Here is a 47,283-nt window from a genome sequence, read left to right as displayed (position 1 = left end):
TGGCGCGCCTTCGCGCCAGCCTTGAGGCCGGCCGATCACCGGTCTACAAAAAAGACAGTTGCTCCCCGGTGTCCGGCTCGATAGCCACCGTCGTCTGCGGGATCATCACCCGCGGACTTGGCGCCAGCATCGGGGCGCCAGGACCACACGCCTTCACGTCCGCCAGATGCCGTTCGTCGGCGCGGGCTTCCCCACGCTGCGGCATGCCGACAGCCGTCGCATCCCCACCTCGCGTGTCGTGACGATCGCGATGCGCCCCTCCGTGTGAGGCGGGATTTCGGGAATAAAGCACATCTTCGGATATTCGTAAAGAATTTTCTCGCGGCTTCTCCGCCCGCCGCCGTCCTTCGAGACGCCCGCTGCGGCGGGCTCCTCAGGACGAGGACCGAGCTTGTGGCGAAATCCTAACCTCATGGCTGGCGAGATCTCCCACCCTCATGGTGAGGAGCGCCGCTTCCCCCGGATGGTCGTGACCGAGCTAGCAGGTCGCCGCGGATGAGGTGCGGCGCGTCTCGAACCATGAGGCCGAGCTGTTCAATTCACCGCGTTGCTCACCATCACCTCGATCAGCTTCGTGCCCGGCCGCCGGAAGGCCTCCGACAGCACCGACTTCAACTCACTGGGATCGCTGACGCGCAGTGACTCGCAGCCCAGCGATCTTGCCATCCCGGCGAAGTCCACCGGCGGATCGGCGAAATCCATGCCGATATAGTTGTCGTCGCCGTGGAACGACAGCAGCCGCTGCTTGATGATGCGATAGCCGCCATTGTTGACGATGACGACGGAGAGCGGCAGCTTGTGGTGCGCCGCGGTCCACAGCGCCTGGATCGAGTACATCGCACTGCCGTCGCCGGAGTAGCACACCACGGGACGGTCGGGATTGGCGAGGCTGACGCCGACCGAGGCCGGCAGGCCCCAGCCGATGCCACCCGACGCGAGGCCGTGATAGTTGTAGCGGTCGCGGTACGGCCAAAGCGCCGTCATGTAGCGCGCGGACGTCAGCCCCTCGTCGACCAGGATGCCATGCTCCGGCACGGCCTGGGCCACCTGCAGCGCGAGATAGTCGGGATCGATCGGCGTTTTGTCGCGTGCCGTCTCGATCTGAGCGGTCAGCGTCCGGCGCCGCGCACTCCAGTTCTTCGACGACAGCTCCGCGATGCGCGCTTGCGCGGTAGCTTGCAGGGACGAACCGCCCACCTCGCGCAGCAGCGGCGTGAGCTGCAGGAGCGTCTCGCGGACGTCGGCTTTCAGCGCGATCTCGGCGCCGAAGTTCTTGCCCAGCTCCCAATCGACCAGGCCGATCTGCACGATCGGCAGTCCCTCCGGCAGCGGCTCGATCTCGCTGTGCACGGACATCCGCAACGGATCGGCGCCGAGCACGATCAGCAGATCATGCGGCGCCAGGAGATCGCGGACCTGCTTCTGCGCGCGCGACAGCGAGCCGATGTAGCAGGGATGCTCGGAGAGGAAATGCGCGCCATAGGGCGCGGACTGCTGATGCACGGGCGCGCCGATCGCGCTGGCGAACTCCGCGGCGGCCTGCAGCGCATCGCTCTTGACGATCTCGTCGCCGGCGATGATCACCGGCCGCTGCGCCTTGAGAATGCGCTGCGCCAGCCCCTGCAACGCGTCCGCGGTCGGCCGCACGCGCGCATCGACCCGCGTCGACCGGCCGAGTTCGATGCCGGCTTCGGCATTGAGGATATCACCGGGCAGCGAGATGAAGACGGGGCCCGTCGGAGGCGTGGTCGCGACCTTGGCGGCGCGCCTGATGATGCGCGGCAGGTCCTCCAGCCTCGTCACCTCGACCGCCCATTTCACCAGCGGCTCGGCCATCCGCACCAGCGGACCGTAGAGCAATGGCTCCATCAGGCCGTGGCCCTGCTCCTGCTGGCCGGCGGTGAGGATCATCGGCGTGCCGGTGAATTGCGCATTGTAGAGCGCGCCCATGGCGTTGCCGAGACCCGGAGCGACGTGGACGTTGCAGGCGACGAGACGTCCCGAGGCGCGGCTGAAGCCGTCGGCGATCGCCACCACCAGGCTCTCCTGCATCGCCATGACGTAGGTGAGATCGGGATGATCCTTCAGCGCATGCATGACCGGCAATTCGGTGGTGCCGGGATTGCCGAACAGATGCGTGATGCCCTCGTCCTTGAGCAGCGCGAGGAAGGCCGAACGTCCGGTGGTGCGGTTCTTCATGTTGCGGTTCCTCCGGCGACGCGGTGTTGTTTGTTGGTGCAAGCCCTCACCACGTCATGGCCGGGCTTGTCCCGGCCATCCACGTCGGTCGGCACGCTTGGATGGACGGGGATGCCCGGGACAAGCCCGGGCATGACGATGTGGAAAGAGACGAGCGAAGAGCGTCGATCATCGTACGCTTCGCTCCTCGCAATGACGTGGAGAGAGCGGAGGCTACGCCTCGGCTGTCTCCTGATACACCGGATAGTCCGTGTAGCCCTTCTCCTCGCCGCCGTAGAAGGTCGGTCGGTGATAGGGCGTCAAGGGCCAGCCGTGCTGCAGGCGTGCCGGCAGGTCCGGATTGCTGATGAAGTAGCGACCGAAGGCGATGGCGTCGGCATGGCCCGCCTTGATCGCCGCCTCCGCCGGCTCACCGGTGAAGCCGCCGGCGCCGATCAGCACGCCCTTCCAGATCGGACGGAACAGCGCCAGCGCCGACGGCACGTTCTGCCAGTTGACGTCGGCGCGGCCGGCGCCGGAGGAGCGCGGCTCGATCAGATGCAGATAGGCGATGCCGAGCCTGTTCAGCGCCTCGATCGCATGCGTGTAGAGCGGCATCGGGTCGGCTTCGCCGGAGCCGTTGGCGATGCCATAGGGCGACAGCCGCACGCCGACCTTGTCGGCGCCGCAAGCGGCGATCACGGCTTCCGTCACCTCGAGCAGGAAGCGGCAGCGGTTCTCAATGGAGCCGCCGTAGCGATCGGTGCGCTGATTGCTGCGCGTCTGCAGGAACTGCTCGATCAGATAGCCGTTCGCACCATGCACCTCGACGCCGTCGAAGCCCGCCGCGATCGCGTTGCGCGCCGCCTGGCCATAAGTCGCGACGAGCGCGGGGATCTCGTCGGACTCCAGCGCCCGCGGCGTCTCGTAGGCCGCCGGCCTGCCGTCCGCCGTCATCGCCTTGAGATCGTCGCCGATCGCGATCGCCGACGGCGCCACCGGCAACGCACCGCCCGGCTGGAACGAGGAATGCGAGACGCGGCCGACATGCCAGAGCTGCAGGAAGATGAATCCGCCCTTGGCATGCACGGCGTCGACGACCTGCCTCCAGCCGGCGATCTGTGCCGTGCTATAGATGCCCGGCACGTTCGGGCTACCGGTGCCGGTCGGCGCGACCGGCGAGGCCTCGGCGATGATCAGCCCGCCCGGCGTGGCGCGCTGCGCATAATAGTCGACGTTGAGCGGCCGCGGCGCGAGCGTCTCCTTTGCGGCGCGCATGCGGGTCAACGGCGCCATCACGACGCGATGCTTGAGGTGATAAGGACCGATCGTGAGTGGTGAAAACAGCGCAGGCAGCATTTCGTCCCCAGATGTCGTTGCGATTGTCGATTGGCATCATCTTGTTCGCAAAACATGATGGTGGCAATGTCCGCCCCACGTCAGTATGAGCAGACCCTCCATGCCGAAAGCGAACGCCCTGCCCTCGCTCAGCCTGCGCATCGACCTCGATGACGGCAGCCGGATCGGGCCGGGCAAGATCGCGCTTCTGGAGAACATCGCGCGGCACGGCTCGATCTCGGCGGCCGGGCGCGCGATGGACATGTCCTACAAGCGGGCCTGGGACCTCGTCGACGAGATCAACCGGGTATGCCGGCAGCCCGCGGTCGCGCGGCAGACCGGCGGCCGCAATGGCGGTGGCGCGGCGCTGACGGCGTTCGGCGCGCAGCTGGTCGAACGTTACCGGCGCATCGAGCGCGACGCGGCCAATGCCGTGAAGAAGGATCTCGCCGCGCTGCGCAGCGACATCGAGAAGCCACGGAAGGCCCGCGCGGCCAGAACCGCGTCGTAAGCCGGTTCCAGCCGACACGATGCATCTGTGACCGGACTGATGCGCCTCGCGTTGTAGCCGCAAAAAACCCGTCTTGCCGTCAGCGGGATGATCTTGCAGCCGCGCCAGGACATCATACACCAGCATCTCATCGTCATGCCGGAGAACCTGCCGTGTCTCACCCTGCTCTGTCCGCCGACCACACCGCCGTCATCACCGGAGGCGCCTCCGGCATCGGGCTCGCCGCCGCCATGCGCTTTGCAGAACGCGGCATGAACGTCTGCATCGCCGATATCGACGAGGCCCGGCTGCGCGACGCCGCCGCCAGGCTCGCGGCTGCGACCAAGCGTGGCGAGGCTGCGGTCATGACCGCCACGGTCGATGTGAGCAGCCGGGACAGCGTGGTCGCGCTCGAAACGGCGGTGCGGCAGCGGTTCGGCGCGATCGACGTGCTGATGAACAATGCCGGCATCCAGCCGGGCAGCAAGATGCTTGCCGACGACAATTGGCAGCGCATCCTCGGCGTCAACCTGTGGGGCATCATCCATGGCGCGCAGGTGTTCGCCCCCGGCATGATCGCACAAGGCCGGGCGGCGCTGATCATCAACACCGGCTCCAAGCAGGGCATCACCACGCCGCCTGGCGATCCCGCCTACAACGTTTCCAAGGCCGGCGTGAAGGCGTTCACCGAGGCGCTGCAGCATGAGCTGCGCAACACGCCCGGCTGCCAGGTGACAGCGCATCTGTTCATTCCGGGCTTCGTGTTCACGCCGCTGACCGCCAATGGCCGCGTCGAGAAGCCGGCCGCAGCCTGGACGCCGGAGCAGACGGTCGACTTCATGCTGGAGCGCGTCGCGGCCGGCGACTTCTACGTGCTGTGCCCTGACAACGACGTGCCGCGCGCGCTGGACGAGCGGCGCATCCTGTGGGCCGCGGGCGACATCGTCGAGAACCGGCCGCCGCTGTCGCGCTGGCATGCCGACTACGCCGACGCATTCGCGGCCTTCGCAAAGAAATCGCCATGATCCGGCCACATCGGAGCGGCGGCCCGTCGTTGCTCTGGATCTCAGCATCATTTCGCCGGACGCGTCGGATCGTCGCAAGGCGCTCCGCGTGCGTTCGGAACGTCCAGCATCGACCGAATCGCGACGGTCGAGCGCTCTTGCAACTCACTGATTTGCCGTGGCGCGACATCGCCGCGGGTCGCGTGCTCTTGAAGCGGCCCCTCACCCGTCAAGCGGTGAGATGTCGCAGCTCTGCGGCAGCGCCCCCCGTATGCCGCACGACAATCTGACGCAGACGCATTCCACATTCCTTGCGCGAAGCAGCCACGAAGCGGGCAGCAGATAGCCCGCATCATCCGCACCCGCGTCAGCCGCGCCCCGTTGCCTCGGCTCATCCGCAGTGGTGCGCAGCCTTGGGGAGTACGTCGGACATGTCGCACCATCATCGTCACCATCACGACAGTCACCACGATCACCATCATCACAACCACCACCATCATCATCACAATCATCACTGCCAGCCGGCGCCTGCGCCGATGCCGCCCACGCCGACACCTCCCACACCCACGCCACCGACGCCCGCGCTCGGCTTTGCCGACCTCGGCGTGGTGTTCAACGACGCGACGCGCTTTCTGGAAGGCGGGCTGTGGCGGAACGTGGTCGACGAAGGCGGCCAGGGGCTTGGCAGCGTCTACAACTACACCGGCGATCTCACCGTGATTCAGGATGGCCTGAAGGCGATGGTTGTCGCCAACCAGTTCACCGGGCAGACGCTGACCAACGTCAACAAGATTCTCGCCGACATCACGGTCGCGCAGGATGCCGCGATGGCGTCGGTGACCGGCGGCGGCGCGTTCGGCAGCATCGCGGCTGCGGAGACCGCGCTGCGCAACGCGCATCTCGACATCCTCAACGTCGTCAACAACGATCCGAACCTCACGGGCAAGGCCACCAACGCCGATGGCGTCACCGGCTTCCTGCAGGCGCCGGCGCTGCTGCCCGAGGGCGTGACGGCCGCAACCGCCGCCAAGGGCACGCTGGCCGAGCTCGGCCTGATCTTCAACGACGCCGCCAACCGGCTGATCGGCGGCGTCAACGACAGCAATGTCGACATCATCCAGGACGATGTCGACGCGCTGATCGCCGGCCTCAATGCGCTGGTCGCCGCCAACCCGCTGCAGTTCGGCGGCCTGACCGGCGTGCACGCGCTCGCCATCATCGACCAGCTCGCGCTCGTCAACACCCACATCAACGGCGCGGCCGGCAATGTCGACATCGGCCGCGCGCTCAACGACGACTTCCTCGACATCATCGACATCGTCGCCGGCGACACCAATCTCGCCAACATGGCGCAGCAGAACGGCCTCAACGGCTGGACCGGATTCGGCGACTTCCTCAACCCGACGCCGGCCTATCAGGACAACCAGGCGCAGACCGATTTCTGGGCCATGTTCATCGCCCAGTCGAACGCGCTCGGCAAAGCCGCCATCGCCGCGGTCAATGCCGGCGACGCCGCCGCGATGGCGAAGGTCACCGCCGACCTGATGACGTTCAAGAAGGACGTCACCGATTTCGACGCGGCGCAGGGCGGCATCTTCCAGGCCCGCTTCGACAACGAGCTGCTCGGCGACCAGAGCACGCTCGGCGCCGAGATCGCCAAGATTCTCGAAGGCTTCCAGGCCGGCAACAAGGCGCTGGTCGCCGCGGCCGCCGACCAGATGCACCAGAACGCAGCCGATGTCGGCGGCAACAACATCCCGGTCAATGGCGGCGCCTACAATGTCGACGGCACCACGATCGGCCAGGTGCTGGCGACCACCGGCGGCGGCAACAGTGCCGACGCCGCCGCCGTCCTGGCGGCCATCACGGCGGCGCCCGCCTCGAACGTGATCATGCTGGCGAGCGCGGCGCCCGCCGCCAGCGCCGCTCCGGCGACCCTCGTCATGGACGGTCCGATGATGGAAGGGCCGATGATGGACATGTCACAGCATCAGCATGCCCACCATCACATGTGGGCGTGACGTCCTGAGGATCAGGCGCCTGCACCAGCAGGCGCCTGACCAGCGCGAGCGCGGTTTCCGTGGCCGGATCGGCCGAGATCACGGAGACCGCGAGCACGATGAGATCGACCGGCCGGTGCGACAGCACGATCACATGCGTCGCATGCCGCGCATCCATCAGCGCCACCATGCGCTCGACGGCCGGGTCGTTGGCCGCCCGCCGCCACGGCGCATCGGCCCGGCGCAGCACCCGGCTCGACGCGAGAAAGTCGCGCAGCAGCGGCGGATCATAGGCAATCAGCTCATCCTCGCGGCAACGGCGCGCGCTCTCGAAGACCGGCTGGCGCGTGAGCTCGGCGATCAGGGCGTCGCGTGTCGCCGCGTTCGACGCCCCGATCGAGTCGAGCACGCCAGGCTCGCGGGCTTGCAGCACCGCGCGCAAGGCGTCGCCGATCAGTCCGATCGTGAGCACGCCGGCCACGGCGACCGCGCAGAAACGCATCAGTTGCGCCGCGTCGACCTCCGGTGAGAGCGCGGCCGCGGCAGCGCCGAGCAAGGCGGCGCCGAGGATCCGCAACATTGTCAGCAGCCCGCTTTGGCGCTGCGTCTCCGCGCTGGCGCCGGCGATCAGGATCGCGGTCACCGCCAGCAGCGCGCCCAATGCGCCGAGCCGCACCGGCATGCCCGGCGCCAGCACGCGAAAATCTGTGATGATGAAGGGGATGACCATGATGGCGCCGAAGGCGACGCGATCGATGGCGCGGTTCTCCCACGCCAGCAGGCTGGCGCGGTCGCGGCGAAGCAGCAGCCAGGCGCAGGTCGCAAAGCCTGCGAGCTGAAAGGCTGACAGCACGATTGTGTGGTGGCTTTCGAACGTGACCGGACCGAGCGCGCCGGCGATCGCGAGAGCCGCGCCGCCGGCAAGGGCAATTGCCTTGAGCATGCGATGCGCGTGCCGGCGCAGCAGTCCTTCGGTCACCACCAGCGCGCCAAGCGGGATCAGCGCTGCCGGAATCAGCGAGATGCGGTCGAGGAAAGCATTGTCCGTCCACCAGGCGATACCGCGCAACAGGAACAGCGCGGCGACGGTCCCGAGCAGCACGACCAGCCGCGCCGTCAGCGGTCCCCGGGGATCGCGCCGGTGCAGCATGGCTGCGGCCACCGCAAGGCCGATCGCGCCGCAGAGGTTGACGATGGAGTCGGCGACGATGCCGGCCGTCATGGCGCGGGCTCGCCGGCCGGCAGGCGCGGACGCAAGGTGCCGAACGTCCTGGTGTCGTCGAGCCAGTGCAGCAGCGGCAGGATCATCCGCTGCAGCGCCAGCACGGCCGAGGTCGCCAGCAGCGCCGGCAGCGAGCCCGAGGGGATCTCGCGCAGCAGATAGCGGCGGGCGGCGGCGAGATCGATCCGGCCGAGCTGCAGCAGATCGTCGCCCCTGGCGTAGTCGAGCTCGCGCGCACAGAAGTCGTTGTAGACGGCGTCGCGATGTTTCGGCGCGTCGTCATACGTCTTCTTGAGCGCGTCGGAGCCGCCGGTATAGGCGTTGGTGATGACGAAGCGCTGTTCGTCGAACCCGGCCTCGTCGCCGACGCCGAACACCGCGCGATGCGCCCGCATGATGCCGCGCGCGAGTTGAAGCTGCGCAAAGCTGGGCCGGGCCTGCGGCAGCGGCGACGGATGGACGTCGGAGAAGGTCTCGCAGACCATGCCGGCCACCGCCGGCACCTGGGTGACGTTGGAGATCCATTTCGGCCGCAGGCCGCCACGGACGAACAGCAGCAGCGTGGTGAGGCCGTAGAGCACGCCGGAAAGGCCTTTGCCGCGCGCGTCCGGGTCGACCATCACCAGTCCGAGATGGAGCACCTGCTGGGCGTCGCCGTCGCGCTCGACCTGCATCACCGCGAGCGCGTTGAAGGCGATCGGCCGCCCGCCCGCCTCCTCCGACACCACCGTGATGATCGCGCGCGCGAGCGCCTCGCGTGTCCCCGAGAAGATGCCGTAAGTGAGCTCGCCGGCCGGCAGCGTCTTGCCGGCGACGGTGCGAAGATCGGCCACGAGCGCCGCCAGCGCCGCATCATCCAGGGTCGTGCCCGGGCTCTCGACGATGCGCGTGCGCAGATCCGCATGGGTGCGCAGCGACAGATCCATCGCCTCCTGGCCGAGCGCGGTCAGCCAGAAGCTGATGCTGCGTCGGATACGCCCCACTGCTGCGACGATGTTCATGCCTCAACCTAGCACGGCGTGATCAGAAGCGGCGCAGCCGGGATCACAGCCGCCCTGGCCGCCTTATGCCCTGGTGCTGTTAATTCACGATAACGACGAGGGACGGAGCGTGAGCGAGGGTAAACGCAGGTTGAACGACGTGAGCGGCGGACGCCATCGCGCCCACCGCCTGCCGGCGCTGTCTCGCCGAAGTCGAAGCTTGCCCCGCAAACTGCTCCCTGACCCGGATTGCATCTTCGAGGCAGTCCGGCCTCTCCCGTATCGGCCTTCGCTCTCTTCGAGCAACGGCGGACAAGAGCGGGGAGAGGCGAAGAGAGCGAGACTGCCGCGGCCGCCTACGCCGCCTTCGACACCTCCATCAGCAGGCGCTCGGCGCGGGCGTCCTCGATGCGGTTGACGAGCTTGCCGCTTTCGTGGCGGTCGCGCAGCGTCTTGGTCAGGGTGACGCATGTCTGCACCAGCATGACGATGCCCATCGTCAGGTAGCCCTTCATCCAGAGATCGATCGGCATGAAGAACACGCCGAGGGCGACGAGGAAGGCGGAGGCCCCGAACGAGGCGTAGGAGAAGGTGATGAAGGCGCTGCTGTGCGGCTGGGTGTTCTGGTTCATGGTCGGCTCCTATGATGACTGTGGTTGTTGATGCGTTCGATCGGTCGTGACGAAAATCAGTTCGCCGGGGCGGTGCGGCCGGCCTTCAGCCGCGCCAGCACGTCGTCGGCAGTGGTCTTGATGCGCGGGCCAAAGCCCTGCTCGGCAAGCTTCTCGGCCGTGGTGATCGGGCCCGTCGCGGCATCGAGCTCCATGAGCGCCTCGTCGGCGGCTTGCGCCTCGATCTGCCGCTCGCGCAGCCGCTTCAAGGTCGCCTCGGCCTCGGGCAGCGTGCACTCGTAAGGACGCGCCGCCTCGATGCCGCCGCGGCGCAGATTGCGCACGGCCTCGGAGGCGCGCGCAATCCGCCGGCCGCGATCGAGTTCGGCAATGCGCGCCTCGGCGTTGGCGACATGCTTCTTCAGCCTGGTGATCTCGGTCGCGAACAGCGCCCGCGCCGTCCGCGCCGCGTCACGCTCGGCCTCGAGGCCGGCGATCGCCTGCGCCGCCTCGCGGGCCAGATCCTCGCGGCCGCCGTCGAGGGCGGCGGTGGCGCGCACCTCGAGATCGGTGATCCGCGCCAAGGTCGCCTCGAGCCGCTTGCCCTCCTGCTGGTCCTGCGCGATGGCCAGCGCCAGCGCGCGCTTGCTGCGTTCGACAGCGGCGGCGGCGTCACGCAGCTGCTGATCCAGGATCACCAGCGCGGTACGGTCCTGCAGCTCCTCCTCCGCGACGGCCACGGTGCCCCGAAACAGCGTCAGAACGGTCTTGAACATTGTGAACTCCCTGTTATGAGCATCGCTCATGGAGTTTCTTCTAGCGCAATCGTGAGCGACGCTCAAGGATTATTTTGAGCGACGCTCAATATTTTGGTCGACAATGTCCAAGACACTGGAAAGACGCGCAAAACAGCGCGAAGCCCTGATCGAGGCTGCCGAGCGGATGATCCGCACGCGGGGTCTCGCCGGCCTGAAGACGCGCGATCTCGCCCAGGAGATCGGCGTCGCCAATGGCGCGGTCTACAATCTCGTCGCCGATGTCGACGAGCTCGTGCTGATGGTCGGATCACGCACCCTGGCGCGGCTCGATGCCAACCTGTCCGCAGCCGAGGGCGCGGGCCCTCCCGGCCCCGAGGCTGCGCTGGTGCGCATCGCGATCGCCTATTGCGACTTCGCCGCCCACAATCTCGAGCTCTGGCGCGCGCTGTTCGAACATCGCATGGCGCCCGAGAAGCCGCTGCCCGACTGGGCCATCGCCGACCAGATGCACCTGTTCCGTCACATCCACCAGCCGCTGGCGGCGTTGTTTCCGCAGCGCTCGTTCGACGATATCAGCGTCACCGCGCGCAGCCTGTTCTCGGCCGTCCACGGCATGGTCGCGCTCGGCTTGGAGCAGAAGCTGATCGCGGTGCCGCTCGCCGCCTTGCGCGCGCAGATCGCGACCATGGTGAAGGCGATGGTGACGGGACTGGTGGCGGAGGAGAAAGCCGGCCACTGACGAGAGGCTTTGCGCCGGGCGAACAGCATCGTCGGCACCTGATGCCAACCATCAGGCTCGACTGCTTCACGTCTACTTGTTGTCTTAGCTAATTGCCCTCATGCCGGCGCAGCTCTCGCGTTGTTCAGCCGGAATTGACGGCGCGAACAAACAACCGCCGCATTGCTTCGCAGTATCATGTCGACGTTCGGACTTGTTCCAGACAACATGTCTGGGACAGTCGAGCCACCAGCACGCGATGATGAGTGCTGGTCCTGTGACGTGCGCAGATCTCGACGCATGGCCACACTCATCCGGCCGGCAGAACCTGCAGCGTATGACGGCCGCGCGATCAAGAAGAAAACTCCAACGAGTCCATGACGCGCGAGCCAAGGGGGAAATCGTGAGACATTTGCGTGCGCCCAATGACGACCGCGATCCGCCATTCCCGTCCGGCTACGACGACGGCCGGCGTCCGATGTATGAACAATCGTGGCGCGACGAGCACGACCGGCCCACGCCCGCTGAATTCGCGTCGCGCTACGGCGTGCAGGAGGTTCCTCCGCCGCCACGGGAGCGGCGGTTGCTCGGCGTGCTGAGCGTGCTGGGGCTCGTGGCTGTCGCCGCTGGCGTGGCCGGCTTTGCCGCGATGCGGCTTCCGACGCGGTGGACCGCTGCGCTCTCCGCCAACGGCAGTGCGGAGGTGACGACGCCGGCAACAGTCGCCCCGCTGCCGGTCCGCGCCGCGCAGACAGTCGCGCCGGTCCAGGATGCTTTCCCGACCGGAGCGTTCGCGAGCGCCCTCCCCGTGGTCACGCCAGACCAGAGCATGCCGCTCAGGGAGGAGGACCGCGCGCCGAAGTTCGACACGCGGATGGCCAATGCCGCGGCGGCGCCGCCGACCAGCGCGCGCCCCCCGGTCCAGGGCGTGACCGACACCGAAATCAGCTTCGGAATGGCGGCGCCGTTCTCGGGTCCGGCCCGGGAGATGGGCCATCAGCTCAAGCTCGGCATCGACCTCGCCTTCGCGCAGGCCAACGAGGAAGGCGGCGTGCATGGCCGGCAGCTCAAGCTCTACACGGCCGATGATGCCTATGAGCCGACGCGGACGCTGAACGCGATGAAGGAGCTCTACGAGCAGCACAAGGTGTTCGGCTTCGTCGAGAACTACGGCAGCCCGACGGCCCTGATCTCGGTGCCCTACGCGCTCGAGCACCATGCGCTGTATTTCGGCGCCTTCACCGGGGCTCCTTCGCTTCGCCGCGACCCGCCGGACCGCTACGTCTTCAACTACCGCGCCGGCTACGCCGAGGAAGCCCATGCGCTGGTGAACTATCTCGTCAAGAGCCGCAAGCTGCGACCGCAGGAGATCGGAGTGCTCACCCAGCAGGACGCCTACGGCGACGCGGGATGGGAGGGCGTCAGCAAGGCGATGCACGCGCTGCGCGGCGGCGCGGGCGACGCCTTCCGCATGAGCTACAGCCGCAACACCGTCAATGTCGACGAGGCCATCGCGCAACTCCGCCGGCAGAAGCATGCGATCAAGGCCGTCGTGCTGGTCGCCACCTTCCGCGCCGCGGCCAAGTTCATCGAGAAGACCCGCGACCTCTATCCGGACATGACCTACGCGACGATCTCGGGCGTCGGCAGCACCGGCCTCGCCAGCGAGCTGATGGTGCTCGGCCCGCGCTATGCCGACGGCGTCATCTGCACCCAGGTCACGCCGGCCGTCGACGGCTACGCCTCCGTCACCCTGAACTACAAGAAGGCGCTCGCCAAATATTTCCCCGGCGAGCCGGCGGACTACTCGTCCCTGGAAGCCTATCTCACCGCCAACGTCCTGATCGAAGGGCTGCGGCGCGCTGGTCCCGCCGTCGACACCGAGTCGCTGGTCGACGTCCTCGAATCGATGCAGAACTACGAGCTCGGCGTTGGATCGAAGGTGAGCTTCGGCCCCTCCGACCACCAGGCGCTGCACAAGGTCTGGGGCACGCAGCTCGACAAGACCGGCCAGTATCATGCGATCGATCTCGAATAGACGGAATGGCCGGATCGCGCCGCGCTCGGCGCATGTCAGCGGGTTGCGTCGATCCGCGATTTCGGCCATATCGGTCCGATGATCAAGACCGAGACCCTGCGCGCGAACATGTGGTGGCGCTCCATCTAGGAGCGGCACGGCCTCGTCTTTCATCGCCCGTTGCCGCCGTTCATCGGCCTGCGACGCGGTTCTTGTCATCAACAGCATCGAAGAGCTCGATCGAGCGGCGGTTCTCACTCCTGGAGAACCACAATGCGTCCCTCAGTGCCAGACCGTCCCGTCATCCTGACCGGCGACAGAACCACCGGCCCCCTGCACCTCGGCCACTATGTCGGCTCGCTGCGGAACCGCGTCGCGCTGCAATCCACGCATCGGCAATTCCTGCTGCTGGCCGATGCCCAGGCGCTCACGGACCACGCCCATGATCCGGCCAGGGTGAGCCGGAATATCCTGGAGATCGCGACCGACTATCTCGCCGTCGGCATCGATCCGGAGATGACGACCATCTGCCTGCAATCGCATTTGCCGGCGCTGGCTGATCTCACGCTGCTCTACATGAACTTCGTCACGGTGGCGCGGCTCGAGCGCAACCCCACCATCAAGGACGAGATCCAGGCGCGCGGCTTCGGCCGCGATATTCCGGCCGGCTTCCTTTGCTATCCCGTCGCGCAGGCGGCCGACATCACCGCCTTCAAGGCGACCATCGTGCCGGTCGGAGACGACCAGGCGCCGCTGATCGAGCAGACCAACGAGATCGTCCGCCGCATCAACCGCCAGGCGGGCAGCGAGGTGCTGCCCGAGGCACGCGCGCTGATCCCGAGCGTCGGGCGCCTGCCCGGCGTGGACGGCAAGGCCAAGATGAGCAAATCACAGGGCAACACGATTCCGCTCTCCGCCACGGCGGACGAGATCCGCGATGCCGTCCGCCGCATGTTCACCGATCCCGGCCACATCAGGGCCGCGGATCCCGGCCGCGTCGAGGGCAATGTCGTCTTCACCTATCTCGACGCGTTCGACGACGATCCTGCGGCTGTTGCGGACCTCAAGGCGCGTTATATCCGAGGCGGCCTCGGCGACAGCGTCGTGAAGCGGCGGCTCGATGACGTGCTGCAGGCCGTGGTCGCGCCCATCCGCGACCGGCGGGCGGCGCTGGCGCGCGATCCCAGCCATGTTCTCGACATCGTCAGGCGCGGCACCGAACTGGCGCGCACCCTCACTACTGCGACCTTGCGCGATGTCCGCGACGCGCTGGGTCTGTTCACGCTGCAATAGCTCTCGAATGATGAGGCCGCATGTGCCGCCGGATCGAGACCAAAGCGCGGCGGCATTTACCGGGCGGAAACCGTTGCTGTCGTTGAATGCGAGCATGGCTCAGTTGCGCATGGAAGTTCGCGATTCGGCCGGCACCATCCTGCCGGGCTATGGCGACGCATTCTTCGACCTCAGGCTCCCCGGCGATCACTGCCGCGTAGCTCAGACCCTGCTGCGGATGATCCGCGGCGACGATGCCCGCTCACCGGTCCACAGCGTCCACTTCTTCCGTGACGCGTCCGAGATCGGGAGCTGGTCGGTCGAAGACGAGCGGGTCGAAAGCTTCATCGACGCCTGCGTGCACACGCCGCCGGCAGCGGCTTAGCGCCACCGGCTCCAGAAGACGTCCTCGCGGACGGCCCGGCTTTCACGCGATGCGCGGGTGCGCCGCCTGGTGCCAGGTCCAGGCCGAGCGGATGATCGTGCCGAGATCGGACCGATGCGCCGCGAAGCCGAGCTCCTGCCGGGCAAGACGCGGATCGGCGACCAGGACCGGTGGATCGCCGGCGCGGCGCGCGCGCACCACCAGCGGGATCCGCTCGCCGGTCTCCCTGCCGATTGCATCGACGATCTCGCGAACCGAATGGCCGCGGCCGGTGCCGAGATTGTAGGTGCCACCCGAACCGTTCTGCAGCAGACGCTCCATCGCCGCGATGTGGGCTGCCGTGAGATCATCGACGTGAACATAGTCGCGCACGGCGGTTCCGTCGGGTGTGTCATAGTCGGTGCCGAAGATCGCGAAGTCCGGCACATGGCCGAGGATCGCCATCAGCGCCCGCGGGATCAGGTGCGTCTCGGGATCGCGCAGCTCACCGATCAGGCCTGACGCGTCGGCGCCGCCAGCGTTGAAGTAGCGCAGCACGATGGCCGACAGGCCGTAGGCCGCCTGATAGTCCGCCAGGATCTGCTCGATCATGTATTTCGAGCGGCCGTAGGGATTCAGGGCCGAGCCCGCGGCGCTCTCGGGAATCGGCTTCCGCCCGGCGTCGCCATAGACCGCGCCGGTCGAGGAGAACACCAGCCGCGCGCAGCCGGCCTCGCGCATGCCCTGCAGCAGGCGCAGGCTGCCGGCGACGTTGTTGAGATAGTATGCCTCCGGATCGGTGACGGATTCGCCGATCGTGCTCGGCCCGGCCAGGTGCATGACCGCGCCGACCCCGTGGGCGCGGATGGTGTCAGCCACTCTGGCGCTGTCGGCGATGTCGCCGACCACCAGCGGTCCCCACCGCACGAAGCGGCGATGGCCGGTGGACAGATTGTCGTAGCAGATCGGCACGTAGCCGGCCCCGGCAACAGCCTTGCAGCAATGAGCCCCGATGTAGCCGGCGCCTCCGGCAACCAGGATCGCTCCGTTGTGACCCATGCATGAAGGCCTTCTGATCAGCGAACGGCTGGACCCAGTCGCGGATGCGAAATGTGACCCAGCGCGGCGACCGCTGCAACCGGGCAGCGCGCCGGCCGGCGTCACCGACAACCGCTTGGCGGCACGCCGCTCTGCGCGCTCTTAACGGTCTTGCACCCCGGCCGGTCGTCCGGTGGCGGTCAGGTGATGCCGAATAGCTGATGTCACGCGATGGCAGCACGACATCTAGCCGTGAACAGACCTCGTACCCGGCTGCGCCGCTGATTCGGACGCGGTTCGTTCAAGTCGCGTTCTGAACGTTAACGTGAGCGCGCGCGACGTCGCATTCTGGGACATCATGCGCGGGCTGGTCGCGGCAGCGAGTGCAGCGCCGATGTCGTTGGCGCGGTCGCGGCGCGGCGATCGCGGGCTGTGCCCGTGTGCTCAACCTGCTGGCCTGTTAGCTGGTTCATCACGGTCCGATCGCCTGCCGGTTCCGTTCGGCGCGCAGATGTCCATGCCCCGCGGCGCATGGCTCACAACCCAGAGTCCAGGTGGCACGCGGCGCAGAATGGGGTACGAGTCGTCGGACTGATCAGCGTCGGCCGATGCAGGAGGCTCCCTTGAGTGAAACACCTGGTAACGTCGACGCGGCGGCGCGCGCTGCATCGACGCCGCCCCCCTCCTCCGCCGCGGCGCCCGGGCTCTGGGCGCGTCTCGGCATTCCGCTGCTTGCGGTGATCGCAGCGCTCGCCTTCGTGGCGCTCGCGACCACGCGCTGGAACGCCTGGACCGGCAACGCAACGACCCAGTCGACCAACGATGCCTATGTGCGCGCCGACCTGACGCAGCTCTCGAGCCGCGTGGCCGGCGAGGTGACGAAGGTTGCGGTCAGCGATTTCCAGCAGGTCAAGGCCGGCGACCTGCTGGTCCAGATCGATCCGGCCGACTACGAGGCACAGGTGTCGCAGGCCGAAGCCAATGTCGAAGCGGCGCAGGCGGCGCTCGACAACCTCAGCAACCAGGTCGAGCTACAATACGCGACCATCGCCCAGGCCGAAGCGCAGCAGGTCTCGGCCGGCGCGGCCGAGGTGCAGGCCAGGCAGGAGGAAGAGCGCCAGCAGTCGCTGTCGCAGAGCGAGGCAGGGACCAAGCAGCGGCTGGAACAGGCAACGGCCGCCTATGCCAAGGCACAGGCGGACGTGCGCGCGAGCCGCGCGGTGATCGCCGCCCAGCGCCACCAGTTGGAGGTGCTCACCGGCACCAAGAAGCAGCGCGGCGCCGATCTCGCCGGCGCCAAGGCCGCGCTCGCCGCGGCGCGGCTCAAGCTCGGCTACACCAGGATCACTGCGCCATTCGACGGCGTCGTCGGACAGCGCCAGGTGCAGGTCGGCGACTACGTCAACATCGGCAGCAGCCTGATCGCGGTGGTGCCGCTGCCGCATGTTTTCGTCATCGCCAACTACAAGGAAACGCAGCTCACCCATGTCGCGCCCGGCCAGCCGGTCGAGGTCACCGTGGACTCGTTCCCGGGCCAAAGGCTGCATGGCCGCGTCGAGCGGATCGCGCCGGCCTCCGGCTCGCAATTCGCGCTGCTGCCGCCCGACAATGCCACCGGCAACTTCACCAAGGTCGTGCAGCGCATTCCGGTCCGCATCGCCCTCGACGGCGACCAGCCGCTGCTCGCGCGGCTGCTGCCGGGCATGTCGGTCGAGACCCACATCCGCACCGCCGGCCAGGCCGATGGCACCAAGTGAGACCGATCGCGGACCGCTGTCGCGCGGCGGCCAGGCGGCGCATCCGCTGTTTGCCGTCGGGGCGGTGCTGCTCGGCTCGTTCCTGGCGAATTTCGACAGCCGGCTGACCTCGGTCGGCCTGCCCGATCTGCGCGGCGCGTTCTCGCTCGGCTTCGACGAGGGCGCATGGCTGTCGACCGCCGCGATCGGCTCGCAGATCTTGATCGCGCCGGCGGTGGCGTGGCTCGCGACCGTGTTCGGCCTGCGCCGTGTGCTCGGCATTCCCAGCCTGATCTACGCGGTGCTGTCGCTGATCATTCCGTTCGTGCGCGACTATCCGACCTTGATCGCGCTCGCGATCCTGCACGGCATGCTGCTCGGCACCTTCGTGCCGGCCACGCTCATGATCATCTTCCGCAACCTGCCGATCCGCTGGTGGCTGCCGGCGATCTCGATCTATGCGATCCGGGTCGGCTTCGCGCTGGATACCTCGACCTCGCTGGTCGGTTTCTATGTCGAGCATCTCGGCTGGCAGTGGCTGTACTGGCAGGGCGTCGTGCTGGCTCCGCTGATGGCGCTGATGGTCTATCTCGGCACCCCGGCCGAGCCGGTCAACCGCACGCTGCTCGAGAACGCCGACTGGGGCGGGATGCTGCTGCTCGGCAGCGCCGTGGCGATGATCTATGCCGGGCTCGACCAGGGCAACCGGCTCGACTGGCTGCAATCGGGCACGGTGATGGCGCTGCTATCAGGCGGCGCCGCGCTGTTCGTCCTGTTCCTCGTCAACGAGGCGCTCGCCCCGCAGCCATGGGCGCATTTCAACGTGCTGTTCTCGCGCAACATCGGGCTGTCGCTGGTCGTGATCCTGCTCTACACGCTGACCAGCCTCTCGAATGCGTCGCTGGTGCCGAACTTCCTCGCCACGATCACGCAGTTGCGGCCGGAGCAGAGCGGCTCGCTGCTGTTGTTCTACGGCGCGCTGCCGATGATCGTGCTGGTGCCGCTGTCGATCGTGCTGCTTCGCCATCTCGATCCCCGCATCGTCGTCGTGCTCGGTCTCAGCGCCTTCGCCGCGGCCAATCTGCTCGGCACCCAGATCACCCATGCCTGGGCGCGCGAGGATTTCATCGTCATCGTCGTGCTGCAGTCGATCGGACAGGCCCTGACCTTGCTGTCGATCATCATCCTCGCGCTGTCGAATTCCGATCCGGCCCGCGCGACCTCCTTTGCGGCCTACATCCAGGTGATGCGGCTCGGCGGCGCCGAAATCGGCGTCGCCCTGATGGGAACGTGGCTGCGGGTGCGCGAGCAGGTGCACTCGGCCTATCTCGGCCTCAACATCCAGAGCGGCGATCTCGACGTCGCGCGCGCGCTGCAACGGCTGACCGGCTATTTCGCCGCGCATGGCGGCGGCCAGGCCAAGGCGCGCGCCGTCGGGACCTTGGCCGCGCAGGTCCAGCGCGAGGCCAACGTGCTCGCTTATCTCGACGCGTTCTGGCTGTGCTTCTGGCTCGCGATCGCCGCGCTCCTGCTGGTCGCCCTGATCACGCGCGCGCCTCCGGGCCCGTTCTCGCCGACACCGATCAGTCTGAGGGCGGCGTGGATGCGACGGTTCGGATCGTCGACGACGTGAGCGGGCCCGCCCCCGCATGCGGGGTCGTAGCTTTCTCTCCAACGACGCCGGCGCGCCTCTGCGCCTTTAACCTTCTCGCGAAAGCCGAGCCGCGGCGATCAGGATCGCCGGCGCTGCATGTTGCGCGCCATGTCCGAGAGCTACGACATCTAGCCGTGAACAGATTTCAAACCTTGATTCGCAAGCGATTCGGACGCGGTTCGTTCCAGCCGCGTTCCGAACGTTAACGTCGCTGCGATGAGCGTCGCATTCTGGGACATCATGCGCGCGATGGTTGCGGCAACTCGTCGAGCGGCCATTTCGGACGCTTGATCTTCTTGTAGGGCAACGTCGTCACGTCGCGCGCGACCACGCCGGGCGCATCGACCATGATGATGTCGGCCGCGATCGGCGCAAATGCCGCGCGGAAATGCTGGGCGGATTTCACCACGACGAGCTTGCGCGTGGCAGGATCGCAGCCGAGCTGGGTGAAGAAGTCGGTGCCGAACGCCTGGCAGCGGAACGTCGTGATCACGACCTCGACGCCATTGCTCGCGATCAGCGCGCAATCGCCGAGCTTGGCGGGCGTGCCGGCGAGGCCCGTCATCACCATGTTCTCCTTCAGCGCCTTGATCTCCCAGGTCGCATCGACGGGATCACCCGACAGCGGCCCGATCTTGCCGCCGATCCGCAGCGGCAGCTTGGCGCCGACGCCTGCATCGAAGGCGATGCGCACCGCGATCGGATCCCAGAGTGGGCCGAGGCAGGCATTGCCGATGTTGCGGTCGAGCAGCCGGCGCAGGATGAAGGTGGAATCGCCGGGCGCTCCGCCGCCGGGATTGTCGCTGGCATCGCCGAGCACGATGGTGCCGTCTGTCGCCAATGCCTGGTCAAGCGCGGCATCGACGCCGGGCATGCGCTCGGTCACCGCCTCGCGCAAGCCGATCAGTTCGTCCGCAAGGCGGCGTGCCAGCGCCTTCGCCCTGACACCGTCCGGATCGACGGCGGCATCGCTATAGACCAGCACCTTGGTGCCCATGGACGGCGTGTCGCCCCAGCCGAAGCCGTGAACGATCGAGACCGAGACGATGCCGTCCTTGCCTTCCAGCGCGGTGATGCGGTCGACGAAGCTGCGCACCGGCTCGCGCGTGGTGTGCAGGGTGACGATCATGTCGGTGTCGACCAGCGCCTTCTGCAGCTTCAGCCGCTTCTCGGCGATCTCGGTGCAGTGTTTCACCAGATCCTGCGCGCGCTCGAGAATGTCGGTGTGCGGATATTCCTTCCAGCAGATCAGAAGATCGGCGCTTCTGACCATCAGCTCGCTCATATGGACGTGGGGGTCGAGCGTGGCGCCGACGACCACATCGGGTCCGACGATCTCGCGTATCCGCGCGAGCAGCTCGCCCTCGCAATCATCATAGCCGTCGGCGATCATCGCGCCGTGCAGGCCGATCAGCGCCATGTCGACCGGCAGCGCGGCTTTGAGGTCGGCAAGGATCTGGTCACGCAGGGTTTCGAACGCGGCGCGGGTGACGAGCCCGTTGGGCACGGCCGCGGCCACCAGCCCTTCGATCAGCGTCCAGCCCTTGGACGGCCCAACCTGGCGCGCAGCCCATAGTGGCCCGCCATGCATCTGCATCTTGTCCGGGTGCTGGCCGGCGGGGAAGTAGGCGCGCTCATGGAAGGTCGCGAGCCCCGTGGGCATCGGCGCGAAGGTATTGGTCTCGGTGGCAAGGGCGGCGGAGAAGACACGCATGAAGGCTGAACCCGGTGGTTGCGAGGAAAGGCAGGCGCGCACCGGCCCGGCCGGCGATGCAGGCCCACAAAGAAACGGACCTCATCAGGAAGCGCAAGAGACCCATGCGAAGGGCGACCGCCGCACAGCGCATGGGACGGAAAACAGCGCGGCCTGATCCCGCTGCGCCGGATGATGCCTGATGCATTTGGCAATCGATGAGGCTACGATCGGCTACATGGCGGACGATAAATTGAAACGGCGGTTGACGACAGTGCTGTGCGCGGATGTGCACGGCTATTCCCGCCTCATGGGAGCCGACGAAGCCGGTACGCTGGAGACGCTGCGCCGCTACCGCACGGCCATTGCAGGATTGGTGGAGCGCCATGACGGGCGCATCGTCAATACTTGGGGCGATGCCGTGATCGCCGAGTTCGCCAGTGTCGTCGAGGCCGTGCGGTGTGCCGTCGAAATTCAGCAGGAAATCAGTCAGAAGCCCACGCCATCCAACGGACACCAGATGCAGTTTCGCATCGGGATCAATCTGGGAGATGTGATGGTGGATGGTTCCGATATCTTCGGCGATGGGGTCAATATCGCGGCGCGCCTGCAAGAACTGGCCGAGCCCGGCGGCATCGTGGTCTCGGCCCCCGTCTACGACCAGGTGCACAACAAACTGACTGTCGGCTTCGACTGTCTTGGCCAGCCACCGCTGAAGAATGTTGCCCCCGTGACCAGCTATCGTGTCACGATCGGCGGCCGTTCCGGCCAGCGACCCGACCTCCCGGTTGACGACGGCGCCCTCCATGCGCGCGCGTTTGCGGCCTCGAGCGCTCCACCTCCTTTTCGCGACGGCGATGCGCGATCCACGTCGATCACCTCGATCGCGGATCACTTCGCGAGCCTGCCTCGTCCCCTCGCAATGGCCCTCACGGTCTCCGGCTTTCTGCTTCTGATCAATGTTTTCACCGGTCTGCACAGAGTCTGGTTTCATTGGCCGGCCGCAGCATTGCTGTTCGCCGGCATCATGCGGACGGTGCTCCAGAGCAGGCCTCCTTCGGACAAGATTGAGCGACGTCGGACGCGCCGGGACTAAGCGGCTGGTGGTTGCGAGCGCTCTATTCGGCCCGGAATCAGATCGAAGCCCGGCATCGCGAAGGTGCGCTTTAACGGCTGCGGGCTGACGGTCCGGAAAACGCCGATATCCTGCTACGATCTCACAGGCCGTCACTCCTACGCCTGCTCGGGGCTTCGCGAACACACAGATGGAGACAGCTTGAGAATGTCGCATGGCGGCTTGGCTCCGCGCGACCGGGCATTACGCCCGCACAGACTGCTCCTCGACCGACCTGATCGCCACGGCCGCAACCTGGGCCAGAGCCTCACGGTCGCCGCCGGAGGAGGCCATCACGCTCATGCCCGTGATCACGGCCGAGACGTAACGCGCGAGCGCGGCCGGATCCGCGGCCGGGGCCAAATCGCCTTCGCGCTTGGCGCGCTCGAAACGGTGCCGGAGCTGCTCCTCGGTCTGCGCACGGCGGGCCGCGAGCTCGAACGGCACGTTGGCGGAGCCGGAGCCGCAGGCGAGACCGCCCTGCACCAGCAGGCAGCCGGGCGGATTGGAGGGATCGGTCTGTTTCTCGGCGACGCCCATCAGCATCCGCGCGGTGACCTCGCGGGCGGTCGGCGCGCTCAGCACCTCGTCCATCCAGGCCTCCCGTCGCGCCGTGTAGCGGTCGAGCGCGGCCTTGAGCAGGGCTTCCTTGCTGCCGAACGCGGCATAGAGGCTGGGCGGGTTGATGCCCATGGCGTCGGTGAGCTGGGCGATGGTCGCGCCCTCATAGCCATGGCGCCAGAACACCTCCATCGCCTGGTCCAGCGCGGTGTCGCGATCGAAAGTCCGGGGCCGTCCGATGCCCATGTGCAAAACTCCTGTTCCCGTCTCCGCCCCGTCTGATTCTTATCTAGTTGTTATTGAACGCGATTTCTTTGATCTGGCGCAGTCGCCGAAAGTCGGGCTACTATTTTCGTAGTATCCGTTACATAAGTCTCTTGCGAACGGGTTGCCAGCGCCACATTTGTAGCGAGCACTACAAATCTGGAGCGCGCCAATGCCTTCGCCCGAAATTCGTTCTTCCGGCCGCCTGAAGCGGTGGCTGGGCACCGTCGCCGCCGCCGGCCTGGTGATTGCCGCCGGATCCTACGCCGGCTCCCAATATTTCCATCTCAGTCCCGCGCCGAATGCGGCCCGCGCGGCGGCCCCCGAACAGGCCGTCCCCGTGACGGTTGCCGTCGTCGAGCCGCGCCAGGCGAGCCTGTGGGACGAGTTCTCCGGCCGGCTCGAGGCGGTCGAGCGGGTCGAGATCCGGCCGCGGGTGGCCGGCGCCATTCTCGGCACCAATTTCACCGAGGGCTCGCTGGTCAAGGCCGGCGACGTCCTGTTCAAGATCGACCCCGCGCCCTACGCCGCCGAGGTCGACCGGGCGCAGGCGCAGCTCGAGGCTGCGCGGGCCCGCGCATCCTTCGCCGCCAATGAGCTGGAGCGCGGCGCGCAGCTGGTCGGCAACTCCATCGTCACCAAGCGCGACTACGACCAGCGCGACAACGGCAATCGCGAGGCGATCGCCAACGTCAAGGCCGCGGAAGCGGCGTTGCAGGCCGCAAAACTCAATCTCGACTACACGCAGGTGCGCGCGCCGGTCGACGGCCGGGTCGGCCGGATCGAGGTCACCGTCGGCAACCTCGTCGCCGCCGGGTCGGCCTCGCCGGTGCTGACCTCGCTGGTGTCCGTCAACCCGATCTATGCGAGCTTCGACGCCACCGAAGAGCTGGTGTTGCGCGCATTGTCGGCGATTGCCGACGGCTCCGGCAAACGCGGCAATCTCGACCGCATCCCGGTCGAGATGACGACCTCAGGCGGCATCACGGCATCCGGCCATATCCAGTTGATCGACAATCAGGTCAACGGGCAGAGCGGCACGATCCGCGTCCGCGCCGTGTTCAAGAACGAGGACGGCCGGCTGATCCCCGGCCAGTTCGCGCGCGTGCGCATGGGCCAGCCGCAGCAGCAATCGCTGGTGCTGCTCGACGAGCGCGCCATCGGCACCGACCAGGACAAGAAATTCGTGATGGTGGTCGGCGACGACGAGCGCGCTGTCTATCGCACGGTCAGCCTCGGCGGCAGCGTCGATGGCCTGCGCATCATCTCCGCCGGCCTCAAGCCCGGCGAGCGCGTGGTCGTCAACGGCCTTCAGCGGGTGCGGCCGGGCGCGTTGCTGAAGACGCAGGTGGCAGCGATGGGCGCAAGAGATGGGGCCGACAACAAGCAGCTGGCGCAGCGCTGAGCGTCATCGAGGCCCGTCTGCCAACGCCAACCACAACTGTCGTCCCCGCGAAAGCGGGGACCCATAACCACCGGCCGTGCTTGTCGACCAAGAAAGATGACCCGCAGTCTTATTCAACAACTGGCCTTCCGCGGTATGGGTCCCGGCGTTCGCCGGGACGACGCCGAGGGTGAGGCGACAGCGAGATCCTATTTGGCGCCGCTCAGCGTCTTTGAACAAGCCTACCGACAACTAACAACGTCAGCCACGCGCTGAAGTCTCCCGACCACGGGGCCTCCCATGAACCTCTCCAAATTCTTCATCGATCGGCCGATCTTCGCAGGCGTGCTGTCGACGCTGATCTTCCTCGGCGGCTTGATCGCGCTGTTCTCCATGCCGATCTCCGAATATCCCGACGTCGTGCCGCCCTCGGTGGTGGTGCGCGCGACCTATCCCGGCGCCAATCCGAAGGTGATCGCCGAGACGGTGGCGACGCCGATCGAGGAGCAGATCAACGGCGTCGAGAACATGCTCTATATGAGCAGCCAGGCGACCACCGACGGCGCGATGACGCTCACGGTCACCTTCAAGCTCGGCACCGATCCGGACAAGGCGACGCAGCTGGTGCAGAACCGCGTGCAGCAGGCCGAGCCGCGGCTGCCCGCCGTGGTGCGCCAGCTCGGTGTCATCACCAAGAAGAGCTCGCCCGACCTCACCATGGTCGTGCATCTGATTTCGCCGAACGGCCGCTACGATACGACGTACCTGCGCAACTACGCGGTGCTCAACGTCAAGGACCGGCTGGCGCGCATCGACGGCGTCGGCGACGTGCAGCTGTTCGGCGCCGGCGACTATTCGATGCGGGTGTGGGTCGATCCGCAGAAGGCGGCCGAGCACGGCCTCTCCGCCTCCGACATCGTCAAGGCGATCCAGGCGCAGAACGTGGAGGCCGCCGCCGGCGTGGTCGGCGCATCGCCGAGCGTCAAGGGGCTCGATTTGCAGCTCTCGGTCAATGCCGAGGGCCGGCTCTCCAACGAGGACCAGTTCGCCGACATCGTGGTCAAGACCGGCACGCATGGCGAGATCACGCGGCTGCGCGACGTCGCCCGCATCGAGCTCGGCGCCTCCGAGTACGGCCTGCGCTCGCTGCTCGACAACAAGCAGGCCGTGGCGATCCCGATCTTCCAGGCGCCCGGCTCCAACGCGCTGCAGATCTCGGACAACGTCCGCGCCACCATGGCCGAGATCAAGAAGACGATGCCGGAAGGCGTCGAGTACCACATCGTCTATGACCCGACGCAGTTCGTGCGCTCCTCGATCGAGGCCGTCGTGCACACACTTTTCGAGGCCATCGTGCTGGTCGTGATCGTCGTGATCCTGTTCCTGCAGACTTGGCGTGCCTCGATCATCCCGCTGCTGGCTGTCCCCGTCTCGATCGTCGGCACGTTCGCGGTGATGCATCTGTTCGGCTTCTCGATCAACGCGCTCAGCCTGTTCGGCCTGGTGCTCGCGATCGGCATCGTCGTCGACGACGCCATCGTCGTGGTCGAGAACGTCGAGCGCAACATCGAGAGCGGCCTGTTGCCGCGTGACGCGACGTATCAGGCGATGCGCGAGGTGTCGGGCCCGATCATCGCGATCGCTCTGGTGCTGGTCGCGGTGTTCGTGCCGCTCGCCTTCATCTCCGGCCTGACCGGGCAGTTCTACAAGCAGTTCGCGCTGACGATCGCGATCTCCACCGTAATCTCCGCGGTCAACTCGCTGACCCTGTCGCCGGCGCTGTCGGCGCTGCTGCTCAAGGGCCACCACGAGCCCAAGGATCGCCTCACCCGGATTCTCGATCGCACGCTCGGCTGGTTCTTCCGCGGCTTCAACCGCGCCTTCGTCCGCGCCTCCAACAATTACAGCGGCAGCGTGTCGAAGGTGATCACCGGCAAGGCCGCGGTGATGATCCTCTACGTCCTGCTGGTCGGCGCCACCGCCGTGCTGTTCAAGCAGGTGCCAGGCGGCTTCGTGCCGGGCCAGGACAAGCAGTACCTGGTCGGCTTCGCGCGGCTGCCGGACGGCGCCACGCTGGACCGCTCCGAGGAGGTGATCCGCAAGATGAGCGACATCGCGCTGACGCAGCCCGGCGTCGAGAGCTCGGTCGCCTTCCCCGGACTGTCGATCTCCGGCTTCACCAACTCCTCCAATGCCGGCATCGTGTTCTCGACCCTGAAGCCGTTCGACGAGCGCAAGGATCCGTCCTTGTCGGGCGGCGCGCTGGCGATGGAGCTGAACAAGAAATACGCCGGCATCCAGGACGCCTTCATCGCGATGTTCCCGCCACCGCCGGTCAACGGCCTCGGCACCATCGGCGGCTTCAAGCTGCAGATCGAGGACCGCGCCGGCCTCGGCTACGAGGCGCTCAACGACGTCACCAAGGCGTTCATGGCGGGCCTGCAGAAGTCGCCCGAGATCGCCGGCGTGTTCTCCAGCTTCCAGGTCAACGTGCCGCAACTGTTCGCCGACATCGACCGCACCAAAGCGTTGCAGCTCGGCGTGCCCGTCACCGAGGTGTTCAACACCCTGCAGATCTACCTCGGCTCCTACTACGTGAACGACTTCAACAAGTTCGGCCGCACCTATTCGGTGCGCGTGCAGGCCGACGCACCGTTCCGCGCCCGAGCCGACGATATCCGCCAGCTCAAGGTGCGCTCCGCCTCCGGCGACATGGTGCCGCTGTCGGCGCTGCTGAACGTGCGGCAGAGCGCCGGGCCCGAACGCGCCATCCGCTACAACGGCTTCTTGTCATCGGACATCAACGCGGCAGCGGCGCCCGGCTTCTCCTCGGGCCAGGCGCAGGCGGCGGCCGAGCGGGTCGCGGCCGAGGTGTTGCCGCCCGGCTTTGCCTTCGAATGGACCGACCTGACCTATCAGGAGTTCATCGCCGGCAACTCCGGTCTGTGGGTCTTTCCGCTGGCGATCCTCCTGGTGTTCCTGGTGCTGGCCGCGCTGTATGAGAGCCTGACCTTGCCGCTCGCGATCCTGATGATCGTGCCGATGGCGCTGCTGGCGGCGATGGCCGGCGTCTACCTCTCGAAGGGCGACAACAACATCTTCACCCAGATCGGCCTGATCGTGCTCGTCGGCCTCTCCGCCAAGAACGCGATCCTGATCGTCGAATTCGCGCGCGAGCTCGAATTCGCCGGGCGCACGCCGCTGCGCGCCGCGATCGAGGCGAGCCGTCTGCGGCTGCGGCCGATCCTGATGACGTCGATGGCCTTCATCATGGGCGTGCTGCCGCTGGTGCTGTCGACCGGAGCAGGCTCCGAGATGCGGCGCGCGATGGGCGTCGCGGTGTTCTCCGGCATGATCGGCGTCACCGTGTTCGGCCTGTTCCTGACGCCGGTGTTCTATGTGCTGCTGCGGACGCTGACCGGCATGAAGCCGCTCACCCAGCATGGCGGCCACGGTACGGTGGCGGCTCAACCCGCGGAGTAAACAAGAATGTGAACGCGCGTGATGTCGAGGGTCCAGAAACGCGATCGTCTCTTGATTCGTAGAGACAAATGGCCGCTGGCGTCCCCCATCACGCTCCCAAGATGATCCGTTTCGCGATCAATTCTACAGGACTGTGAAACGGATCACAGACCAGCGCAGCGGGATGGAGGACGCCAACTCCAGCACGTTGCGCCGACCCGGCGGCCTGTCCCGCACCAGGCCGCCGGGTCATTTGACCACAAGGAGTTGCAACATGGATTTTTTGAATCAAATGGTGGCAGCCCGGCTGATGAAGACGGCCGAGGGTTTTCAGCGCATCGGAGCACATGGAGGATTTCGCCGTCTCGCCGGCCCGGTCAGCGCTACGGCCAGCTCACGCCCCGCGGTGGGCCTGGTCGTCGACAATGCGGCAGCAGGTGATCCGTCGCTATCGCAGAGCTGCCCGGAGCGCGATGGCTGCGGCGCCGGCCTGTAGCGGCGCGCCTTGGCGCCGCATCAATGGCCAGCACGCGCGCCTTTGAACGAAGCCGCGGCAAAACACGAAGTAACGACATCTATGGCGAAGACCGGCTTTGGCGCGTGATGGCTGCTGCGCCGGAACAGCTCATGGGCGCTTGCATCCTGCGCGATCGAGCATGTCCCTGACGATCAAAGGCGTTGCCGGCGTTTCCGCCGCGTCCTGCGCTGCGGCAGCGGAGCTCAGCGCCTGCCCGACAGTCGCTGCGCTCAAGTTCAACGAGGTGCGGCAGGTCGCGCGCCCCATGCTTGCGACTGCGCCAGCGGCCTCGCCGACGCCGGCAAGGTAGGCGGTGAGAACCTGCTGGGCCGTCCGGTCGGTCGGCGCCTTCTCCAGCATCTGAACCACCTGCGCGACCGATATCAGGCCGCGAGAGGTGGATGGCGCGGCGCTGGATGGAGAAGTCGTCATAACAGCGGACGCGAAGGCGACAGCGACGGCCAGTCTGGCCCGGCAATGAGACATGAGGTGGCTCCTGAGCTAATATCCCATCTGTCGAACGAAAATAAATTATTGTCAAACGATAATTTTTGATCGTATCGTGATCCTGTCGGCGCACTGCCGAAACACCAATCAACCGTGGGGGCCATTCGACCATGACGCAAACAGCAGAGATGTCCGGCACGAGTGCCGCGCGCTCCGGACGCAGCAATCGCATTCGCCGGCTCAGCCAACTGATGGCGGCAAGCTGTCTCGTCACCTCCGCGCTGCTCGCCGCGGCAATGGCGCTCTACTGGGCTTTGACGCCCACGCCCATGCTGTTCAGCCAGGCCGGAATTCCAGATGCTCCCGTGACCGAGATCGACTTCTCCACACGAGCCCTCGCGTTCGGCATCGCCATGGTCCCGCTGGGCACGCTGATCTGGGGCCTGCTGAGCGGACGTCGTTGCTTCGACGCGTTCGCCGCCGGCCGCATCTTCTCGCGGGACTCGATCCAACAGCTCAAGACGTTTGCGATCGCAGTCGCGGCATCAGCCCTGCTGAAACCACTGGCCGGTGCGGCGCTGTCCGTCGTTCTGAGTTTCCGTCAACCGGCGGGAGCGAAGACCCTCGCGCTGAGCGTCGGATCGGATACGCTCATAGCGCTGATTTTCGCAGGGACGGTTGCGGTCATCGCCTGGGTGATGACGGAGGCGCTGGAGATCGCCGACGAAAACAAGCAATTCGTCTGAAGGACAGGACATGCCGATCCGAGTGCGGCTGGGCGTGATGCTCGCCGAACGCAATGTGAAGTCCAAAGATCTGGCCGAGTACGTCGGGATCACCGAGGCCAACCTGTCCCTGCTCAAACAAGGCAAGGTGAAGGGTGTGCGCTTCGAGACCCTCGAGCGGATCTGCCGGTTTCTCGGCTGCCAGCCCGGAGACCTCCTGAGATATGAGGAAGCGCCGTCGACGGAGATGGACATCGGGTGAAACCGCAACCGCGATCAAGATCATGCGTTGCGGTGAAGCGGACGGGCGGCCGCACGGCGCCCCTGCCACGCGAACCGGCTCCATTAGCGCTTCGCCGCGACGCCGCTAATGCAGCGCATGAACGCCAAAATAGCATCATGTGACGATCAAAACTCGCGCTTGCCAGGGCTTGGTCCAGCCGATAGCTTTTTTGAACCTTTCAAGCGCGACGGATCATCGAGCATGCTTTTTCTGCGGACCAACTCCACGACGGCAACAGTGTCGAACGCGACGGATCGGCCTGTCAGACGCGCAGCCGCAACCGTCTCGAAGACGGTGCTGGTGACCGCAGCCGCGATGCTAGGTCTCCTCGTTTCCGCGCAGGCGCGTGATCTCACCGTCGTGTCCTGGGGCGGCAACTACCAGGACGCGCAGCGCAAGATCTACTTCCAGCCCTTCGCCGCCAAGCTCGGCGCCACCGTGCTCGACGAGAGCTGGGACGGCGGCTATGGCGTGCTGCAGGCCAAGGTGAAGGCCGGGGTGCCGAACTGGGATGCGGTGCAGGTCGAGGCCGAGGAGCTCGAACTCGGCTGCAGCGACGGCATCTATGAGAAGATCGACTGGAGCAAGATCGGCGACAAGAAAGGCTTCATCCCGGCCGGCGTGAGCGATTGCGGCGTCGGCGCCATCGTCTGGTCGACCGGAATGGCGTTCGACGGCGATAAGATCAAGGACGGGCCGAAGACCTGGGCGGACTTCTGGGACACGGCAAAGTTTCCGGGCAAGCGCGGCCTGCGCAAGGGCGCCAAATACACGCTCGAGTTCGCGCTGATGGCCGACGGCGTGCCGGCGACCGACGTCTACAAGGTGTTGAAGACCAAAGAGGGCGTCGAGCGCGCCTTCAAGAAGCTCGACGCGCTCAAGGCCGACATCGTGTGGTGGGAGGCCGGCGCGCAGCCGCTGCAGCTGTTGTCGTCCGGCCAGGTCGCGATGACCTCGGTCTATAACGGCCGCATCACCGCCATCAACCGCACCGAGGGCAAGCATTTCGGCTTCGTGTTTCCGGGCAGCATCTATGCGGTCGACAGCTGGGTCGTGCTCAAGGGCTCGCCCAACAAGGATGCCGCGATGAACTTCATCGCCTTTGCGAGCCAGGCCGAGAACCAGGCCAAGCTGCCGGAATACATCGCCTACGGCCTGCCGAACATCGCCGCTGCCAAGCTGGTGCCGGAGAAATACGCCGCGGAGCTGCCGACGACCCCCGAAAACCTGAAGCAGGCGATCGCGCTGGACGTCGGCTTCTGGACGGACAATTCGGAAGAGCTGTCGAAGCGCTTCAACGCCTGGCTGGCGCGCTGAGGCCCGCCGCTTCCGCACACCGGGCGCGCGATCGTCGCGACGCGCGCCTGCCCGCCTCGTATGAGTCCCGGCGAGGTCCGCGCCGAAAGCCTTCGTCATGGATACCCCCTTCATCTCGTTCCGGCAGGTGGTCAAGCGCTTCGCCGCGCTGACCGTGGTCGACGATCTCGACCTCGATATCGCCCGCGGCGAGTTCGTCGCCCTGCTCGGCCCCTCCGGCTCCGGCAAGACCACGCTGTTGATGATGCTGGCCGGCTTCGAGCAGCCGACCAGCGGCACGATCGCAGTCAATGGCGTCAGGGTCGACGGGCTCCCGCCGCACAAGCGCAACATGGGCGTGGTGTTTCAGAACTACGCGCTGTTCCCGCACATGAGCGTGCGCGACAACATCGCGTTTCCCCTGAAGATGCGCGGCACGCCCAAGCCCGAGATCGCCACGCGGGTCGCGCGCGTGCTCGACATGGTGAAGCTGTCGGCCATGGCCGAGCGCAAGCCGGCGCAGCTCTCCGGCGGCCAGCAGCAACGCGTGGCGCTGGCCCGCGCGCTGGTGTTCGAGCCGCAGGTGGTGCTGATGGACGAGCCGCTCGGCGCGCTCGACAAGAAGCTGCGCGAGCAGATGCAACTCGACATCCGCGACCTGCACCGCCGGCTCGGCCTCACCATCGTATTCGTCACCCACGACCAGGACGAGGCGCTGACGATGTCCGACCGCATCGCCGTGTTCAACCACGGCAGGATCGAGCAGATCGGCACGCCGCGCGAGATCTACGAGCTGCCGCGGACGCCGTTCGTCGCCGAGTTCATCGGCGAGACCAACCTGCTGTCGTGCAAGGTGGCTGAGCAGGCCGGCGAGGCGATGCGGCTGACGACGGACTCGGGCCTTACGCTTTCGGCGCATGCCGGCGCTGATCGCGTCGATGGCGGCAAGGTGCAGGTCTCGATCCGACCCGAGGCGATCCGGATCAACGATCATGCGGCCGCAACCGCAAACCGCCTGACCGCGCGCATCATGGACGCGGTGTATTTCGGCGATCACATGCGTCTGGTCGCCACGGTCGGCGCGCAGCGGCTGATCATCAAGGGCGACCGTGCCGGCCAGGCCGCGGAGGTCGGCAGCGAGGTCGCGCTATCGTTCGCGGCGTCGGATGTCTGGGTGGTGGGATCATGCGACCAGACCTCCGCCAACGGTTGACGGCATCTCTGCTGCTCGCGCCGCTTCTGGCGTTCATGCTGTCGTTCTTCGTCGTGCCGCTGGTGACGATGATGAAGTCGGCGGTGTCCGATCCGGTCGCGACCGAGTCCCTGCCCCGCACCCACACGGCGCTGGCGCGCTGGGACCGCACCAGCGTGCCTCCTGCAGCGGCGCAGGCCGCGTTCGTCGACGACATCCGCAGGCTGACCAATGACGAGCAGTTCGGCGATCTCGTGCGCCGCCTCAACAGCGCGCAGTCCGGCTTCCGCAGCCTGCTCGGCAAGACCCGCCGCGCGCTCGACGGCGACGGCGCGGCCGACCTCGCCGCGATCGATTCGCGCTGGAGCGAGACATCCTATTGGATGACCATCGCGGACGCCGTCGCCTCGCCCTGGACCGACAAGAACCTGCTCGCCGCGGTCGACCTCGAGCGCGACGCCGCCGGCGATATCGCCGCGATGCCGGAGGGCAGCTCGGCCAACCGCCTGATCATGATCCGGACCTTCGTGACCTCCGCGCTGGTGACGCTGGCCTGCATCCTGATCGGCCTGCCCTACGCGATGGTCGCCGCATCCGTGGAAGGCTGGCGCCGGCAGGTGCTGCTCGGCGCCGTGCTGCTGCCGCTGTGGACGTCGCTCCTGGTGCGCACCGCGGCCTGGTACGTCGTGCTGCAGGACAACGGCCTGATCAACGCGACCCTGAGGGGGCTCGGCCTGACCTCCGGTCCGGTCCCGCTGATGTTCAACCGGCTCGGCGTCGTCATCGCGATGACGCATGTGCTGCTGCCGTTCATGGTGCTGCCGATCTTCAGCGTGCTGATCGCGATCCCGCGCAATCTGATGCCGGCGGCGGCATCGCTCGGCGCGCATCCGCTGCGCGCCTTCCTCCACGTGCTGCTGCCGCTGTCGATGCGCGGCGTCGTCTCCGGCGCGCTGCTCGTGTTCATGGCCGCGCTGGGCTACTACATCACCCCCGCGCTGATCGGCGGCGCCAACGACCAGATGATCTCCTCGGTGATCGCCTATTACGCCACTGGCGCGGCGAACTGGGGCATGGCCGGCGCGCTCGGCCTCGTCCTGCTGGCGATGACCATCCTGCTCTATGCCGTCTACATCCGGCTGACCTCGGCCGAGGAGCAGCACGCATGAAGCTCCTGCCGGTCGTCAAGCTGCTGTTCGCGATCGCCGTCGTCGTGTTCCTGCTCGGGCCGCTGATCGCGGTGCTGCCGCTGTCGCTGACCGACAGCGTGTTCCTGAACTATCCCATTCCCGGCTATTCGACGCGCTGGTTTCGCGAGCTGGTCACCGCCGAATCCTGGCGGCTGTCGATCGTCAACAGCCTGCTGATCGGCTCGGGGACCACAGCCCTCGCAACGCTGCTCGGCACGCTGGCCGCGCTCGGCCTGCGCGGCAAACGCGCCTCGCTGCTGGTCTCGACGCTGCGCACGGTGTTCTTGCTGCCGATGGTGGTGCCGGCGGTCGTGCTCGGGGTCGGCATGCAGCTGATGTTTTCGCGCTACGGGCTCACCAACACCTATCTCGGCGTCATCATCGCGCACACCGTCGTCGCCGTGCCGTTCGTGCTCGTCAACGTCTCCTCGGCCTTGCAGGGCGTCGATCTCCAGCTCGAGCGCGCCGCCGCGAGCCTCGGCGCCTCGCCCACCGTGGTGCTGCGTACGGTGACGTTTCCGATCGCGCTGCCCGGCATCATCTCCGGCGCCCTGTTCGCTTTCGCGACGTCACTCGACGAGGTCGTGCTGACCTTGTTCGTCGCCGGCCCCAACCAGCGCACCCTGGCGCGGCAGATGTTCGCCACCATCCGCGAGAACATCAGCCCGGCGATCGTGTCCGCCGCGGCCGTGTTCATCGTCGGCACCATCGTGCTGTCACTCGCGATGCTGGTAATCCGTCGGCGGATGGCGTGACGTTCCGTAGGGCGGATTAGCGCAGCGTAATCCGCCGCCTCGCGCACGAATGGCCGTCCATATTGCAGCAGCCGAAGCGGAAGAAGGCGGATTACGCTGCGCTAATCCGCCCTACTCGATGAGCTATCCCGCCTTCACATATTTCCGCCAATCATGTTCTTCCTTGAACCCGAGCACTTCGCGCGCTTTCCTGTTCGACAGCGGCGCCTCGCGCTCGCCGAGGTCGCGGGTGATCGGAGTCTTCGGGCAATAGCGCTGCAGCAATTCGCGCGTCGGCATATTGGCCGTCACCGTGTCATTCACGGCGTTGAAGACCTGGAAGCCGAGACCATCCTTCTGGATCGCCAGATGCACGATCTCGCCGAGGTCGCGCGCGTCGATATAGGACCAGGCGTTGCGCTTGCGCGACGGCGGGTCGGCGAGGAAACGCGGGAACATGTCGTATTCGTGCGGCTCGATGACATTGCCGATGCGGAGTGCGTAGATGTCGATGCCGTAGCGCATGGCGAAGGCTCGCGCGGTCTTTTCGTTCACGACCTTGGACAGGCCGTAGGAGTCCATCGGGTCGGTGTCGTAGTCCTCCTCGAGCGGAAAGCTCCTGAAATCCTTGTCGCCCTCGGCGAAGCAGACTCCATAGGTTGTCTCGCTGGAGGCGATGATGATCTTGCGTACGCCGAGCTTCGCCGCAGCCTCGATGACGTTGTAGGTGCTGACAGTGTTGACGCGAAAGGTCTCATTGTCGGGCTCGATCAGCACGCGCGGGATCGCGGCGAAATGCACCACCGCATCCGGCGCCCGTGGCGGCCGGCCGGCGTTGAAGCCGCCGAAGCCGTAATGCGTGGTCAGCGCGTTGAAGGCCTGGCCGCTGTCCGTCAGATCCGCGATCAGGGTGTTGATCCCGGGGTGATCGAACGGCTTGAGATCGACGTTGAGGAGCTCGTAGCCCTTGCCCTGCAGATGTGGCAGCACATGCCGGCCCGCCTTGCCTGTTCCGCCGGTGAACACCACGCGTTTGCTTGTCATCGTTCTGTCCTCGTGAATGCGCCGGTTCTAGCAGCTTCGGTCGCAGCCGCTCCATAGGAACTTCCAACCCGATTCTCTGTGGTCTGACGGGCCGCCGGGCGGCGCTGGCCGACGAACACAGCGGTCGAAGAATGATCAATTTAAAATTGAAAATCGATAACGCACAATTTCAGAACGATGATTGCAATCCGAAACTTGCCGGTCCGCTGATGGGCCGACGCTCGAGCAACTCGTCCGCATGCGATCAGCAACGATGCTGGCGGCAACCGCGAGCGAGAATCTTTCTCATTATCAGTAGCCAAGTTCCCGAACGCGTGATAGGTATCTAATGGCAGTCAAGTAGATGCATCTGGCGGCTGGCCCGCCCTGGAAGGACGCCGTCATGCGATTGTCGTCTTGTGTCGTCGCGCCGTCATTTGTTGCTGTGTTGGCGACGATGCTGTTCTGCAGCCCGGCGGTCGCGCAGCCCCCCAAAAGCTCCACGCTTCCCGATATCACGGTCGATGCACCCAAGCAGGCTGTACGGCCCTATCGGCCGCAGCACGCAGCCGGCGCGGTGACGTCGCGCCGGGAACGGCCAGTCGCTCAGGCCGCATCCCAGGCCACGCAATCGCCGTCGGCTGCGCCAGGCTCTGTGGAAGCTAGGTTCGCCAGGCTGGAGAGAGCTGCCACTGGTTGCAACGGCGGCTGCGAGACAAGCTTCAAGTCCGGCAACGCGCCTTGGGTCGGATGCAGCCTGTCGGGCCAGGAATTCTCACATTTCGATACAACCTGCAGCGACACGCTCAGATACAAGCACTATGCGGACTGTGCGGAGACCAAGGCGTTCCTGGGCTGGGATCGCAATAAGGTCTGGCTGCATTGCAGCAGCCTCTTGGCCGGCGGCAAGTTTCAGGTCGCCGAGCTGAAGCGAGCGCGGCGCGCCCGTTAGTCCGCCTCAGCTGAGCTGAAGTTGAAGCACATTTGCCGGCCTGCGCGTGCTCCGGTCGACACCTCGTGAGCCGACGTCTTTCTCACGCGTCCTGCGATGTTTATCTGGTCTCAGCGCGTGACCGTATCTCACGCACATTGACTGCGTCAGCCGCGAGCTGATGCGCGGCTTCCAGCCCCCGCGATCGCCCGCACGACACGTGCGATACGTTCGTCGCGCGCGGCGGGCCTGATACGTCCTGACCGTTCGAGCGCGGCGAGGCCATGAAGGGCCGCCCAGAACGTCTCGGTGACGACCGCGGCATCCTTGCAGAAGGGCGCGATGACCGCGGCCAGCGCATCGAAAGCAGCCCGCAGCTCCGGCCTCGTCTCCGCCACCGCGAACCGCAGATCGGTCGGCAGGACGAACATGGCATCGTAGAGCGCAGGACGGCCGAGCGCGAAGCCGAGATAGGCCGCAGCGACATTCTTGAGCGCAGAGCCGCGAGCGCTCGCTTGCCTCGCCGCGTCTTCGAGGGCGGCCGTGATCTCCTTGAAGCCCTCGAGGGCAACCGCGGACACGATCGCATCCCTGTTCTCGAAATGCGAATAGAGCACGGGCTGGCTGTATTCGATCTCGTCGGCCAGGCGCCGGATCGTCACCGCGCCCCATCCCTCGCGCTCCGCGATCGCGCGCGCGGCCGCGACGATGTGCTGCTCGCGCTCGGCGCGCGCCCTGCCCTTTCGCTCCGCGATGCCCAGATTCTCGCCCTCCGCCGGACAGCACTCATCATACCACCGCTTGACGATCTAGCAACGCTAGATTATTGTCCTAGCGTTGCTAGGTTATCGACGGCCGTTAGAACGGAGGGTCGCATGCACTGGTTTTCGCTTGGGCTTGCCTTGCTGCTGGCGGTCGCGATCATCGCGATTGGGGTGCAATACGTTGCTCGCCCGTTCACTGCGATGCGCAGTTTCGGGCTGCCACTGCCCGAGACCGGCGCCAACGTCGCGTGGTGGCTGCGGCTCAAGGGCGTGAGGGACATCGTCTCGGGCCTGGCGGTCCTTGCATTGATGATGTGGGGTAGTTCCGGCGCGGTTGGCCTCGTCCTGCTCGTCGAAGCCGTCATTCCAGTTGGCGACATGCTGGTCATCCTTGCCGCGAACGGCTCGAAGACGAGCGCCTTCGGCATGCACGGCCTCACGGCCGCGATCATGGTCCTGGCGGCCCTGCCCCTGGTCACCGGAGTGTCTTGAGATGGCGCACGCTGTTTCGATCTGGCTGCTGGTCGCCGCCTTCTTCGGCGCCGGCGTCTTCAACGCGGTCGGCACGGCCGACACGCGGCGCGATTTCGCCCGTTGGGGCTACCCCGCCTCGTGGGGCAGACTGACCGGCGGGCTGGAGATCGTCGCCGCCATTCTGATTGCGCTTCCCCAGGCTCGCATCGTCGGCCTGGCGCTTGGATCGGCGATCATCGCCGCGGCAGCGGTGACCGTTCTGCGCCATCGCGATGTCCGGCACCTGCCGCCGATCGGCGGATTCGTCGTCCTGCTCGGGCTTGCCGCTGCCGCGCCCTGAAGGATCGCGCGGCGTTCGGAGAGCCGGATTCTCGCGCCTGCTGTCGGTCAGCGCCTGTCCTGCGATGAACCTTCTGCCTCCCGTCTTGACCTACCTCAGGGCGGGAGGAGATTGAGGTCGCAAATGACGGCTCTGACCAAGGTATTTTATAAGGCATTTTCTGAAACATCCGAGGGTCGCAAACACGCGTTGCTCAAACACCTCTTGCTGCTCGGTGCCGCCATATTGCTGGTGGCGGCGATGGCGCTGACCTACGGAACAGATCTGAGCCCCGGCTTTTTCTGAGCGGCTTTTTCTTCCTCTGCTTCGGCGAACAGCGGTTGCCGTCGACGGCATGTCCTTATGATCGGCATCCGCATGTCTGCCTCGGGCATGAGCGGAAAACCGGGCTTATCGCGCCTCGACCAGCGCCGCGAGTTTCGCGAGTGCCATCCGCCAGCCAGTCTCGTTGTCGGTCGGCGATACCGCGCGTGGCAGTCCAGCGTGGGTGGCGTGAAGTTCGGTCCCGCCATCCGCGTCGGCAAGCGTGATGGTGATCGTCATCTCGCCGCGTAGCGCGGGATCCGTGGTCTCGAACTCGTCCACTTCGACAACCTGCTCATTCGGGACGAGCTTCACAAAGCGACCGCGATATGTGTCCGTTTGCGCGGTCGTCTTGCCCGCCCCGGTCGGCACGTCATAGGTGAGCGAAATCCGCAACGAGCCGCCTTCACGGGCGTCGAACGCATGCACCTCGCAGGTCATTCCGTCCGGCACTTTCCATTTTGCAATTGCGCGTGGATCGAGCAGCGCTCGATAGACCGCCGACCGAGGCGCGGCGATGTAGCGCCGTATCGAAAGGGTCTCGTCCATGTTCATTCCCTGCTGACCTTGCGCATCGTCTCGAACCGTCATCCGATAGGACCGATGGTGTACCGGCGGCAGGCTTTTGGATAGGCTCGTTGCCGATGATGCGGCCTGCCGCTTGACGCGACCGACGAACAGCACCCGGGAGTCCATACGATGATCACCCTGGGACGACATCGGCCGCTGATCCAGACTCCCTTGGACGAAGCGACTGCCCTGGTCGCGATCTTAGACATCGCGGCCGACGCGATCGCCCAATTCGATCCCGATCATTCTGGCCGGCCCACCCCATCGACGACGAGACTGCCGACGGCGATCCCAGCTTCTACAAGGGCGCCGCCGGGTGTGATCTGGGCCCCCGACTGCCTGCATCTTCGGTTGTTTGTTCTGGCTGGCGAGATAGCAGAAGGGCAGATCCAAGCCGGCATGTTCGTCACCGTGCCGCTGGACTCTTCGCTGTCTTGGTGATGAAGGCGCCGTCGATCTGAGAAACCTTCGCACACGTGACGAGCTTCGGCTGGCGGACCAGGTTCTATCTATTCTCCGGGCACGAACTTCAAACGACGCATCGGCAAAGCGAGGAGCGCACGCGACCCGACGGGCAAATCACTGCTGCGAGACTCGCGTACGCCCAGCACATCCGCCCATCACCCGGAGCCCACGCTCCAAGAAAACGCCTCCGTCAGAAAAATTCATTCGCCTGCGGGTTCAAACACATCTCTCTATCCAGCCCTCCCGGCCTGAAGATTTTTGTTTCTTTTTTCCAGAAATCATGATCTTCTCTCTCCATCCCGTCTCACAAGAGGGGCGCTTCGCGGTCGTCACGAACGTCGAGGCGGGATGCGGTGGGCGTGTCGATGTCGCAGCGTGGTTCTCCACGCCGACGAACGGCGGCGATGCGCACGGTCAAGTCGCGTGGTCCTGACACCCCGACGCTGGTGTCACGCTTGCGTTGGCGCTCACGCGCGGCGCGGGCAACGGTGGCCAGAAAGCCCGGCGCACCGGGGAGATCGCGAAGCAGCCGTCAAAACCATCGTGCGGGGAATGCCGGGTGATCTCGGCTGAACCTGTGGTGACTGCCGCCTGCTTTTTTTCTGCAGGCGGGCCATGGGTGCGGCCAGCGCCCGGCATTCCCCGTGCCCTCTTCCAAGAGAGGGACATCGATCAGCAAAGCTCGGACGCGAGAATGCGCCGCGAGGCAGCGAAGCCATGTCGCAGCGCCCTCATCACAATCTAACCGCCGTCATTGCGAGCGAAGCGAAGCAATCCAGAGTCGCGCGCGCGACTCTGGATTGCTTCGTCGCTACGCTCCTCGCAATGACGGAGAACTTGACCGAAGAGACTCCTCATGGATGGCCGGTTCAAGCCGGCTTGCCGCCGTCACGACGACGCGGCGGCGGCGGAGCCCGCGGTTGCGTCGCCCCGCGATCGTCACGCGCGCCTCGCGTTCACAAGGGAGGATATTCAACGATCGGAAAACCAGACCAAGCTGGGTCACCGGCCGGACCGGCCGATGGTGGGCACGACAGGGATCGAACCTGTGACCCCTACCATGTCAAGGTAGTGCTCTCCCGCTGAGCTACGTGCCCTAAACCCAAAAGGTCTCGTCGGGTGGGGGTCCCTATATCGGCTCCCACGCAGGCAGGCAAGGACGCAAACAGGCGAAAATGGGAATAATCCTGAACTTCGCGACGCCGGCCCCGGCGGCTCAGGCCGCCAGCATCTTGTTGACCTCGCTGACGAGCTCGCGCAGGTGCACCGGCTTGGACAGCACCTTGGCATTCTTGGGCGCCTCCGAATCGGAGTTCAAGGCGACCGCGGCGAAGCCGGTGATGAACATGATCTTGATGTCCGGGTCGAGCTCGGAGGCGCGGCGCGCCAGCTCGATTCCGTCCATCTCCGGCATCACAATGTCGGTCAAGAGCATCTCGAACGGCTCCTCGCGCAACCGCTGGTAGGCCGACATGCCGTTGTCGTGGGGCGAGACCTGGAACCCGGCATTTTCCAATGCCTTGACCAGGAAGCGGCGCATGTCGTTGTCGTCTTCGGCGAGCAGGATTTTGTGCATGGCGAGGGGTTGTCTGGTCCGGGTGAGAGGCGGAGCGTTGCCGCCACTAAGCCTGACGGGCGGTAAATTTCGGGTGAAAGATTGCGCCTTTTGATCCGACATCGGCAAGGCATTTTGAGGGCTGAAGCCGCGGTCTTCGATCGAAGCAGCATGCCAGCTCAGAGTTGTTCCAAACGCGGGATGAACTTTTTCATTGCTTTTCGCTTGGCAGACCGGCTGGGATTATCGAAGATGCGCGTTGGCGAGAGCAGTACCTGCGTTGTCCAGAGCGAATCGGCCGGAGGATACCGGCGCATCAACGGACGTGACATCGACGCACGTGACCAAGGGGACGGCGCCCAGAGATGACGGACTTTGATGGCGAATTGCCGCCGTTCGAGATCATGGAGCCGACCGAATGGCGCGCGCCCATCATCTTCAATTCCCCTCACTCCGGATCGGCCTACCCCGACGATTTCCTGAGGGCCTCGCGAATCGATCTGCCGGCGCTGCGGCGCTCCGAAGATTCGTTCATGGACGAATTGATCGCCGATCTCCTGTCGCGCGGCTTTCCGGTCGTTCGCGTGCATTTCCCGCGCTGCTATGTCGATGTCAATCGCGAGCCCTATGAGCTCGATCCGCGAATGTTCACCGGGCGGCTGCCGAGCTTTGCCAACACCCGCTCGATGCGGGTGGCCGGCGGCCTCGGCACGATCCCGCGCGTGGTCGGCGACGGCCAGGAGATCTATCGCGACCGGCTGAGCGTCGACGAGGCGCTGCACCGGATCGAGACGCTGTACAAGCCGTATCACCGCGCGCTGCGCCGGCTGATCAACCGCGTGCACCAGCAGTTCGGCACCGTGGTGCTGGTCGACTGTCATTCGATGCCGTCGGTCGGCGTCTCGCGCGACGAGCCGCGCCGGCCCGACATGGTGATCGGCGACCGCTACGGCACGAGCTGCGCGTCGCTGCTGCCGGATCTGGTCGAGGACGTGCTCGGCCGGCTCGGTTATTCGGTCGGCCGCAACAAGCCCTATGCCGGCGGCTTCATCACCGAGCATTACGGCAATCCGGCCACGGGCTTGCATGCGATCCAGATCGAGCTCAACCGCGCGATCTACATGGATGAGCGCCGCAGGGAGCGCGGACCTCGCTTCGCCCAGGTCGCTTCCGATCTCGCCGTGCTCGCGGAGGTGCTGGCGACGGTGCCGCTCGGCGACCTCGGGCCTTTCCAGGCGGCGGCCGAATAGAGGGCAGCGCCCTCGGTCCGAAGGATTCCGGCCGGTGGCGCCGGCGCAAAAAAAAGGGCCGCTTGAATGACAAGCGGCCCAAGTCTAGGGAGGAAACGCCCAAGGAGGGCAGCGATAACGCGAAGCGCTACCGCACCGCAACAATATGCAATCGCGCTGCACAAAGCGCAAGGGTTTTTCCGCCTTTCTCCATGCAAAAAAACATAGGCCGGGTTGCGTTCAGCGCGAAACAACTTTGCTTTTCATCATAAAAGTCAATGGCTTGATTGGAGATTCCAAACGATCGGAGAGGGACGCCGGTTTCGCTTTCACTTTCACATCAGGGGCTCCGACGGCTCAATCGCGCCCCGTCAGCGCGGCCGGACACCAAACGGTATCCATGATGCCACGCTGGTGTTCCATATCCGGATGCACCCCGAACCGCTTTGAGCTAGGCATAGCGGCTCATTGCCACCCGATTCCCTCACCCAAGGACGCGCTGTGACGGTCATCGATTTCTCCGCCTTCATCGGTCGTCTGGCGACCGCGTCTGGCGAAACCATCCTGCCGTTCTTCCGGACCTCGCTGCTGGTCGACAACAAGAGCAGCCGGCAGGATTTCGACCCGGTGACCGAGGCCGACCGCGCCGCCGAGGCGGTGATGCGCCGCCTGATCAAGGCGAACTTTCCTCAGCACGGCATCGTCGGCGAGGAATTCGGCAATGAGCGCGAGGACGCCGACTACGTCTGGGTGCTCGATCCGATCGACGGCACCAAGTCCTTCATTGCCGGTTTTCCGACCTGGGGCACGCTGATCGCGCTGCTGCACAAGGGCGCGCCGGTGTTCGGCATGATGCACCAGCCCTTCATCGGCGAGCGCTTCGCCGGCGACAACGGCTCCGCCAACTACAAGAACGGCGGCGGCGAGCGCCGGCTCTCGGTGCGGCGCTGCGAGCGTCTCGGGGATGCGGTGTGCTATACGACGAGCCCGCTGCTGATGAACGAGGCCGATCGCGCAACCTTCAGCCGGGTCGAGGCCGAGACGCGGCTGTCGCGCTATGGCGGCGACTGCTACTCCTATTGCATGCTGGCCGCGGGCCATCTCGATCTCGTCATCGAGACCGAGCTCAAGCCCTACGACATCGCGGCGCTGATCCCGATCATCAACGGCGCCGGCGGCATCGTCACCAACTGGGAAGGCGGCCCGGCGCAGAACGGCGGCCGGATCGTCGCCGCCGGCGACAAGCGCGTCCACGAAGCGGCGCTGAAACGGCTGGCCGCGGACTGATCCCGCCTCCACCGGCCTGGCTCCGCCTCGTGCAGAACGGACATCCGGCCTGTCGTCGGGCGCTTCACGCGGCGGCCCGGCGCAAATGCTCGACGAGCAGTTTCGCGGGACGCGGCAGCGCCTTGAAGCTGCGGGCGCAGATCACCAGCCGCCGATCGGCCCAGGCGTCGCGCAGCGCGACGAGGCTGATCGGCATCGACCGCGCGCAACGTCGCGCCGCCGCTTCGGGCACCACGGCAATGCCGATCCCGGCCGCCACCATCTGGCAGATCGCGTCGAAATCGCGCAGCCTGGCCCGCACGTGCTGCCGGATGCCGAGCCGCGCGGCGTGCCGGCCGATATGGACGTTGAGCGCCGTCCCCTGCGTGAGGCCGATGAAATCCTCCCCCGCGGTCTCGCTGAAGTCGATCTGTCGGCGGGCCGCGAACGGGCTGCGCCGTCCGGCCACCAGGATCAGCCGGTCCTCGCCGAAGGCGAAGCGCTCGATCGTCTCGGGCAGCGCGTGCTCCGCCGCAAAGCCGAGATCCGCCCGGCCGGACGCGATCGCCTCGGCGATCTCGGTGCTCTCGCGCTCCTCGACATCGACGTTGATGTCGGGATGCTCGCGCAGAAAGGCCGCCAGCGCCTTCGGCAGATGCTCGGCGAGGCCGACCGTATTGGCGAGCAGCTGCACGTTGGCGCGACGGCCGGATGCGAAGCCCGAGAGCTCACCCTGCATGGCCTCGACATTGGCCATGATGATGCGGGCGTGATCGAGCAGGCTCTCGCCCGCCGCGGTGAGATCCACGCCACGCCGGCCGCGCTTGAACAGCTCGACGCCGAACGAGTCCTCCAGACCCTTGATCCGCGCGCTCGCCGAGGCCAGCGCCAGATGCGCCCGGTCGGCGCCCCCGGTGATGCTGCGGGCCTCGGCCACGGCAATGAACAGCCTGAGATCGACCAGATCGAAACGCATGGTCATCCTGCCTCAGTCCTGGACGAAGGCTTGCTCCGTAACCTCCACATTGTGCCGCCGGCGCAGTCTGGTCAATGTGACAACCATGATCGACCCCATCCTCATCTTCATCGCCTTCGCGCTCACCTTGGCCGGCTTCGTCAAGGGCGCGCTCGGCCTCGGCCTACCGACCATCTCCGTCGGACTGCTCGCGGTCGCCATGCCGCCGGGCCGCGCGCTCGCCATCGTCATCGTGCCGGCCGTGATCACCAACATCTGGCAGACCTTCGCCGGACCTTACCTGCGCGATATCGCCAGGCGCCTGTGGCCGCTGATGCTGGGGACCGCGATCGGCATCTGCCTCAACGCCGGCGCGCTCAGCCATGCCTCGACCCGCTGGGGCAACGTCGCGCTCGGCGTCTTGCTGATGCTCTATGCCCTGCTCGGCCTCACCAAGCTCGCCTTCAAGGTCGCTCCGCCGCACGAGAAATGGGTCGGCGGCATCGTCGGGCTCGTCACCGGGCTGATCTCGGCCGCCACCGGCGTGCAGGTCGTACCCTCGGTACCGTACATGCAGGCGATCGGGCTCGAGAAGGACGAGTTGGTCCAGGCCCTCGGCGTGTTCTTCACGGTCGCCACGGTCACGCTGGCCTTCAACCTGACGAGCTCCGGCCTGCTCAGCACGGCCACCGCCCTGCCCGGCGCGGTCGCGATGGCCGGCGCCTTTCTCGGCATGTATGCCGGCCAGGCGGCGCGATCCCGGCTGCCGGCCGAGGCGTTCCGCCGTGTGTTCCTGATCGCCATGATCCTGCTCGGCCTGTATCTCGCCGGCACGGCGGTCATCGAGCTGCTCTGGTAAAGTCAGCGCGCCTCGAGCATCGCGATCCGGACCCCGAGATAGATCAGCAGCCCGCCGATCGCGCGGTTGAGCCAGAGCAGTGTGGCGGACGAGCCGCGCACGCGGCGCGCAGCACGGGCCGCGACGACGGCGACGCCGAGGCACCAGATCGTGCTGTTGACGATGAAGATCGTGCCGAGCAGCAGGAAGGCGATCGCCTTGTGCGGCGCCTCGGCTGCGACGAATTGCGGCAGGAAGGCGAGGAAGAACATCGCGACCTTCGGATTGAGGATGTTGGTGAGCGCGCCCTGCCAGAACGCCTGGTGCAGCGTCACCACCGGCATCGACGTCGCATCACTCGTCCTGGCGGCGTCCGGCCGCCGCGCCAGAAGCTGCGTGATGCCGAGATAGACCAGATAAGCCGCACCGGCCCATTTCACCGCAGCGAAGGCCGTGGCAGAGGCTGTGAGCAGCGCCGACAACCCGATCGCGCTTCCGAACACGTGGATCAGGCAGCCCGTGCTGATGCCGAAGGCGGCAGCGGCCCCGCCGCGCCAGCCCATCTGCGCGCTGCGGCCGACGATATAGGCGGTGTCGGGACCCGGCGTGATGTTGAGCAGCAGCCCGGAGACAAGAAACAAAGGCAGATCGTGAATGCCGAGCATGATTGAGCATTTCCTAACAATACTGGTCTAACCATACCTGGCCTCGGCATTGCCGTCTCGCCCCGCAGAGGCCGGCGCGGGGCCGCATGGCGAGGTGCCGCGATGGGTTCCGGAAAAGCGTTGGATTCGGCCGCCTCGGCCGTGGTATGCGCGAGGCGGGAGCACGATGTGATGGAAAGACGCCTCGCCGCCATCCTTTGCGCCGACGTCGCCGGCTATTCGCGCATGATGGGTATCGACGAGGACGGCACGCACGCCGCCTTCAAGGCTCATCGCGGCGCCATCCATCCGATCATCCTCAACCACGCCGGCCGCATCGTCAAACACACCGGCGACGGCTTTCTGCTGGAATTCGCCACCGCCGCCAGCGCCATCCAGTTCGGGATCGAGATGCAGTCCCTGATGGCGGAGCGCAACGCCGATCTGCCGTCCGACCGCAACATGCGCTTCCGGCTGGGAATCCATCAGGGTGAGTTCACGGTCGATGACGGCGAGGCCTTCGGCGACGGCATCAATGTCGCCGTCAATCTGGAATCGATCGCCGTCCCGGGCGGTGTTGCCGTCTCGGCCAAGGCTTATGAGGAGGCCGGCCCGCAACTGCCCATCAAGCTGACCAGCGCTGGAAGCTTTCAGTTCAAGAACCTTCAGGAGCCGGTGCAGGCGTGGACATGGGAGCCGGGTAGCGCGGCGATCCGGAGCGGGACGAGCGTCACCGGCCTGCCGCCGCAATATCGCTCCGCGATCGTCGGCGTGCTGCCGTTCGTCAACCTCTCCGACGGCGCCGACGCGTATCTCGCCGACGGGCTCGCGGACGACCTGATCCATGCGCTGTCGCTGCAATCGTTCTTTCGCGTCCTGAGCCGCACCTCGACGTTTCGCTTCAGGGACCGCGGCCTCAATCCCCGCCTGATCGCACGCGAGATCGATGCGACCTACCTGATTCAGGGAACGGTGCGGCGCTCTCGTCACAAGCTCCGCGTGACGGCGGAGCTGATCGCGCCCGAGACCGGCGCTCAATTGTGGACCGGTCGCTACGACGGCGACGTCGGTGATCTCTTCGCGATGCAGGACGAGATCACCACCAGCCTATGCGCGGCGCTGATGCCGGAGATCTATCGTGTTGAAGCCTCGATTCCGGTCCGTGCGCCGGCGACCGACCCGACCGCCTGGGACCGCTTCCTGCGCGGTCTGTCGCACTACTACCGACCGACCAAGGCCGACTACGAGATCTCCATCTCGCTGTTTCGGCAGGCGATTGCGCTCGATCCCACTCTCGGGCTCGCCCACGCTTATCTTGCGACCATTCTGATGCAGGGTATCAATTTCGGCTGGATCAAGGGCTCGCGCGAGCTCTGGGACGAGGCGAAAAATCTGGCGCTGGACAGCGTGCGGCTCGACGGGCGCTCGTCGTTCGCCTATGCGATCCTTGCCTTCGTGCAGGCCATGCAGGGCGACCATGAGGACGGCATGAAGGCGGCGCGCAAGGCGACCGAGCTCAATGCCTACGACATGGGCGCGCGCGGAGTGCTCGGGCTTTGCCATATGGTCAACGGCGAGCACCAGCAGGCGATCGATCTGTTCTCGATCGCGGCCCAGCGCGGCAACAGCGATCCGCGCTACCAATGGCCGGCGCTGAACGCCTACAGCCACTACCTGCTCGGCC

Annotated in this window: 44 protein-coding genes and 1 tRNA gene (1 of these 45 cut by a window edge); 28 read left to right on the top strand and 17 right to left on the bottom strand. The window is 66.2% G+C overall.

What is annotated here, in order from left to right; all coding sequences use genetic code 11:
- Positions 1-534 precede the first annotated feature (534 nt).
- Both ACQR1X_RS29480 and ACQR1X_RS29475 read right to left on the bottom strand, forming a co-directional pair.
- Positions 535-2,199 carry a thiamine pyrophosphate-binding protein gene (locus ACQR1X_RS29480; RefSeq protein ID WP_434900150.1) on the bottom strand — a complete coding sequence of 555 codons (1,665 nt, stop codon included), beginning with the start codon at positions 2,197-2,199 and terminating at the stop codon, positions 535-537.
- A 213-nt stretch (positions 2,200-2,412) separates the two neighbouring features.
- Positions 2,413-3,537, bottom strand: coding sequence for an alkene reductase (locus ACQR1X_RS29475; RefSeq protein ID WP_434900149.1), 1,125 nt, complete (start codon positions 3,535-3,537; stop codon positions 2,413-2,415).
- Between the two features lie 100 nt (positions 3,538-3,637).
- Between ACQR1X_RS29475 and ACQR1X_RS29470 the strand changes: the two genes are divergently transcribed.
- The 3 genes from ACQR1X_RS29470 (at position 3,638) to ACQR1X_RS29460 (ending at position 7,031) form a co-directional block, all read left to right on the top strand.
- Positions 3,638-4,027, top strand: coding sequence for a winged helix-turn-helix domain-containing protein (locus ACQR1X_RS29470; protein WP_316179535.1), 390 nt, complete (start codon positions 3,638-3,640; stop codon positions 4,025-4,027).
- Between the two features lie 152 nt (positions 4,028-4,179).
- Positions 4,180-5,031 (top strand): SDR family NAD(P)-dependent oxidoreductase, encoded by an 852-nt coding sequence (locus ACQR1X_RS29465; protein ID WP_316217158.1) that lies wholly within the window; start codon positions 4,180-4,182, stop codon positions 5,029-5,031.
- Between the two features lie 410 nt (positions 5,032-5,441).
- Positions 5,442-7,031, top strand: coding sequence for a hypothetical protein (locus ACQR1X_RS29460; RefSeq protein WP_434900148.1), 1,590 nt, complete (start codon positions 5,442-5,444; stop codon positions 7,029-7,031).
- Here ACQR1X_RS29460 and ACQR1X_RS29455 read toward each other — a convergent pair.
- From ACQR1X_RS29455 to ACQR1X_RS29440, 4 genes are all read right to left on the bottom strand, one after another.
- Positions 6,952-8,232 (bottom strand): hypothetical protein, encoded by a 1,281-nt coding sequence (locus tag ACQR1X_RS29455; RefSeq protein ID WP_434900147.1) that lies wholly within the window; start codon positions 8,230-8,232, stop codon positions 6,952-6,954. The genes ACQR1X_RS29460 and ACQR1X_RS29455 overlap by 80 nt on opposite strands.
- A complete protein-coding gene (locus ACQR1X_RS29450; protein WP_434894517.1) occupies positions 8,229-9,233 on the bottom strand; it encodes a hypothetical protein in 1,005 nt (334 codons plus the stop codon). The genes ACQR1X_RS29455 and ACQR1X_RS29450 overlap by 4 nt, the downstream gene beginning before the upstream one ends.
- 335 nt (positions 9,234-9,568) lie before the next feature.
- Complete coding sequence (locus ACQR1X_RS29445; protein WP_315721840.1) at positions 9,569-9,844, bottom strand: YiaA/YiaB family inner membrane protein; 276 nt, start codon at positions 9,842-9,844, stop codon at positions 9,569-9,571.
- A 56-nt stretch (positions 9,845-9,900) separates the two neighbouring features.
- Complete coding sequence (locus ACQR1X_RS29440; protein ID WP_434887847.1) at positions 9,901-10,599, bottom strand: PspA/IM30 family protein; 699 nt, start codon at positions 10,597-10,599, stop codon at positions 9,901-9,903.
- Positions 10,600-10,702: 103 nt separating this feature from the next.
- Here ACQR1X_RS29440 and ACQR1X_RS29435 point away from each other — a divergent pair, with 103 nt between their 5' ends.
- From ACQR1X_RS29435 to ACQR1X_RS29420, 4 genes are all read left to right on the top strand, one after another.
- A complete protein-coding gene (locus tag ACQR1X_RS29435; RefSeq protein WP_315801864.1) occupies positions 10,703-11,320 on the top strand; it encodes a TetR/AcrR family transcriptional regulator in 618 nt (205 codons plus the stop codon).
- 382 nt (positions 11,321-11,702) lie between these two features.
- Positions 11,703-13,337: an ABC transporter substrate-binding protein gene (locus tag ACQR1X_RS29430; protein WP_434900146.1), complete on the top strand. Its 1,635-nt coding sequence runs from the start codon at positions 11,703-11,705 to the stop codon at positions 13,335-13,337.
- Positions 13,338-13,589: 252 nt separating this feature from the next.
- Positions 13,590-14,609 (top strand): tryptophan--tRNA ligase, encoded by a 1,020-nt coding sequence (gene trpS, locus ACQR1X_RS29425; RefSeq protein WP_434900145.1) that lies wholly within the window; start codon positions 13,590-13,592, stop codon positions 14,607-14,609.
- A gap of 109 nt (positions 14,610-14,718) precedes the next feature.
- Positions 14,719-14,973 (top strand): hypothetical protein, encoded by a 255-nt coding sequence (locus ACQR1X_RS29420; RefSeq protein WP_434900144.1) that lies wholly within the window; start codon positions 14,719-14,721, stop codon positions 14,971-14,973.
- Between the two features lie 42 nt (positions 14,974-15,015).
- Here the strand turns inward: ACQR1X_RS29420 and galE are convergent, their stop codons facing one another.
- Entirely contained in the window at positions 15,016-16,011 is a 996-nt protein-coding gene (gene galE / locus ACQR1X_RS29415) for a UDP-glucose 4-epimerase GalE (RefSeq protein WP_434900143.1), read from the bottom strand.
- A 602-nt stretch (positions 16,012-16,613) separates the two neighbouring features.
- Between galE and ACQR1X_RS29410 the strand changes: the two genes are divergently transcribed.
- Positions 16,614-17,747: an HlyD family secretion protein gene (locus ACQR1X_RS29410; protein ID WP_315801859.1), complete on the top strand. Its 1,134-nt coding sequence runs from the start codon at positions 16,614-16,616 to the stop codon at positions 17,745-17,747.
- Positions 17,734-19,359 (top strand): MFS transporter, encoded by a 1,626-nt coding sequence (locus ACQR1X_RS29405; protein ID WP_434900142.1) that lies wholly within the window; start codon positions 17,734-17,736, stop codon positions 19,357-19,359. The genes ACQR1X_RS29410 and ACQR1X_RS29405 overlap by 14 nt, the downstream gene beginning before the upstream one ends.
- Positions 19,360-19,618: 259 nt before the next feature.
- Here the strand turns inward: ACQR1X_RS29405 and ACQR1X_RS29400 are convergent, their stop codons facing one another.
- Positions 19,619-21,094, bottom strand: a complete 1,476-nt coding sequence (locus ACQR1X_RS29400; protein WP_434900141.1) for a M81 family metallopeptidase — start codon at positions 21,092-21,094, stop codon at positions 19,619-19,621.
- Positions 21,095-21,311: 217 nt separating this feature from the next.
- Here ACQR1X_RS29400 and ACQR1X_RS29395 point away from each other — a divergent pair, with 217 nt between their 5' ends.
- Positions 21,312-22,169: an adenylate/guanylate cyclase domain-containing protein gene (locus tag ACQR1X_RS29395; RefSeq protein WP_316217226.1), complete on the top strand. Its 858-nt coding sequence runs from the start codon at positions 21,312-21,314 to the stop codon at positions 22,167-22,169.
- A gap of 222 nt (positions 22,170-22,391) precedes the next feature.
- Here the strand turns inward: ACQR1X_RS29395 and ACQR1X_RS29390 are convergent, their stop codons facing one another.
- Positions 22,392-22,994: a TetR/AcrR family transcriptional regulator gene (locus ACQR1X_RS29390; protein ID WP_315801856.1), complete on the bottom strand. Its 603-nt coding sequence runs from the start codon at positions 22,992-22,994 to the stop codon at positions 22,392-22,394.
- A 190-nt stretch (positions 22,995-23,184) separates the two neighbouring features.
- Between ACQR1X_RS29390 and ACQR1X_RS29385 the strand changes: the two genes are divergently transcribed.
- From ACQR1X_RS29385 to ACQR1X_RS29375, 3 genes are all read left to right on the top strand, one after another.
- Positions 23,185-24,417, top strand: coding sequence for an efflux RND transporter periplasmic adaptor subunit (locus ACQR1X_RS29385; RefSeq protein WP_434900140.1), 1,233 nt, complete (start codon positions 23,185-23,187; stop codon positions 24,415-24,417).
- Positions 24,418-24,696: 279 nt separating this feature from the next.
- Positions 24,697-27,879 carry an efflux RND transporter permease subunit gene (locus ACQR1X_RS29380; protein WP_434900139.1) on the top strand — a complete coding sequence of 1,061 codons (3,183 nt, stop codon included), beginning with the start codon at positions 24,697-24,699 and terminating at the stop codon, positions 27,877-27,879.
- 253 nt (positions 27,880-28,132) lie between these two features.
- Complete coding sequence (locus ACQR1X_RS29375) at positions 28,133-28,354, top strand: hypothetical protein (RefSeq protein ID WP_434880451.1); 222 nt, start codon at positions 28,133-28,135, stop codon at positions 28,352-28,354.
- Positions 28,355-28,483: 129 nt separating this feature from the next.
- Here the strand turns inward: ACQR1X_RS29375 and ACQR1X_RS29370 are convergent, their stop codons facing one another.
- Positions 28,484-28,735 carry a hypothetical protein gene (locus ACQR1X_RS29370; RefSeq protein WP_316179560.1) on the bottom strand — a complete coding sequence of 84 codons (252 nt, stop codon included), beginning with the start codon at positions 28,733-28,735 and terminating at the stop codon, positions 28,484-28,486.
- A gap of 452 nt (positions 28,736-29,187) precedes the next feature.
- Between ACQR1X_RS29370 and ACQR1X_RS29365 the strand changes: the two genes are divergently transcribed.
- The 6 genes from ACQR1X_RS29365 to ACQR1X_RS29340 all read left to right on the top strand — a co-directional run bounded on the left by ACQR1X_RS29365 (position 29,188) and on the right by ACQR1X_RS29340 (position 34,263).
- Positions 29,188-29,568: a DUF2975 domain-containing protein gene (locus ACQR1X_RS29365; RefSeq protein WP_434900138.1), complete on the top strand. Its 381-nt coding sequence runs from the start codon at positions 29,188-29,190 to the stop codon at positions 29,566-29,568.
- Positions 29,569-29,578: 10 nt separating this feature from the next.
- Complete coding sequence (locus ACQR1X_RS29360) at positions 29,579-29,809, top strand: helix-turn-helix domain-containing protein (protein WP_434839669.1); 231 nt, start codon at positions 29,579-29,581, stop codon at positions 29,807-29,809.
- A 336-nt stretch (positions 29,810-30,145) separates the two neighbouring features.
- The gene (locus ACQR1X_RS29355) at positions 30,146-31,147 is read left to right on the top strand and encodes an ABC transporter substrate-binding protein (protein WP_434846799.1); all 1,002 of its coding nucleotides are present in this window, start codon (positions 30,146-30,148) and stop codon (positions 31,145-31,147) included.
- 97 nt (positions 31,148-31,244) lie between these two features.
- A complete protein-coding gene (locus ACQR1X_RS29350; protein WP_315801850.1) occupies positions 31,245-32,339 on the top strand; it encodes an ABC transporter ATP-binding protein in 1,095 nt (364 codons plus the stop codon).
- Positions 32,340-32,374: 35 nt separating this feature from the next.
- A complete protein-coding gene (locus ACQR1X_RS29345) occupies positions 32,375-33,487 on the top strand; it encodes an ABC transporter permease (RefSeq protein WP_434893599.1) in 1,113 nt (370 codons plus the stop codon).
- Entirely contained in the window at positions 33,484-34,263 is a 780-nt protein-coding gene (locus ACQR1X_RS29340) for an ABC transporter permease (RefSeq protein ID WP_434893593.1), read from the top strand. The genes ACQR1X_RS29345 and ACQR1X_RS29340 overlap by 4 nt, the downstream gene beginning before the upstream one ends.
- 123 nt (positions 34,264-34,386) lie before the next feature.
- Here ACQR1X_RS29340 and ACQR1X_RS29335 read toward each other — a convergent pair whose 3' ends face one another.
- Positions 34,387-35,286, bottom strand: coding sequence for an NAD-dependent epimerase/dehydratase family protein (locus ACQR1X_RS29335; protein WP_315801848.1), 900 nt, complete (start codon positions 35,284-35,286; stop codon positions 34,387-34,389).
- 343 nt (positions 35,287-35,629) lie between these two features.
- Between ACQR1X_RS29335 and ACQR1X_RS29330 the strand changes: the two genes are divergently transcribed.
- The gene (locus ACQR1X_RS29330; protein ID WP_434900137.1) at positions 35,630-36,217 is read left to right on the top strand and encodes a hypothetical protein; all 588 of its coding nucleotides are present in this window, start codon (positions 35,630-35,632) and stop codon (positions 36,215-36,217) included.
- Positions 36,218-36,363: 146 nt separating this feature from the next.
- Here the strand turns inward: ACQR1X_RS29330 and ACQR1X_RS29325 are convergent, their stop codons facing one another.
- A complete protein-coding gene (locus ACQR1X_RS29325) occupies positions 36,364-36,957 on the bottom strand; it encodes a TetR-like C-terminal domain-containing protein (RefSeq protein ID WP_434885427.1) in 594 nt (197 codons plus the stop codon).
- A gap of 114 nt (positions 36,958-37,071) precedes the next feature.
- Between ACQR1X_RS29325 and ACQR1X_RS29320 the strand changes: the two genes are divergently transcribed.
- The 3 genes from ACQR1X_RS29320 (at position 37,072) to ACQR1X_RS29310 (ending at position 38,059) form a co-directional block, all read left to right on the top strand.
- Complete coding sequence (locus ACQR1X_RS29320; protein WP_434889548.1) at positions 37,072-37,452, top strand: DUF4267 domain-containing protein; 381 nt, start codon at positions 37,072-37,074, stop codon at positions 37,450-37,452.
- A 1-nt stretch (position 37,453) separates the two neighbouring features.
- On the top strand, positions 37,454-37,774 hold the full coding sequence (locus ACQR1X_RS29315) for a DoxX family protein (protein WP_434889549.1): 321 nt from the start codon (positions 37,454-37,456) through the stop codon (positions 37,772-37,774).
- A gap of 123 nt (positions 37,775-37,897) precedes the next feature.
- Positions 37,898-38,059 carry a hypothetical protein gene (locus tag ACQR1X_RS29310; RefSeq protein WP_315801844.1) on the top strand — a complete coding sequence of 54 codons (162 nt, stop codon included), beginning with the start codon at positions 37,898-37,900 and terminating at the stop codon, positions 38,057-38,059.
- Between the two features lie 105 nt (positions 38,060-38,164).
- On the opposite strand, the gene ACQR1X_RS29305 is transcribed toward ACQR1X_RS29310, so the two are convergent.
- The gene (locus ACQR1X_RS29305; RefSeq protein ID WP_316179568.1) at positions 38,165-38,773 is read right to left on the bottom strand and encodes an SRPBCC family protein; all 609 of its coding nucleotides are present in this window, start codon (positions 38,771-38,773) and stop codon (positions 38,165-38,167) included.
- 3 nt (positions 38,774-38,776) lie between these two features.
- Between ACQR1X_RS29305 and ACQR1X_RS29300 the strand changes: the two genes are divergently transcribed.
- Positions 38,777-39,088 carry a hypothetical protein gene (locus ACQR1X_RS29300; RefSeq protein ID WP_315801842.1) on the top strand — a complete coding sequence of 104 codons (312 nt, stop codon included), beginning with the start codon at positions 38,777-38,779 and terminating at the stop codon, positions 39,086-39,088.
- Between the two features lie 1,046 nt (positions 39,089-40,134).
- Here ACQR1X_RS29300 and ACQR1X_RS29295 read toward each other — a convergent pair.
- Positions 40,135-40,209, bottom strand: a tRNA-Val gene (locus tag ACQR1X_RS29295).
- A 119-nt stretch (positions 40,210-40,328) separates the two neighbouring features.
- Positions 40,329-40,688 (bottom strand): cell cycle two-component system response regulator CpdR, encoded by a 360-nt coding sequence (gene cpdR, locus ACQR1X_RS29290; RefSeq protein WP_006610087.1) that lies wholly within the window; start codon positions 40,686-40,688, stop codon positions 40,329-40,331.
- A 344-nt stretch (positions 40,689-41,032) separates the two neighbouring features.
- Between cpdR and ACQR1X_RS29285 the strand changes: the two genes are divergently transcribed.
- Complete coding sequence (locus tag ACQR1X_RS29285; RefSeq protein WP_315801832.1) at positions 41,033-41,917, top strand: N-formylglutamate amidohydrolase; 885 nt, start codon at positions 41,033-41,035, stop codon at positions 41,915-41,917.
- Between the two features lie 480 nt (positions 41,918-42,397).
- Positions 42,398-43,183: a histidinol-phosphatase gene (hisN, locus tag ACQR1X_RS29280; RefSeq protein WP_315801831.1), complete on the top strand. Its 786-nt coding sequence runs from the start codon at positions 42,398-42,400 to the stop codon at positions 43,181-43,183.
- Between the two features lie 64 nt (positions 43,184-43,247).
- Here hisN and ACQR1X_RS29275 read toward each other — a convergent pair whose 3' ends face one another.
- Entirely contained in the window at positions 43,248-44,138 is an 891-nt protein-coding gene (locus ACQR1X_RS29275) for a LysR substrate-binding domain-containing protein (protein ID WP_434873633.1), read from the bottom strand.
- Positions 44,139-44,223: 85 nt separating this feature from the next.
- Here ACQR1X_RS29275 and ACQR1X_RS29270 point away from each other — a divergent pair, with 85 nt between their 5' ends.
- Positions 44,224-44,976, top strand: coding sequence for a sulfite exporter TauE/SafE family protein (locus tag ACQR1X_RS29270; RefSeq protein ID WP_315801830.1), 753 nt, complete (start codon positions 44,224-44,226; stop codon positions 44,974-44,976).
- Between the two features lie 2 nt (positions 44,977-44,978).
- On the opposite strand, the gene ACQR1X_RS29265 is transcribed toward ACQR1X_RS29270, so the two are convergent.
- Positions 44,979-45,620 (bottom strand): LysE family translocator, encoded by a 642-nt coding sequence (locus ACQR1X_RS29265; RefSeq protein WP_316179594.1) that lies wholly within the window; start codon positions 45,618-45,620, stop codon positions 44,979-44,981.
- Positions 45,621-45,791: 171 nt separating this feature from the next.
- Here ACQR1X_RS29265 and ACQR1X_RS29260 point away from each other — a divergent pair, with 171 nt between their 5' ends.
- On the top strand, positions 45,792-47,283 hold the 5' portion of the coding sequence (locus tag ACQR1X_RS29260) for an adenylate/guanylate cyclase domain-containing protein (RefSeq protein ID WP_316217172.1). 251 nt of this gene lie beyond the right edge of the window; the window shows 1,492 of its 1,743 coding nt (coding positions 1-1,492); its start codon is at positions 45,792-45,794; its stop codon lies beyond the right edge, outside the window.

This window comes from Bradyrhizobium sp. HKCCYLRH3073 (assembly GCF_051167995.1).
Classification (GTDB): Bacteria; Pseudomonadota; Alphaproteobacteria; order Rhizobiales; family Xanthobacteraceae; genus Bradyrhizobium.
Note: the sequence above shows the minus strand (reverse complement) of the source record. Positions and strands in the feature narration are given on the sequence as shown.

Coding starts and splice junctions, on each gene's coding strand:
- ACQR1X_RS29480 (WP_434900150.1), bottom strand. CDS start 2,199: ATGAAGAACCGCACCACCGGACGTTCGGCCTTCCTCGCGCTGCTCAAG.
- ACQR1X_RS29475 (WP_434900149.1), bottom strand. CDS start 3,537: ATGCTGCCTGCGCTGTTTTCACCACTCACGATCGGTCCTTATCACCTC.
- ACQR1X_RS29470 (WP_316179535.1), top strand. CDS start 3,638: ATGCCGAAAGCGAACGCCCTGCCCTCGCTCAGCCTGCGCATCGACCTC.
- ACQR1X_RS29460 (WP_434900148.1), top strand. CDS start 5,442: ATGTCGCACCATCATCGTCACCATCACGACAGTCACCACGATCACCAT.
- ACQR1X_RS29455 (WP_434900147.1), bottom strand. CDS start 8,232: ATGACGGCCGGCATCGTCGCCGACTCCATCGTCAACCTCTGCGGCGCG.
- ACQR1X_RS29450 (WP_434894517.1), bottom strand. CDS start 9,233: ATGAACATCGTCGCAGCAGTGGGGCGTATCCGACGCAGCATCAGCTTC.
- ACQR1X_RS29445 (WP_315721840.1), bottom strand. CDS start 9,844: ATGAACCAGAACACCCAGCCGCACAGCAGCGCCTTCATCACCTTCTCC.
- ACQR1X_RS29440 (WP_434887847.1), bottom strand. CDS start 10,599: ATGTTCAAGACCGTTCTGACGCTGTTTCGGGGCACCGTGGCCGTCGCG.
- ACQR1X_RS29435 (WP_315801864.1), top strand. CDS start 10,703: ATGTCCAAGACACTGGAAAGACGCGCAAAACAGCGCGAAGCCCTGATC.
- trpS (WP_434900145.1), top strand. CDS start 13,590: ATGCGTCCCTCAGTGCCAGACCGTCCCGTCATCCTGACCGGCGACAGA.
- ACQR1X_RS29420 (WP_434900144.1), top strand. CDS start 14,719: ATGGAAGTTCGCGATTCGGCCGGCACCATCCTGCCGGGCTATGGCGAC.
- galE (WP_434900143.1), bottom strand. CDS start 16,011: ATGGGTCACAACGGAGCGATCCTGGTTGCCGGAGGCGCCGGCTACATC.
- ACQR1X_RS29405 (WP_434900142.1), top strand. CDS start 17,734: ATGGCACCAAGTGAGACCGATCGCGGACCGCTGTCGCGCGGCGGCCAG.
- ACQR1X_RS29400 (WP_434900141.1), bottom strand. CDS start 21,094: ATGCGTGTCTTCTCCGCCGCCCTTGCCACCGAGACCAATACCTTCGCG.
- ACQR1X_RS29395 (WP_316217226.1), top strand. CDS start 21,312: ATGGCGGACGATAAATTGAAACGGCGGTTGACGACAGTGCTGTGCGCG.
- ACQR1X_RS29390 (WP_315801856.1), bottom strand. CDS start 22,994: ATGGGCATCGGACGGCCCCGGACTTTCGATCGCGACACCGCGCTGGAC.
- ACQR1X_RS29385 (WP_434900140.1), top strand. CDS start 23,185: ATGCCTTCGCCCGAAATTCGTTCTTCCGGCCGCCTGAAGCGGTGGCTG.
- ACQR1X_RS29380 (WP_434900139.1), top strand. CDS start 24,697: ATGAACCTCTCCAAATTCTTCATCGATCGGCCGATCTTCGCAGGCGTG.
- ACQR1X_RS29375 (WP_434880451.1), top strand. CDS start 28,133: ATGGATTTTTTGAATCAAATGGTGGCAGCCCGGCTGATGAAGACGGCC.
- ACQR1X_RS29370 (WP_316179560.1), bottom strand. CDS start 28,735: ATGCTGGAGAAGGCGCCGACCGACCGGACGGCCCAGCAGGTTCTCACC.
- ACQR1X_RS29360 (WP_434839669.1), top strand. CDS start 29,579: ATGCCGATCCGAGTGCGGCTGGGCGTGATGCTCGCCGAACGCAATGTG.
- ACQR1X_RS29355 (WP_434846799.1), top strand. CDS start 30,146: ATGCTAGGTCTCCTCGTTTCCGCGCAGGCGCGTGATCTCACCGTCGTG.
- ACQR1X_RS29350 (WP_315801850.1), top strand. CDS start 31,245: ATGGATACCCCCTTCATCTCGTTCCGGCAGGTGGTCAAGCGCTTCGCC.
- ACQR1X_RS29345 (WP_434893599.1), top strand. CDS start 32,375: ATGCTGTCGTTCTTCGTCGTGCCGCTGGTGACGATGATGAAGTCGGCG.
- ACQR1X_RS29340 (WP_434893593.1), top strand. CDS start 33,484: ATGAAGCTCCTGCCGGTCGTCAAGCTGCTGTTCGCGATCGCCGTCGTC.
- ACQR1X_RS29335 (WP_315801848.1), bottom strand. CDS start 35,286: ATGACAAGCAAACGCGTGGTGTTCACCGGCGGAACAGGCAAGGCGGGC.
- ACQR1X_RS29330 (WP_434900137.1), top strand. CDS start 35,630: ATGCATCTGGCGGCTGGCCCGCCCTGGAAGGACGCCGTCATGCGATTG.
- ACQR1X_RS29320 (WP_434889548.1), top strand. CDS start 37,072: ATGCACTGGTTTTCGCTTGGGCTTGCCTTGCTGCTGGCGGTCGCGATC.
- ACQR1X_RS29315 (WP_434889549.1), top strand. CDS start 37,454: ATGGCGCACGCTGTTTCGATCTGGCTGCTGGTCGCCGCCTTCTTCGGC.
- ACQR1X_RS29310 (WP_315801844.1), top strand. CDS start 37,898: ATGACGGCTCTGACCAAGGTATTTTATAAGGCATTTTCTGAAACATCC.
- ACQR1X_RS29305 (WP_316179568.1), bottom strand. CDS start 38,773: ATGGACTCCCGGGTGCTGTTCGTCGGTCGCGTCAAGCGGCAGGCCGCA.
- ACQR1X_RS29300 (WP_315801842.1), top strand. CDS start 38,777: ATGATCACCCTGGGACGACATCGGCCGCTGATCCAGACTCCCTTGGAC.
- cpdR (WP_006610087.1), bottom strand. CDS start 40,688: ATGCACAAAATCCTGCTCGCCGAAGACGACAACGACATGCGCCGCTTC.
- ACQR1X_RS29285 (WP_315801832.1), top strand. CDS start 41,033: ATGACGGACTTTGATGGCGAATTGCCGCCGTTCGAGATCATGGAGCCG.
- ACQR1X_RS29275 (WP_434873633.1), bottom strand. CDS start 44,138: ATGCGTTTCGATCTGGTCGATCTCAGGCTGTTCATTGCCGTGGCCGAG.
- ACQR1X_RS29270 (WP_315801830.1), top strand. CDS start 44,224: ATGATCGACCCCATCCTCATCTTCATCGCCTTCGCGCTCACCTTGGCC.
- ACQR1X_RS29265 (WP_316179594.1), bottom strand. CDS start 45,620: ATGCTCGGCATTCACGATCTGCCTTTGTTTCTTGTCTCCGGGCTGCTG.